Origin of the sequence: Alteromonas sp. V450 (assembly GCF_001885075.1) — a bacterium.
GTDB lineage: Bacteria > Pseudomonadota > Gammaproteobacteria > Enterobacterales > Alteromonadaceae > Alteromonas.
Genome location: NZ_MODU01000004.1, coordinates 2,306,860 through 2,364,530 on the forward strand (window position 1 = coordinate 2,306,860; position 57,671 = coordinate 2,364,530).

The 57,671-nt window shown below is 43.8% G+C and carries 56 protein-coding genes (2 of these 56 only partly in view); 27 read left to right on the top strand and 29 right to left on the bottom strand.

Annotated features, from left to right (window positions below; translation table 11 throughout):
• Nucleotides 1-2,878: the 5' portion of an FAD-binding and (Fe-S)-binding domain-containing protein gene (locus BK026_RS10055; RefSeq protein WP_071815744.1), read on the bottom strand. Its footprint begins 188 nt before the window's first position; only the first 2,878 of its 3,066 coding nucleotides appear in the window; it begins with the start codon at nucleotides 2,876-2,878; its stop codon lies beyond the left edge, outside the window.
• A 175-nt stretch (nucleotides 2,879-3,053) separates the two neighbouring features.
• Here BK026_RS10055 and BK026_RS10060 point away from each other — a divergent pair, with 175 nt between their 5' ends.
• A complete protein-coding gene (locus tag BK026_RS10060) occupies nucleotides 3,054-4,073 on the top strand; it encodes a GTP-binding protein (RefSeq protein ID WP_071815745.1) in 1,020 nt (339 codons plus the stop codon).
• Between the two features lie 91 nt (nucleotides 4,074-4,164).
• Here BK026_RS10060 and BK026_RS10065 read toward each other — a convergent pair whose 3' ends face one another.
• Nucleotides 4,165-5,496, bottom strand: coding sequence for a dihydroorotase (locus tag BK026_RS10065; protein ID WP_071815746.1), 1,332 nt, complete (start codon nucleotides 5,494-5,496; stop codon nucleotides 4,165-4,167).
• Nucleotides 5,497-5,530: 34 nt separating this feature from the next.
• Nucleotides 5,531-5,983 (bottom strand): Fur family transcriptional regulator, encoded by a 453-nt coding sequence (locus tag BK026_RS10070; protein ID WP_071815747.1) that lies wholly within the window; start codon nucleotides 5,981-5,983, stop codon nucleotides 5,531-5,533.
• A 471-nt stretch (nucleotides 5,984-6,454) separates the two neighbouring features.
• Between BK026_RS10070 and BK026_RS10075 the strand changes: the two genes are divergently transcribed.
• Nucleotides 6,455-6,919 carry a hypothetical protein gene (locus tag BK026_RS10075; protein ID WP_071815748.1) on the top strand — a complete coding sequence of 155 codons (465 nt, stop codon included), beginning with the start codon at nucleotides 6,455-6,457 and terminating at the stop codon, nucleotides 6,917-6,919.
• A 140-nt stretch (nucleotides 6,920-7,059) separates the two neighbouring features.
• Here BK026_RS10075 and BK026_RS10080 read toward each other — a convergent pair whose 3' ends face one another.
• Complete coding sequence (locus BK026_RS10080; RefSeq protein ID WP_143142113.1) at nucleotides 7,060-7,716, bottom strand: hypothetical protein; 657 nt, start codon at nucleotides 7,714-7,716, stop codon at nucleotides 7,060-7,062.
• Between the two features lie 259 nt (nucleotides 7,717-7,975).
• Nucleotides 7,976-10,252 (bottom strand): winged helix-turn-helix domain-containing protein, encoded by a 2,277-nt coding sequence (locus BK026_RS10085; RefSeq protein WP_071815750.1) that lies wholly within the window; start codon nucleotides 10,250-10,252, stop codon nucleotides 7,976-7,978.
• Nucleotides 10,253-10,534: 282 nt separating this feature from the next.
• Between BK026_RS10085 and BK026_RS10090 the strand changes: the two genes are divergently transcribed.
• The 3 genes from BK026_RS10090 to BK026_RS10100 all read left to right on the top strand — a co-directional run bounded on the left by BK026_RS10090 (nucleotide 10,535) and on the right by BK026_RS10100 (nucleotide 15,171).
• On the top strand, nucleotides 10,535-12,310 hold the full coding sequence (locus BK026_RS10090) for a DUF885 family protein (protein WP_071815751.1): 1,776 nt from the start codon (nucleotides 10,535-10,537) through the stop codon (nucleotides 12,308-12,310).
• A 219-nt stretch (nucleotides 12,311-12,529) separates the two neighbouring features.
• Nucleotides 12,530-13,024 (top strand): hypothetical protein, encoded by a 495-nt coding sequence (locus BK026_RS10095; RefSeq protein WP_071815752.1) that lies wholly within the window; start codon nucleotides 12,530-12,532, stop codon nucleotides 13,022-13,024.
• A gap of 125 nt (nucleotides 13,025-13,149) precedes the next feature.
• Nucleotides 13,150-15,171: an NADPH-dependent 2,4-dienoyl-CoA reductase gene (locus BK026_RS10100; RefSeq protein WP_071815753.1), complete on the top strand. Its 2,022-nt coding sequence runs from the start codon at nucleotides 13,150-13,152 to the stop codon at nucleotides 15,169-15,171.
• Here BK026_RS10100 and BK026_RS10105 read toward each other — a convergent pair.
• The 3 genes from BK026_RS10105 to BK026_RS10115 form a co-directional block, all read right to left on the bottom strand.
• Nucleotides 15,168-15,503: a VOC family protein gene (locus tag BK026_RS10105; RefSeq protein ID WP_071815754.1), complete on the bottom strand. Its 336-nt coding sequence runs from the start codon at nucleotides 15,501-15,503 to the stop codon at nucleotides 15,168-15,170. The two genes, BK026_RS10100 and BK026_RS10105, sit on opposite strands and share 4 nt — an antisense overlap.
• A gap of 208 nt (nucleotides 15,504-15,711) precedes the next feature.
• Nucleotides 15,712-17,556 carry a DUF885 family protein gene (locus BK026_RS10110; protein WP_071815755.1) on the bottom strand — a complete coding sequence of 615 codons (1,845 nt, stop codon included), beginning with the start codon at nucleotides 17,554-17,556 and terminating at the stop codon, nucleotides 15,712-15,714.
• Between the two features lie 122 nt (nucleotides 17,557-17,678).
• The gene (locus BK026_RS10115; RefSeq protein ID WP_071815756.1) at nucleotides 17,679-18,329 is read right to left on the bottom strand and encodes a glutathione S-transferase family protein; all 651 of its coding nucleotides are present in this window, start codon (nucleotides 18,327-18,329) and stop codon (nucleotides 17,679-17,681) included.
• A gap of 420 nt (nucleotides 18,330-18,749) precedes the next feature.
• Here BK026_RS10115 and sodC point away from each other — a divergent pair, with 420 nt between their 5' ends.
• Nucleotides 18,750-19,295: a superoxide dismutase family protein gene (gene sodC, locus BK026_RS10120; RefSeq protein WP_071815757.1), complete on the top strand. Its 546-nt coding sequence runs from the start codon at nucleotides 18,750-18,752 to the stop codon at nucleotides 19,293-19,295.
• Nucleotides 19,296-19,443: 148 nt separating this feature from the next.
• Here the strand turns inward: sodC and BK026_RS10125 are convergent, their stop codons facing one another.
• Nucleotides 19,444-19,878 (bottom strand): OsmC family protein, encoded by a 435-nt coding sequence (locus BK026_RS10125; RefSeq protein WP_071815758.1) that lies wholly within the window; start codon nucleotides 19,876-19,878, stop codon nucleotides 19,444-19,446.
• Between the two features lie 565 nt (nucleotides 19,879-20,443).
• Between BK026_RS10125 and msrA the strand changes: the two genes are divergently transcribed.
• Nucleotides 20,444-21,055 (top strand): peptide-methionine (S)-S-oxide reductase MsrA, encoded by a 612-nt coding sequence (gene msrA / locus BK026_RS10135; protein ID WP_071815760.1) that lies wholly within the window; start codon nucleotides 20,444-20,446, stop codon nucleotides 21,053-21,055.
• A gap of 28 nt (nucleotides 21,056-21,083) precedes the next feature.
• Here the strand turns inward: msrA and BK026_RS10140 are convergent, their stop codons facing one another.
• Genes BK026_RS10140 through BK026_RS10150 form a run of 3 tightly spaced genes read right to left on the bottom strand, consistent with a single transcriptional unit; the run spans nucleotide 21,084 to nucleotide 22,637 of the window.
• The gene (locus BK026_RS10140; protein WP_071815761.1) at nucleotides 21,084-21,437 is read right to left on the bottom strand and encodes an AzlD domain-containing protein; all 354 of its coding nucleotides are present in this window, start codon (nucleotides 21,435-21,437) and stop codon (nucleotides 21,084-21,086) included.
• Nucleotides 21,427-22,149, bottom strand: a complete 723-nt coding sequence (locus BK026_RS10145) for an AzlC family ABC transporter permease (protein ID WP_071815762.1) — start codon at nucleotides 22,147-22,149, stop codon at nucleotides 21,427-21,429. Before BK026_RS10145 ends, BK026_RS10140 begins: the two co-directional genes overlap by 11 nt.
• The gene (locus BK026_RS10150) at nucleotides 22,146-22,637 is read right to left on the bottom strand and encodes a helix-turn-helix domain-containing protein (protein ID WP_071815763.1); all 492 of its coding nucleotides are present in this window, start codon (nucleotides 22,635-22,637) and stop codon (nucleotides 22,146-22,148) included. The genes BK026_RS10145 and BK026_RS10150 overlap by 4 nt, the downstream gene beginning before the upstream one ends.
• 642 nt (nucleotides 22,638-23,279) lie before the next feature.
• Here BK026_RS10150 and BK026_RS10155 point away from each other — a divergent pair.
• On the top strand, nucleotides 23,280-24,524 hold the full coding sequence (locus tag BK026_RS10155; protein ID WP_071815764.1) for an MFS transporter: 1,245 nt from the start codon (nucleotides 23,280-23,282) through the stop codon (nucleotides 24,522-24,524).
• Nucleotides 24,525-24,584: 60 nt separating this feature from the next.
• Here the strand turns inward: BK026_RS10155 and BK026_RS10160 are convergent, their stop codons facing one another.
• The 3 genes from BK026_RS10160 to BK026_RS19520 are packed head-to-tail and all read right to left on the bottom strand — an operon-like array spanning nucleotide 24,585 to nucleotide 25,999.
• Nucleotides 24,585-24,938: an RNA-binding protein gene (locus BK026_RS10160; protein ID WP_071815765.1), complete on the bottom strand. Its 354-nt coding sequence runs from the start codon at nucleotides 24,936-24,938 to the stop codon at nucleotides 24,585-24,587.
• A 44-nt stretch (nucleotides 24,939-24,982) separates the two neighbouring features.
• Complete coding sequence (gene yaaA / locus BK026_RS10165; protein ID WP_071815766.1) at nucleotides 24,983-25,759, bottom strand: peroxide stress protein YaaA; 777 nt, start codon at nucleotides 25,757-25,759, stop codon at nucleotides 24,983-24,985.
• A 15-nt stretch (nucleotides 25,760-25,774) separates the two neighbouring features.
• Nucleotides 25,775-25,999 carry a hypothetical protein gene (locus BK026_RS19520; protein WP_139308981.1) on the bottom strand — a complete coding sequence of 75 codons (225 nt, stop codon included), beginning with the start codon at nucleotides 25,997-25,999 and terminating at the stop codon, nucleotides 25,775-25,777.
• 400 nt (nucleotides 26,000-26,399) lie between these two features.
• On the opposite strand from BK026_RS19520, the gene tal reads away from it, so the two are divergent.
• From tal to BK026_RS10185, 3 genes are all read left to right on the top strand, one after another.
• Nucleotides 26,400-27,359 (top strand): transaldolase, encoded by a 960-nt coding sequence (tal, locus tag BK026_RS10175; protein ID WP_071815767.1) that lies wholly within the window; start codon nucleotides 26,400-26,402, stop codon nucleotides 27,357-27,359.
• A gap of 14 nt (nucleotides 27,360-27,373) precedes the next feature.
• Nucleotides 27,374-29,023 carry a glucose-6-phosphate isomerase gene (pgi, locus tag BK026_RS10180; protein ID WP_071815768.1) on the top strand — a complete coding sequence of 550 codons (1,650 nt, stop codon included), beginning with the start codon at nucleotides 27,374-27,376 and terminating at the stop codon, nucleotides 29,021-29,023.
• A 361-nt stretch (nucleotides 29,024-29,384) separates the two neighbouring features.
• Complete coding sequence (locus tag BK026_RS10185) at nucleotides 29,385-29,561, top strand: DUF3545 family protein (RefSeq protein WP_012519516.1); 177 nt, start codon at nucleotides 29,385-29,387, stop codon at nucleotides 29,559-29,561.
• A 263-nt stretch (nucleotides 29,562-29,824) separates the two neighbouring features.
• Here the strand turns inward: BK026_RS10185 and ung are convergent, their stop codons facing one another.
• From ung to BK026_RS10210, 5 genes are all read right to left on the bottom strand, one after another.
• Entirely contained in the window at nucleotides 29,825-30,496 is a 672-nt protein-coding gene (ung, locus tag BK026_RS10190; protein ID WP_071815769.1) for a uracil-DNA glycosylase, read from the bottom strand.
• Nucleotides 30,496-31,779 carry a threonine synthase gene (gene thrC / locus BK026_RS10195; protein WP_071815770.1) on the bottom strand — a complete coding sequence of 428 codons (1,284 nt, stop codon included), beginning with the start codon at nucleotides 31,777-31,779 and terminating at the stop codon, nucleotides 30,496-30,498. The genes ung and thrC overlap by 1 nt, the downstream gene beginning before the upstream one ends.
• Before the next feature lie 102 nt (nucleotides 31,780-31,881).
• The gene (gene thrB, locus BK026_RS10200) at nucleotides 31,882-32,826 is read right to left on the bottom strand and encodes a homoserine kinase (RefSeq protein ID WP_071815771.1); all 945 of its coding nucleotides are present in this window, start codon (nucleotides 32,824-32,826) and stop codon (nucleotides 31,882-31,884) included.
• Nucleotides 32,827-32,947: 121 nt separating this feature from the next.
• Nucleotides 32,948-35,413 carry a bifunctional aspartate kinase/homoserine dehydrogenase I gene (gene thrA, locus BK026_RS10205; protein ID WP_071815772.1) on the bottom strand — a complete coding sequence of 822 codons (2,466 nt, stop codon included), beginning with the start codon at nucleotides 35,411-35,413 and terminating at the stop codon, nucleotides 32,948-32,950.
• Nucleotides 35,414-35,762: 349 nt separating this feature from the next.
• Nucleotides 35,763-36,641, bottom strand: coding sequence for a LysR substrate-binding domain-containing protein (locus BK026_RS10210; protein ID WP_071815773.1), 879 nt, complete (start codon nucleotides 36,639-36,641; stop codon nucleotides 35,763-35,765).
• Between the two features lie 187 nt (nucleotides 36,642-36,828).
• Here BK026_RS10210 and BK026_RS10215 point away from each other — a divergent pair, with 187 nt between their 5' ends.
• On the top strand, nucleotides 36,829-37,986 hold the full coding sequence (locus BK026_RS10215; RefSeq protein ID WP_071815774.1) for an S-(hydroxymethyl)glutathione dehydrogenase/class III alcohol dehydrogenase: 1,158 nt from the start codon (nucleotides 36,829-36,831) through the stop codon (nucleotides 37,984-37,986).
• A 78-nt stretch (nucleotides 37,987-38,064) separates the two neighbouring features.
• Here BK026_RS10215 and BK026_RS10220 read toward each other — a convergent pair whose 3' ends face one another.
• The 3 genes from BK026_RS10220 to BK026_RS10230 form a co-directional block, all read right to left on the bottom strand.
• Nucleotides 38,065-38,670 carry a DUF642 domain-containing protein gene (locus tag BK026_RS10220; RefSeq protein WP_071815775.1) on the bottom strand — a complete coding sequence of 202 codons (606 nt, stop codon included), beginning with the start codon at nucleotides 38,668-38,670 and terminating at the stop codon, nucleotides 38,065-38,067.
• 137 nt (nucleotides 38,671-38,807) lie between these two features.
• A complete protein-coding gene (locus tag BK026_RS10225) occupies nucleotides 38,808-39,452 on the bottom strand; it encodes a response regulator transcription factor (RefSeq protein ID WP_071815776.1) in 645 nt (214 codons plus the stop codon).
• Nucleotides 39,449-40,747 carry a sensor histidine kinase gene (locus BK026_RS10230; RefSeq protein WP_071815777.1) on the bottom strand — a complete coding sequence of 433 codons (1,299 nt, stop codon included), beginning with the start codon at nucleotides 40,745-40,747 and terminating at the stop codon, nucleotides 39,449-39,451. Before BK026_RS10230 ends, BK026_RS10225 begins: the two co-directional genes overlap by 4 nt.
• A 173-nt stretch (nucleotides 40,748-40,920) precedes the next feature.
• Here BK026_RS10230 and BK026_RS10235 point away from each other — a divergent pair, with 173 nt between their 5' ends.
• The 6 genes from BK026_RS10235 (at nucleotide 40,921) to arsB (ending at nucleotide 45,445) form a co-directional block, all read left to right on the top strand.
• Complete coding sequence (locus BK026_RS10235) at nucleotides 40,921-41,688, top strand: hypothetical protein (RefSeq protein ID WP_071815778.1); 768 nt, start codon at nucleotides 40,921-40,923, stop codon at nucleotides 41,686-41,688.
• 170 nt (nucleotides 41,689-41,858) lie between these two features.
• Nucleotides 41,859-42,548 carry a hypothetical protein gene (locus BK026_RS10240; RefSeq protein WP_071815779.1) on the top strand — a complete coding sequence of 230 codons (690 nt, stop codon included), beginning with the start codon at nucleotides 41,859-41,861 and terminating at the stop codon, nucleotides 42,546-42,548.
• Between the two features lie 136 nt (nucleotides 42,549-42,684).
• Complete coding sequence (locus BK026_RS10245) at nucleotides 42,685-43,029, top strand: metalloregulator ArsR/SmtB family transcription factor (RefSeq protein WP_071817587.1); 345 nt, start codon at nucleotides 42,685-42,687, stop codon at nucleotides 43,027-43,029.
• Nucleotides 43,030-43,159: 130 nt separating this feature from the next.
• Nucleotides 43,160-43,627: an arsenate reductase ArsC gene (locus BK026_RS10250; protein WP_071815780.1), complete on the top strand. Its 468-nt coding sequence runs from the start codon at nucleotides 43,160-43,162 to the stop codon at nucleotides 43,625-43,627.
• On the top strand, nucleotides 43,627-44,394 hold the full coding sequence (gene arsH / locus BK026_RS10255) for an arsenical resistance protein ArsH (RefSeq protein WP_143142115.1): 768 nt from the start codon (nucleotides 43,627-43,629) through the stop codon (nucleotides 44,392-44,394). Before BK026_RS10250 ends, arsH begins: the two co-directional genes overlap by 1 nt.
• Before the next feature lie 22 nt (nucleotides 44,395-44,416).
• Nucleotides 44,417-45,445 (top strand): ACR3 family arsenite efflux transporter, encoded by a 1,029-nt coding sequence (arsB, locus tag BK026_RS10260; RefSeq protein WP_071815781.1) that lies wholly within the window; start codon nucleotides 44,417-44,419, stop codon nucleotides 45,443-45,445.
• A gap of 58 nt (nucleotides 45,446-45,503) precedes the next feature.
• Here the strand turns inward: arsB and BK026_RS10265 are convergent, their stop codons facing one another.
• Nucleotides 45,504-45,902, bottom strand: coding sequence for a response regulator (locus tag BK026_RS10265; RefSeq protein ID WP_071815782.1), 399 nt, complete (start codon nucleotides 45,900-45,902; stop codon nucleotides 45,504-45,506).
• 179 nt (nucleotides 45,903-46,081) lie between these two features.
• Here BK026_RS10265 and aceK point away from each other — a divergent pair, with 179 nt between their 5' ends.
• The 3 genes from aceK to BK026_RS10280 all read left to right on the top strand — a co-directional run bounded on the left by aceK (nucleotide 46,082) and on the right by BK026_RS10280 (nucleotide 50,094).
• Entirely contained in the window at nucleotides 46,082-47,839 is a 1,758-nt protein-coding gene (gene aceK / locus BK026_RS10270; protein ID WP_071815783.1) for a bifunctional isocitrate dehydrogenase kinase/phosphatase, read from the top strand.
• Between the two features lie 159 nt (nucleotides 47,840-47,998).
• Entirely contained in the window at nucleotides 47,999-48,679 is a 681-nt protein-coding gene (locus BK026_RS10275) for a response regulator transcription factor (protein WP_071815784.1), read from the top strand.
• Entirely contained in the window at nucleotides 48,676-50,094 is a 1,419-nt protein-coding gene (locus tag BK026_RS10280; RefSeq protein ID WP_071815785.1) for a sensor histidine kinase KdpD, read from the top strand. The genes BK026_RS10275 and BK026_RS10280 overlap by 4 nt, the downstream gene beginning before the upstream one ends.
• Nucleotides 50,095-50,100: 6 nt before the next feature.
• Here BK026_RS10280 and BK026_RS10285 read toward each other — a convergent pair whose 3' ends face one another.
• Complete coding sequence (locus BK026_RS10285) at nucleotides 50,101-50,664, bottom strand: DUF3833 domain-containing protein (RefSeq protein ID WP_071815786.1); 564 nt, start codon at nucleotides 50,662-50,664, stop codon at nucleotides 50,101-50,103.
• Nucleotides 50,665-50,727: 63 nt separating this feature from the next.
• Nucleotides 50,728-51,303, bottom strand: a complete 576-nt coding sequence (locus tag BK026_RS10290; protein ID WP_083575065.1) for a chalcone isomerase family protein — start codon at nucleotides 51,301-51,303, stop codon at nucleotides 50,728-50,730.
• Nucleotides 51,304-51,411: 108 nt separating this feature from the next.
• Between BK026_RS10290 and BK026_RS10295 the strand changes: the two genes are divergently transcribed.
• Entirely contained in the window at nucleotides 51,412-52,341 is a 930-nt protein-coding gene (locus tag BK026_RS10295) for a 1-aminocyclopropane-1-carboxylate deaminase/D-cysteine desulfhydrase (protein WP_071815787.1), read from the top strand.
• A gap of 171 nt (nucleotides 52,342-52,512) precedes the next feature.
• On the top strand, nucleotides 52,513-52,758 hold the full coding sequence (locus tag BK026_RS10300; protein WP_071817590.1) for a DUF4282 domain-containing protein: 246 nt from the start codon (nucleotides 52,513-52,515) through the stop codon (nucleotides 52,756-52,758).
• Between the two features lie 75 nt (nucleotides 52,759-52,833).
• Here BK026_RS10300 and BK026_RS10305 read toward each other — a convergent pair whose 3' ends face one another.
• Together BK026_RS10305 and BK026_RS10310 are read right to left on the bottom strand one after the other, a co-directional pair.
• Nucleotides 52,834-53,646, bottom strand: a complete 813-nt coding sequence (locus BK026_RS10305; protein ID WP_071815788.1) for a sterol desaturase family protein — start codon at nucleotides 53,644-53,646, stop codon at nucleotides 52,834-52,836.
• The gene (locus BK026_RS10310; protein ID WP_071815789.1) at nucleotides 53,633-54,061 is read right to left on the bottom strand and encodes an SRPBCC family protein; all 429 of its coding nucleotides are present in this window, start codon (nucleotides 54,059-54,061) and stop codon (nucleotides 53,633-53,635) included. The genes BK026_RS10305 and BK026_RS10310 overlap by 14 nt, the downstream gene beginning before the upstream one ends.
• A 143-nt stretch (nucleotides 54,062-54,204) precedes the next feature.
• On the opposite strand from BK026_RS10310, the gene BK026_RS10315 reads away from it, so the two are divergent.
• Together BK026_RS10315 and BK026_RS10320 are read left to right on the top strand one after the other, a co-directional pair.
• A complete protein-coding gene (locus BK026_RS10315) occupies nucleotides 54,205-55,215 on the top strand; it encodes an AraC family transcriptional regulator (protein ID WP_256253759.1) in 1,011 nt (336 codons plus the stop codon).
• A 183-nt stretch (nucleotides 55,216-55,398) separates the two neighbouring features.
• Nucleotides 55,399-55,809, top strand: a complete 411-nt coding sequence (locus BK026_RS10320; RefSeq protein ID WP_014999348.1) for a hypothetical protein — start codon at nucleotides 55,399-55,401, stop codon at nucleotides 55,807-55,809.
• Nucleotides 55,810-55,887: 78 nt separating this feature from the next.
• Here BK026_RS10320 and BK026_RS19660 read toward each other — a convergent pair whose 3' ends face one another.
• A complete protein-coding gene (locus BK026_RS19660; RefSeq protein WP_177247902.1) occupies nucleotides 55,888-56,028 on the bottom strand; it encodes a hypothetical protein in 141 nt (46 codons plus the stop codon).
• An 81-nt stretch (nucleotides 56,029-56,109) separates the two neighbouring features.
• On the opposite strand from BK026_RS19660, the gene BK026_RS10330 reads away from it, so the two are divergent.
• Both BK026_RS10330 and nspC read left to right on the top strand, forming a co-directional pair.
• Nucleotides 56,110-57,312: a saccharopine dehydrogenase family protein gene (locus BK026_RS10330; RefSeq protein WP_071815791.1), complete on the top strand. Its 1,203-nt coding sequence runs from the start codon at nucleotides 56,110-56,112 to the stop codon at nucleotides 57,310-57,312.
• Between the two features lie 190 nt (nucleotides 57,313-57,502).
• Nucleotides 57,503-57,671, top strand: the beginning of a protein-coding gene (nspC, locus tag BK026_RS10335) for a carboxynorspermidine decarboxylase (protein ID WP_071815792.1). It continues 962 nt past the right edge of the window; only the first 169 of its 1,131 coding nucleotides appear in the window; the start codon lies at nucleotides 57,503-57,505; its stop codon lies beyond the right edge, outside the window.

Genomic DNA, 57,671 nt, shown 5'->3' on the forward strand with positions numbered 1-57,671 from the left:
GACCATAGGTTCCTGCCATACCACAGCAGCCTACAGGCTTATGAGTAAGGTTAACACCTAAATGCTCAAATACACGCTGCCACCGCGCAGTGGTGTCAGGCATCGCGGTTTTTTCACTGCAGTGAGCAAGCAGCAAGTATTGTTTGTCGAAAGCGGGATTTTTAGTTGAATTTACATTTAGGCTTTTTGGCAACACACCGACTAACCATTCGTCAATCGTATTAACGACGAACTCTCCACGCTTATCTTTTAAAAATTTGCGATATTCGTCGCGATAGCACAGCACCAAGGATGCGTCGGCTCCGACCATAGTAATACCTAACTCATGGATTCTATTTAGCCGCTTTGCCGTCCCTAATGCGTGTTTTTCAAACTTACCTAGAAAGCCTTTAACATGGGCGGGCTTACCGTTTGGCGTAAAGGGAACAAGTAATGGCTTAAGGCCCATTTTACTGATGACCTTTATTAGGCTTTCTACACTTTTTGCGTCATAAAAACTGGTAAAAGGGTCTTGTACCACAGCAACGTATTTTTCCCGCTCACGTTTATCAACGTGTTCTAGCTGTTCGATATTCCCTGTCTCTACAATCGATTTTACTCTGTCAGTAAGTGTGGGATAAGACAACAACGGCGTATCAACATATCCAACCCTTCTCTCTAAAAACCTCTTCACCCACTTTTGCTGAAGAAGCATGTTATAGAGTCTAGGCACTCTAGCACTAAGAGGCGCTAGCGCTTCTACATTTGCCACCAGTAAATCTTTAAACGGACGCATATAACGTTGGTAGTAAATAGACAAAAAGATGGATTTGAAGTGAGGAACGTCAATATTTACCGGACACTGGTGGGTGCATGACTTACACGATAAGCAGCCATCCATCACCCCTTTAACTTCATGAGAAAAATCAGCGTCCCTGTTCAATACCGTATTTTTAAAACGAGAAAAAAAGTTACTTTTAAACTGCTTGTAAGATAACCCATCACCATTCTTCTCGTCTATTTGCCCGCTTAGCGATAGCAGTCGCGCCCACTCTCTTAGCATGCTCGCCCTACCCTTTGGCGTATGACGTCTGTCTGACGTTACTTTACTCGAAGGGCACATGGGAGACGCTGGTTCGTAATTAAAGCAAAGACCATTTCCATTGCACTCGAAAGCTGGCGCGAGGTCGCGTTTAACCGTTGTTGGAATAATCCGCTCGATACTCGCCCTTTTGACCGCTTTAACCGAAACTAACTTATCCTTACTGCCCAACGGCGTACAAATTTTCCCAGGGTTCATTTGATTATAAGGGTCGAACGCCGCTTTTATTTTGCGCATCTCGTTAAACAGCACTTCACCGAAAAACTCTGGGCCATACTCGCTTCGAAAGCCTTTGCCGTGCTCTCCCCACATTAGACCGCCATATTTAGATACAAGCTTTACCACCTTATCTGAAAGGTTATGCATAAGTGTCTCTTGCTCGGAGTCGGCTAAATCAAGGGCAGGTCTTACATGTAGAACGCCAGCATCAACGTGCCCAAACATGCCATAGTTAAGGTTGTGGCTGTCTAGCAACTCGCGAAACTCAGCGATAAAATCAGCTAAATGCTCAGGAGGCACTGCGGTATCTTCCACAAAAGCAATAGGTTTCTGATCGCCCTTAACCTTTCCTAATAAACCCACTGCTTTTTTGCGCATGGCATAAATGCGTTGGATATCAGCTTTGTCATACGTAATCCTATAGCCTGAAATATCGCCTTCGCTTTGATTTATTGCATCTTCAATAGCGGTTTTAAGACCGTCAATGTGGCCCTTCATTTCCTCTATCGAACTGGCGTTATATTCCACTAGATTTAAACCTAGCAACGCTTCGTCAGGTACGTCGGTGATCAAGTGTTGTATGTCATGCCAAACTATGTCCGTTTTAGCAAAGTTGAGTACTGTACTATCAATCGTTTCCACACTCGTCGCGTTCGCCTCAACTAATTGTGGAGCGTGTCTAAGTGCAGCATCGAATGAGCGGTAGGAAATATTTATAAGTGCTTTAACCGGCGCTATCTTATCTAGTGTTAATACCGCTTCAGTGACAAACGCCAAAGACCCTTCAGCGCCTGTAATCAGCCTCCCAATATCGATGTGGTGACCATCGTATACGTGCGCTAAGTCATACCCTGTTAAAAAGCGATTTAGCTTTGGAAAAGTGCGATCTACTTCGTCCTTAAAGTTTATGCACGTATCTATAGCTTGTTTGTAGATAGCACCTTCAGTGGTATGTTCAAGGGCTTTTCGCTTTGCCATTTCGACAGGTATTTTTGCGGTGTCGATTATCTCACCGTTAACTAGCACTGCTTTAAGTGCAATAACGTGATCGCTTGTCTTACCGTAAACAAGCGACCCCTGCCCTGATGCATCAGTACTTATCATTCCGCCTAGTGTTGCTCTGTTGCTAGTAGAAAGGTCCGGTGAAAAAAACAGGCCATGGGGGCGTAAAACATCGTTGAGAGCATCCTTAACTATCCCTGTTTGTACTCTCACCCAGCCTTCTTCCACATTTAGCTCAATCACTCTATTTAAATAGCGACGAATATCTACCACGATACCATCGGTGAGGCTTTGTCCGTTGGTACCTGTGCCTCCGCCTCGAGGAGCAAACGACACGTCAGGAAACTTAACCGCTAACTGGCCGATAAGCTGGCAGTCTTCGTTACTTCTAGGGTAAATAACGGCTTGAGGCAGCTTATAATAAACGGAATTATCAGTGGCTTGCGCTATGCGGGCGCTAAAGCTAGTTTCAATGTCACCAGTAAACTCGCTCGTTTCTAGACTTTTTATGAATGCGCGATACTGGATAGCTAAGTTTGAATCTGGTAATAGGGCGGGAAGAGTCACTACCTTCATTTCCTTGTTAAAACGGGCGAATCAATGACGAAACAACATGTAACACTGCACTTACACAGCTCAACAATGTTATAATATAACATATCCAATTTGTATTACAGGGGAAGCCTGTTGGTGTGATAGCCTGTAATTCTACGTTTTAATAATGCGTCGCATAATAAGAGCATATACAACTATGATTAATGCAGTGCCTACCAACATCATTACGGGCTTTCTAGGTGTGGGAAAAACATCCGCTATACTGCACCTTTTAAAGCAAAAACCTTCAAACGAACGTTGGGCAATCTTGATTAATGAGTTTGGCGAGATAGGTATTGATGGTGCGCTTGTGCAAGGTATGCTTGCTCAAAAAACCGCTTCCAATTCAGAAGATACGCAGACAATATTTATTAAAGAGGTGCCCGGCGGCTGCATGTGCTGCGCTGCCGGTTTACCTATGCAAATAGCATTAAATCAATTACTCGCCCAGTCTAAACCCGACCGTTTATTGATTGAACCTACTGGGCTAGGGCACCCCGTAGAAGTTATGCAAACCTTAAGCGCTGAACATTATGAAGACGTGCTGGATATTCAGCGTACTATCACGTTTGTTGATGCAAGAAAGCTAACCGACCCTCGCTATACCACGCACGCCACGTTTAATCAGCAAATCGATATTGCCGATGTAATAGTAGGAAATAAATGCGATCTTTACGGGCTTAATGAGGAAGAAAATTTAGCGCGCTATGCCGTTAATAGAGGCAAGCAGAACACACCTATCGTACTTTGCGAACATGGTGAAATACCGTTTGCTGTATTACAAGGAAAGTCGGATTCGCTTGTAGAAATGCATGCACATGCCCATCATCACCACAATAACGAGCCTACACTTTCAATTAACGAACGACCCTTTCCTGATTCAGGCTTTTTAAAAATCGAAAATGAAGGGGAAGGATTTAAAGCTGTGGGATGGCGCTACTCCCCCTCCATAGAATTCGATAGAAATGCGCTATTAGCCTGGATAAATAAGCTTGAAGTAGAACGCTTAAAAGCGGTGATGATCACGAGCACAGGCATATTTAGCTACAACCTTGCAGACGGCAATCTGGTTGAAGTCGAGCTGAGTGAATGTGCTGAAAGTACAATTGAAATTATTGCGACTAACGTCAATTCCAATTGGAATGACGAATTAGCCGCGTGTGTTCTCATCAGATAATCATGCGCTAGGCAAGCTTACAGCGGCAGAATAATCATTTGAAGCTAATAAAATGGATTGGGGCTCTTGTTGTCAGACCTAAGGCGCAGATTTAACACCTTGCATATTTTATCTCTCCGTCCACCAGCGTGTAATATGTTTCGCCATACAACGTCTCGTTGATAAAGGGCGAGCTTTGAGACTTAGAAGCAAAGAAGGAGGGCGTTACTGTAAACGGCGTTTTTAAATCAAATAGCGCCAAGTCTGCATCTGCGCCTTCTTCAATTCGTCCACATTTAATATTAAATATCGCTCCAGCTTGCTTACTCATAAGATCGATAGCGGTATTTAAATTAAGCTTTCCCGTTTTAACAAAGTGCGTGTAAATAAGGGCAAATGCGGTTTCTAACCCTATAATGCCAAAGGGCGCTTTCTCAATATGCAAATCTTTCTCATGCGGAGCGTGTGGAGCATGATCAGTAGCGATAGCATCTATTACCCCATCTGTTAACGCTTTTTGGCATGCAAGCATATCGCTTCTAGAACGAAGGGGTGGGTTCATTTTCCAGTTAGCGTCAAGCGTACCATCGGCCTTAACTGGAATATCCTCATCACAGAGTAATAAGTGATGAGGTGAAACTTCTACCGTTACTCTAGCCCCTTTTGCTTTTGCCTGCCTGATAGCCTCTATAGATTCTGCTGTAGAAACGTGTAAAACGTGATAATGCCCTCCGGTCTCCTCACTGTATTCACACCCCCGCTTCACATGCACCGACTCTGAAGATGCCTTTATACCGTTTACATTATGCTTTCTAGACACGACGCCTTCGTGAATGGCACCGCCGTTTGACAGGCTCTCATCTTCGCTATGATCAAGCACTGGCATCCCAAGTGCCTTGGCGTCATTAAGTGCTTGCTTAAACAAACTATCATCTTGAACACCTTTACCGTCGTCGGTAATGGCAACGACACCTGCCGCTTGAAGCGTTTTAAAATCTGTTAACTCTTTTCCTTCTAAACCCTTTGAAAGTGCCCCCGTCGGATACACCTTACACAACCCCGTTGTGCTAGCCTTCTCAACCATAAAAGCTACTGTTTCTGCATTATCAGCCGTTGGCGTTGTATTTGGCATTGACACCACCGACGTAAACCCTCCTTTTACTGCTGCGCGGCTCCCGGAAGCTATGTCTTCTTTATACTCCATGCCTGGTTCTCTGAAGTGTACCTGGGGGTCGAGCAATCCCGGAGACAGAAATAATCCAGTTGCATCAATCACTTTTTCGAAAGTGCTATCGGTAGAAACTGTTTGTGACGCCGGTAATGGACAATCTAAGACCTGAACAATTTTACCCTTTTCGATGACAAGTGAAATAGTGACAACGTCATGGCCATTTCCACCCAACAGATGAGATGTGGTTGAAGCGTTATTGATTAGTATCTTCATAAGTCCCTTCGTATAAAACAATTAAAATTTGGGATTATTGGCAGCGTGCGCAAACACACGCGACTTCTAGGTGAGGCGTAATGATCTCGCATTGGAAAGCTTGTGCTTGTTGAACAAGATGCTCATAAACGATGGGATCGACATTAGTTTCTTCAACTGCGCCGCACCGCACACAAATTAGAAATTGCGAATACCCATGGCGTTCACAACATTTAGCGCGAGCGCATCCAATATACTTATTATTAAGATTAAGTTTATGAATTAAATTTGCTTGAGACAGGAATTCAAGTACCCTGTAGATTGTCATTGGCTTGATGTTTTCGTCATACTTCTCAGCGTATAAATCTTTTATTTCGTATGCCGACAGCGGAGAGGAGCCTTCTATTAAAATGTTAAGCACCTGCTTACGCTTCTGTGTTAAACGTAGTCCATCTATCGCACATTTGTCCTGAGCTATCACAAGTAAGTTTTGAAATCGTTGGTCCATACTGCCCTTTTAAAGCATTACAGATGCTCTACTCTGACGCTTTTCAATGTTTAAAACCACTATAGTTACAATATAACATATCACTTTTAAAAATATGCATCGAACGCTAACTTTTCTTTTTGCTCATATTTATTGATTATCCCTTTATTGGCGTGGCTATCTTTACTGTAAGTGGTCACTCAATTCAAAACCGCACAGGCATATCGCTCTAGGAAAATCTCATGATTCGCTTACAGTGATAAGCTCAATTCTTTTCGCTTTGCGAAGCATGCAAAGCTTTCTTGACCTCTCTGCAAAGCGCGCTAACGCGAATCAGATAAACAGTCGCAAGTGAAATGAAAAATGTGTTGAAAAAGGATACTGATAGAAAATGACTATCACGGATAAATAATTACATATTGTCGATAACGTTATATTGTCCTCCACAAAGGTTACAATATAACATAACGCTCAATATAAGGAGTTAAATTAATGTTTACAGATGAAATGGTACATACTGCACTTCAGACTTGGTGTGACAATGTCGTTGCCGTTGGAAAGGTACATGCGGAAGGCGGCGATGTGAAGGCTTTTGCTTCAGAAATTCTGTCGAATAATTACGATTACGATAACGGTAAGGTCCTATTCAAGCCAACGCTAACTTTTGGCTCTCAAACATTTCGCTCTACCAAAGAAGGCGCACTATCTTACTTTGTTGGAGGAAACAGCGCTTACCCCAATGATAATGGCTTTAAGCTTAAGCCATGGGTGAAAGTTTGGTACAGCAAAGAAGACTACATCTTAAATGGTGATTTGGCTATCGTTCAATGTAACGTTCATTTTATTGGAGAAGATGACAGCCATATTTTTGTGAACAAAAGTTTTGTGTTCAAGCAGTGCGACGATGGAAAAATAAGAATTATTCTTCATCAGTCTTCACTTCCTTATCAGCCATAAGCCTAGAGCACCCAACCTTGAAAAAACGAGGCACCAAAAAACTTGTGCCTCGTTTATTAAAAATAATTCCAGCACGAGTCTCATCATTACACTGAGTGCAACGGAGATAGGAACGGTGTCGCCTATCTCCTCTTGCGATATCACATTGGCAATAATGTGCCCTCAACATAGCCCGAATAAACTGAGAGTATATGTGCATTTCTTTGAAATACGTTTACTGTAAAAGTTCCCTGTATCTCTTTATATTCATTAATGCTAAACGTTACATTAATCTTTTTATAGGCACCTTCTGACGCATCACAGTTACACAGCGACACGGTTTTTATTTGATAATCGGCCTCACTGGTTGCAGATAAACGTCCTAAAGCAAGCGTCGAACTATCCATCAGAAATTTAACCTCTAAATCGGCGTTTACGCTCATCAAAAACAATTCACTATCATTTCGATCCAGTCTAGACAACGTTAATACCCATATACCTTGATAGTCAGCAGGCCAATCAGTACTTGCTTCTTCTGAAGAGGACACCTCAAAACGAGGAACAAGTGGAGCGACTGGAAAACGCCTAGGAGGCCACATATCTACAGGGGTGCCATTTGTAGAGCGCTTCGCTAAGTCAGCCGATGGTATTGGCGTATTTTGAACTCGCCTATTTGTGAAAAGAGAAAATGGCGAACTTTGAGCACCAAACGTTTTAGTATCATGCCCATTAGCCGGTGCGTCCGTTGCAGCATCTAGTCCATTGGCAAGAAAGGTGAAGAGTATGACTATACCGATTTTCAACGTCGATTTGTCCATGGTCGTTTGCTCCATTATTTACATGTTGTCGTTAACATCAAAAAGTGGAACTAAATATCGTTTAATTACCCATGATAAACCGGAAGTATTTCTGAAATTTTTGTGATTAATATATTCAAATCATATTCGAGCACCTGTTCCAGCTCACTAAATACACGATCTTCTGCACCTAATCTTACTACAGTAAATTAGCGTTTGACGCATCACGGCACCAGTCGATTTTACGGGAGGGCAAAGGAGTCTAGAAACTGATTTCCGCTCAAAATTCCCACGCTAACTCTCGGTTCATTTTAGAAAGCTTGTGTGTATATTTCGCTTCTAAGTCAAGAAACCGGCTGTCCTCACGTAATGTTGAAAAAGCAGGGCTTTGAAAGTAAGGATAATATCGTCCGATAGCCATCACGTCGTTACCGTCAACAAGCAATGTTAGAAGTGATATAGCACGTTCACTGTTTCCTAGTAGCGCGTGGTACTCCGCGCTAAAAGCGATAGGCATCACTTTCTCCTTAAACATCGACTCAACCTTATTAGAAATCTCTTCGGAAGACAGTATGGCGTCACCCTGTTGTTCAAAATAAATGGCAGTTAATAAGTTAAGCGATGCTATATTTGAGAACCCACCCCCGTTTAATTCTCCTTCGAGTATACGCTCATACGTTGCTTTATACTTTTCCAAAAGGTGGACTGGCATTATTAAAAGTGCTTGCCCAACCATTGACCTAATATAAGATGAACTAAGGTGAGCATCTTCTAAGCCAGATAAATGCAGTGATAACCCGGCAACATCCTTCTCATATATTGCTTTAGCAAATGTAACATGGAAACAATCGACCTTTGTTAGAGCTGGCAACGTTCCCTTTTCTTCGCACAAAGAAAATAAACGTATGATCTCGTCTTTTCTGTTAGCTACAACCAAAACACTCAGATCAAGCATGAGCGTTTTGGTTAACGGGTTACTTGCTCGTTCTTGCTTGGCCCAGTCCAACGTCTGTTGATACTGACCTGATAATGTGCTCGCCAACGCCTCCATCCATGCTGTTGTGGGGTCTTGTGGCGCTATTTCTCTCATTTTCGCAAATATTGAATGAGCATTTTTTTCTTCTCCAAGCAGTAAGTTGACAAACGCAAGCCCACCATAAAGTCTATAGGAAAGAGGGTGAGTGCCTATCCCTTCTCTCGCTATAGCAAGTGCTTTCTCATATTGATGGTGGATAGTCAGTAAGTAGGTATAATTGAAATAAAAGTTAAAACTTTTCTCACCTAACATTTTAGCTTCGGAAAAATGCGCTAATGCCTTTTGTATATTGCCTCTTGTCGGATCGCTCATGAGGGGCATGTGCAGCATTCCTTCAAAAAAAGATAGCGTGCTACTCGAGATCCCAATTGCTCGGCTTTGCTTCAGGAAGACTTTGGCAGCGTTGACTACCGCATCTTGCTCTTTTCCTGATGTTAAGTTCATCATCTCGAGATAATTGCTTGTGATCGACTCGACTATTAGCTGGCTCTTGGGCGACTGAGCATTCGCCCTTACAAGATAATCCTGAGCCTTTTGAAGGGCTTCAAGATTGTAATTCTGGGTAAGGATATCCATTGCTAACAGATAAAGTCGATAAGCTTCTTCAGATTGAGGGCTAGGCGCAATCAGCTTGTGCTCAATACCTAAATGTGCAGTTATACTCATAACCAAGTCATTCACTGCATGTTGCATATTCAGTGGCTCTACTGTTTTGCTATTGGAAAAAAGCGTAAACCCCGAATCTACTTCAACGAGTCTGTAGGTTACGCTATGCTCGTTACCCTCACGTCTAACAGCCCCTTCAAGAATAAGGTCGACTGGTAACAAGCTTTGAATTTCTTTAAGGCTATGTTTATTGGTTCTAAAATAAGCACTCGACGTTCGACTCGCTACTTTGAAATTGTCAACGTGTGACAAATGCGTGAGAGCTAACTCAAGTAGGCCGTTTGCTAAGGTACGTTCATCTTTGCTGTCACTGTCTGTCACGTCAAAAGGAATGACAAGTACTCGATATTCCTTCTGAGAATTGTCACCAAGGCCACTGAAAAATACTGTAACGACTGCTATCAACACAGTTGCAAGGATGAGCAAATGAACAATCGGAGAACGTTTTTTCACACTGTGAGCTTGAACAGATTGTGTGGCCGGTAATTCAGAAGGTGCTTCGACAGCAGGGCTTTGTACCTGACAAACTTCTGTCAATAGTGATAACTCAAGCCGATAACCTCGTTTAGGAACGGTTGTAATTATCTTCTTATTAGTATCCAGCAGCCTAGAAAGTGATTTTCGAAGTTCTGAGATGGCGCGAGACAGTGATTCATCACCACCAAACCTGTCCGCCCACACAGAGTCCAACAACTGCTCTCTCGTCACCACTCCCCCGTTTCCTTGATGTAAGGTGCAGAATACTTCCATAACTTTTGGTGAAAGCTTCTCGGTTCGGGCTTGGAAATGAAGTGTATTAGCTAAGGGGTCTATTGATAATGCAGCAATACAAAATTGACGATTTAGGTCATTCATCCTTGAGGCGTAGCGTTTTGTTTAATTAATACTAAAGTAGCAACGGCGAGAGAGTGAGACAACTACACAAAAGTCTAAAAAGTCTGTGTCTGCGCGCCCCCCTGTTCCTTTCATTCTTCTTCGTAAACTTTCGATTTCCTGAAATTACGCGCTTTAGACACCTCATAAAACGACTCTGGCAACCTCAATATTCAATTATATTTCAAGTTTTTTTCAAGCATTAGGCTTTTGAAATATATAAGCTTTCGCCAGCTTTCTATACATTTTCTAACAGAGGAAAAAATGAAAAAAGTCATATTGTGGTTATCTAGCGTAATAGCGTTGGCTGTTGTCGGGTTGAGTATTTTCATAACTTACCAATGGCATACTGATAAGCCGTTATCCATGAGAGTGCTTTTGGATAGAGAAGTATTAAAACTAATGCTTTCAAGCCCTCAAATGAAAACGACTCTTGGATTGCACCATTTAGGGATTGATAAACATAATTATATCCTTGATAACGGTGACAAATTAACTATTATCGAGAAGCTCCCTGATCTTGCTTCTATCAAATCGACAGTTTCACAATATCGTGATCTGACAGGTCAAGAAAAAATAACGCAAGACGCTGTCATTCATTTTCTTGATAGCCTTCAGGCACTTCAGCCTTACCAGTATCATAATTATCCTCTAGATACATTTGGTGGGTTACATAGTCGTTTTCCTGAATTTATGACCAATGGCCACCCTATTGAAAGTGAGGATGATATAGAAAGTTATATAGCACGCCTTAGAGATAGTGCTCGTTATTTTGAGGATGTAATAAAGGGGATTCGTCAAAGAGAAAGCTTGGGCATTGTTCCGCCACGCATAGTTATCGAAAATGTGTTGAGGCAACTTTCTAAATTTATAGCACCAAAGGTTGAAGATAATACATTGTTGACATCACTAAACACTAAAATGCTAGCGCTAGATGAAGTGGGGCACAATGACAAATTAGCATTCTACCGGCAAGCTAAAGCCGTTATCTCTGACTACGTTTACCCCAGTTACCAGAGAATGATAGCGTTATATGAGGAACTGCAAGAAGTAACACCTGATGGCATTGGCTATTGGCGTTTACCAGATGGAGAAAGAGCGTATGAGGCCTATTTACGATTTTTCACTACGTTAGATACAACGCCAAGCGATGTTTTTACCATTGGCGAGATTGAAGTTACTCGAATCCAAAAACAAATGCTCGACATTCTCGCTAAAGATTTTGGTTTCCAGCAAATGACGTTCGCTCAAGCTATGAATTCTTTCTTACTAAATGACGAGCTTTACTTTAAAGACTCACCAGAAGGACGACAGGCATTACTGGATGAAATGCACGCTCAAAACGAAAAAATGAGAGCGATGTTACCACAGTTATTTTCTCAACCTGACGTGCCCGATTTACAGTTTATTCGAAGCCCACTGCTTACTGAGGAAAATGACTCCCTAGCCCGGTATAACAACAATTCAGTTTTGGTAAATTTAAGTGATATGAGGGCGCTACCTAAAAGCAGTTTGCCTGTATTAACCTTTCATGAGGGGATCCCCGGTCATCATTATCAAAAAAACGTGACTAGCGAGCTAGCAGGGCTACCCTATATCATTTCACAAACACCTTTCGGCTCCTATATGGAAGGATGGGGAATGTACGCCGAACAGCTTGGTTACGAGCTTGGGCTTTATGAAACGCCAGAAGAAGTGCTTTCCTATCTTCACTACGACCTATTAAGAAGCGCAAGAATGGTTATAGATACAGGTATCCATATAAAGCGATGGTCTCGTGAGAAAGCAGTTGCGTATCTGATGACTGAAGTTGCACTAAGTCAAAACGAAGCCGAAATTGAAGTAGATAGAGCTATCGTTGTACCTGGTTCTGGGCCAATGTACAAATTGGGCCAACTCAAAATATTGGCGTTGCGTGAGCAAACGAAAGCCAGACTAGGCGATAAATTTTCGCTGAAGCATTTCCACGACCGAGTGTTAGAAAATGGCGCCTTACCGCTTCCCTTACTTGAAGATTTATTGTCTGAGACGGGATTGTAAAAATAGTAAGCCGTATTCTTTCGTGCTGCTTTAACATCTAAAGCGGCATCCTGCTAGCTAATACCTGAACAGGAATTAAACAGACCTAAGCAACACCCCTTAATCTTTAACCTTTAACGCATTACGACCAAAAATATCAAATTTCAATTTTTTTCAGTTTTAAGTTGCTAGTTCAAAATAACTCTTTCTAAACAACAATTCACACATGGAAAATAAACTATGAAAAATTGGTTTGTGCTTTGTTTTATTACACTGCAGTTTAGCGTGTTTAGTTCCCTCTCCTTTTCACAAGAAGACACAAAAGGCATTGCCTTATCGAGTGATGAGTGGCAAGCGTACCTTCCCAATCTTGCCCCCGAGAAAAGTAACATTACTGACTATTCAATGATGTATTTTTTAGACGTTGAGGTTGGACAAGAAGACACGTTTAAGGAATTAGTTATGAAGTACTTCATAGAAGGCTCTAAGCTAGCCGGCGTGTCGATTCCTACGCTTTATGCTATGACAACTGGCGAATATAGTTTCATGGTGACTTACCCTACCAATAATCCAGTAGAGGAGTTCAAGTTTTCTAGAACAGCTGAAGGCACTAAGTTCATGAAATCGCAAGCGGAACATTATTCAAAAGAAAATATAAAGAGTGGTTTTGACAAATTCTATTCTCTTGTAAGGCGCAGTAACAAAATTATCATTGGTAAGGTTGCACCTTACTAACGACGCCAGTTGAGGGAGACCGTTCCCTGACTCCCTTTTTCGGTTGCCAGACTATCTCGTAGTTCTGGCAACTTTTTTAATTAATGTTAGCATCAAGCAAATTGAAAAAATGAGTGCTAATAATAATGACATCACCCTACCCTCATCTACTTGAACCTTTAGATTTAGGCTTTACAACGCTTCGCAACCGCACACTTATGGGTTCGATGCACTTAGGCCTAGAAGAAGAAAAAGGCGGCTTCGATAAACTTGCTGCGTTTTATGCTGAACGCGCAAAAGGCGGCGCAGGGCTTATTGTGACTGGCGGTATCAGCCCGAATATTTCAGGTTGGGTAGCGCCCTTTGCTGGCAGAATGACCCGCTCTCGCCACGCAAAAAAACACCGTGTTATTACCGATGCGGTACATAAGGAAGACGGCAAAATTTGCATGCAAATATTGCATTCAGGCCGCTATGGTTATCATCCGCTTGCTGTTTCGGCTTCACCGATGAAGTCGCCTATTACTCCTTTTAAGCCTCGCGAATTATCCTCTCGCGGCGTAAGAGGGACAATTAAAGACTACGTAAAATGCGCTAGCCTAGCTCAAAAGGCAGGCTATGACGGCGTGGAAATTATGGGTTCTGAAGGCTACCTCATAAATCAGTTTTTCTGTGAGCGCACCAATCACAGAAATGATGAATGGGGTGGCAGCTTAGAAAACCGGGCTCGTCTGGCAATAGAAATAGTAAAAGGTGTACGCGAGAAAGTGGGCACTAACTTCATTATTATTTATCGCCTGTCTATGCTGGATTTAGTCGAAGGCGGCGCCAAGTGGGACGAGGTTGTATATTTAGCGAAGGAAATTGAAAAAGCAGGCGCTACGCTAATTAATACCGGCATTGGATGGCACGAGGCAAGGGTACCCACTATCTCCACATCTGTGCCACGTGCAGCGTTTACCTGGATAACCGAGCGTATGAAAAAAGAGGTGTCTATCCCTCTTATTACCACTAACCGTATTAATACCCCAGAGGTGGCGGAATCGGTACTCGCACAAGGTCATGCTGATATGGTGTCGATGGCACGTCCTTTCTTGGCTGACGCTCACTTTGTAGCGAAGGCTATGCGCAATGAGTCTAAGCTAATCAACACGTGTATTGCATGTAATCAGGCCTGCCTAGACCATGCGTTTGAACAAAAGCGCGCGAGTTGCTTGGTAAACCCACAAGCGTGCTACGAGACCGAACTTACCTTCCCGCCTACGCAAAATAAGAAAAAACTAGCGGTAGTAGGTGCAGGACCTGCGGGTTTGGCATTCTCCATGTATGCCGCAGAGCGCGGTCACGAGGTACATCTATTTGATAAAGCCAGTGAAATTGGCGGTCAATTTAATTACGCCAAGCAAGTGCCGGGTAAAGAAGAGTTTTACGAAACCCTACGCTACTTCGACAATCAGCTAGCTCGCGTGGGCGTTACGGTTCACCTTAACACCGAGATTAACGCACAAAGCCTTGCCGATGAGGGGTTTGATGAAGTGGTGCTAGCCACCGGTATTAATCCCCGTACGCTTACAATTGAAGGGCACGACCACCCTAAAGTGATGAGTTATTTAGACGTATTGCGCGACCACAAGCCAGTAGGCATGAAAGTAGCTATTGTTGGCGCTGGCGGCATTGGTTTTGATGTAGCAGAATTTTTGGTAGAACACGAACATTTAGCCAAAGATAAAGAAAAGTGGCTGGCGCACTGGGGTATAGATAAAGATTATTCTGCTCCTGGCGCACTAAAAGAAAAAGCCATAGAGCCTTCTGAGCGTGAAGTGTATCTACTACAACGCAAATCGTCTAAAGTAGGTAAAGGGCTAGGTAAAACTACGGGCTGGATCCACAGACAATCATTGAAACACCACAATGTTCAAATGATAAATGGTGTGAGTTACGAGAAAGTAGACGATGAAGGTCTGCACGTACTAATTAACGACACGCCCAAAGTACTGCCAGTCGATAACGTTATTGTATGTGCTGGTCAAGAGCCATTTAAGCCTCTGCAACAACCTCTAGAAGAGGCAGGATTTACCGTGCATATTATCGGCGGTGCTGACGTAGCGGCTGAACTTGATGCTAAACGCGCTATCCGTCAAGGCGCTGAGCTAGCAGCGCGAATTTAAAACTGATCGAACATGATAGCGTTGCCATCCGGGTCTTTAACTATTAGATGCCCGGGGCCGCTATCGCCTTTTACAGGCACGTCTAGAGCGATGCCTTGTTCAACTAGATTTGCCTGAAGCGCCCTAACATCACTTGGGTTGAAGGTCATAATGTTATCTTCAAACATCCCTTCGAATAACCCAATCATGGTGGTGCCATTTTTCATCATTAACCATTTATCTTCCACCGAGCCGCATGAAGGCATGGCTTCAAAGCCCAAGGCCTCATAAAACGCTTTCGACTTGCTGATGTCTTTAACCGTTAAACTTAACGAAAATAGCCCTAACTCCACTTTATTCTCCCTAAAATTTCGTAACCATCGTTCACGTATACCAATTATTACTCTAGTGAAGCTTTTGAACAATATCACTGCCATTAGTCGCAAAATGAAAAAAGCCAGTAATACTGAATATTACTGGCTTTTCATCATATATAGGCTTTTTACTGTTCTTAACCTAACGCTGATTGCGCTGTAAAAAGTTTAAAAAAGGTATTACTCCTTAACTTTTTTGACTAGCGATCCAGAGATCAATTTTCTGCTCAAGAATAGCAAGTGGAATGCCGCCCGTGTTTAACACTTGTGCGTGGAACTCACGGATATCGAAATCATCACCTAATGCCTTCTCTGCGCGCGCGCGCAATTCTTGAATTTTAAGCGCCCCCACTTTGTAAGATAGCGCTTGCGACGGGATCGCAATATAACGCTCTACCTCCGCCACAACTTCTGTGCGGGTCATGCCTGAATTTTCAAGCATAAAATCAATGGCTTGCTCTCGGGTCCAACCTTTCGCGTGAATACCAGTATCTACCACCAAGCGCATGGCGCGAAGTTGTTCATCTTGTAGCGTGCCATAACGATTCCATGGATCGTCAAAGAACCCCATTTCATACCCTAGCGTTTCAGAATACAGCGCCCAACCTTCACCAAAGGCAGGTAAGAAACTAAAGCGCATGAACGACGGCAGTGCTTCATTTTCTTGCGCTAAACTAACTTGGAAGTGGTGACCAGGAGCACCTTCGTGAAGGTACAAAGTAACATTGCCGGTCGTTAAGCGGCTGGGCAAGTCATACGCGTTAAAGTAGAAAATACCTGGACGAGAGCCATCTGGCGTGCCCGGCTGATATGAGCCACCTGCACTAAACTGCTCAATAGCAGGGTCGTAAGGTTTTATTTCTAACTCTGACTTAGGCAGAAGTGAAAAATATTCACCAATTTTCTTATCTACTTCTTGCCCTATGTCGTAATAAGTTTGCGTCAGCGATTCACGACTTGTAGGCTTAAATTGCGGATCGGTACGAACGTAGTCAAAAAATGCATTCAGCGAGCCTTTAAAACTCACCTCATCTTTAATCTCAAGCATACCATTTTTAATACGCTTAACTTCTTTTAACCCCAAATTATGTAGCTCATCTGGTGTCATTGATAAGGTTGTCGAGTCTTCTACCATCATCTGATAAAGTTTTGCACCACCTTTCATTTGGCTTAAACCTACGCTTTCGCGAGCGACGGGTAGGTACTCATCTCGCAGAAAATCGCGCAGCTGAGCGGTAGCGCTATAAATATCTTGAACGGTTTGCTCGTATTGTTCAGTCAGGCGCTTTCTATCTTTTTGAGAAAAGCTTTCAGGAAAAATTTCAATAGGCCCCCAGAATTGTGAGTCTTTTACGGGTATAGCTAACTGCGTATCAAATTGTTTAACAACTCTATCAATGGTGAGCTTCGTTTCTAAAACACCGCTTTGCATACCTTCACGAAACTTGTCAATCGCACGCTTGAGTATCGCTATATAGTCTTGATGTCGAGATAAATTGTTTTCATAATCCTTTACCGTATTAAAAGGTGCAGCCCCTTTACCACTTGCAAAAGTAGGATAGAAAGTATGAAAACCACTGAAATGATTAAAGGGACGAACCTCCGTAAGCGCTGCAATCTCATTTGTCGCCATTGCCAACGAACGTTCTTCGTTATATTTGAATACGTCGTACGCTAATTTGTCTGTGTCGTTTAATTTGCTTCTGTCAATGTGCTTGAGCTCAGACAAGTTGAGTTGTGTGGCTGTTCTTTTTGCTAAAAAGTGTGAATCGGTAAAAAAGTCCCCCATTCGATCGGCATAACGCATATCGCCGCGGAAGATGGCCCATATCGGGCTAAGAGCAATATCTCTCTCATCAGCTTCTGCAAACAAGGTAAACAGCTTCTCGTGTTCTGATTCACTATGCTTGCTAATCACATTTTGTGACGACACAGCCTCACTGATTGCTCCGTGCTCATGAGCTACTACTACATTCAAGCCGAGACCTGCAGCTACGGCACTGCTAATTAACAGCGCTTTAAATATTTTCATTTCTTTCCTAATTCTGCGTCTCTACCTGAGACGCTGCCTTTCGTTGTTTGTAAACACGTAAGTGATAACTCAGCAAGTGAATCTAACGACTTACGCACTTTTTATTCACACTATATTGTGCTTTATTGACTTTCTTTTGGTAGGTATGACATCTCTTTTCGCCACGCTCTCTCATACGCCTCACGGCTTAATATACGCTGCGCATAAGCGGCTACATTGTCTGCTTTACCGTCTAACGTAATATCAAGTTTGCAGCCTTTTGCCCACGCCAGAATATGACCTGCTATTATGTCGGCCATAGTAAACATGTTGCCGCATACAAATTCTTTATCGCCCAGCATAGAAGAAAATACCGGCAGTACGCGCTTAAATTCCCATACCGCCACTTCTCGCATTTGTTCAAGTCTTTGCTCTTTAGGCAGTGCGAAAGTGTGCTTTGCCAAATTCCAAATGGGTTGCTCTAACTCATTGGTGAGAAACAACATCATTTCTTCATATTTGGCACGCTCAAAACTACCTGGCTCTGGAATGAATTCATGCATACCGTGACGTTCAGCTAAAAAAGTGACAATAGCGGCTGACTCGGTCAAGGTACCTTCGGGTGTCGTTAAGGCTGGAATTTTCGATGCTGGACTAATGGCTTTGTATTCTTCTGATAGATGTTGCCCTTGTTTTAAGTCAACTAAATTGAAGTCAAAAGATAAACCTAGCTCTTCCAATGCCCATGCCACGCGCACCGAGCGGGTTTTCGGGTAACCATAAAGTGTATACATGCCTATGTCCTTTGATAGCCTAACTGGTGCTAACTGTAAGTCGAATAGGAAAAAAGTGCTACTGCCATATTGTTACTGAGTTTTAACACTGTAACTTCTGAATGACGGTGTCGCCTACCTGTTGAGAGGCTGCATATCCAAAGACTATATGAAGAGGCTACCTTCAAATAGAGTGAAAAGAAGGAGGAAAAGCCAAATAGATAACGTAATGGTCGGTAACTTTTTCACGTAGCCAATATAATGATTTCCGTAAATCCCAGTAGCTAATCGCTTACACCCAACTCGATTGTTGCTTCAAAGTCCTAATCTACTTAGCCTTGCGCGCCAACCCTGAGTCATTCGCCATACTGGTTCACTTTATGCTCATCTAACTCTAAAGCTTTTAACAAATGTGTTAATAATCGAGTAAAGGAGAACACGATGAAGAAACGTTTATTATCTACCCTAGCAGGCTCGCTAACATTAATGTTAAGTGCGAACAGTTTCGCAGGCCACCATGATAGCGATGAAAAAGAAGTGATAATGAATAACCTGGAAACAGGGATGAGCATGGGCTCAGTATTGGTGAGCAGTTATGATGATGACGGTGTAGTATTTACCCCCAACCTATCAGGGTTAACGCCAGGCGCCCATGGTTTTCATGTTCATCAAAATGGTGACTGCTCACCCTCAATGAAAGATGGAAAAAAGGTATTAGGTGGGGCTGCAGGAGGGCATTTCGATCCAGAAGATACCGGTAAACACCGTGCGCCTTGGTCTGAAAAGGGGCATGAGGGCGATTTACCGGTGCTTTATGTTGATGAAAATGGAAACGCAACTCAACCTATCTTTGCACCAGAGCTTGAGTTAGATGATATTGAAGGCCGCGCCTTAATGATCCACGCAGGTGGAGACAATTATTCTGACTCACCTAAAAAGTTAGGTGGCGGTGGCGACCGCGTAGCATGTGGCGTAATTGGGAAATAAACTAACGCTATCCCATCTTATACAAAAACGACGTGTACGAAAAAGCGGCTTCAAAGCCGCTTTTTTATACATCACTTGATTAAAACAATTTGCCTGCTCTCACTTAACAAAGCGAACGGTTTCTGTTCATAAAGACTAGCAATACTTGTTAGGCCTTGTTCAATCGGTATTCCAATGTGATATTGGCATTGAGAAGCTGAGATACCGGACAGTTTTCTTTTGCTTCCTGTGCAATTTTCTCAAACTCGTCTTCAGTAATTCCGTCAATTTCTGCATCTAGGCTTAGTGCTGACTGTGTAATTTCAAAGCCGTCATCGCTTTTCTCTAAACTGATTTTTGCAGTAGTATTTAACTCGCCGTCATCGTACCCCGCGTCTGAAAGCGCAAAAGAAAGTGCCATGGTGAAGCAACTTGCATTCGCAGCACCAATCAACTCTTCTGGGTTAGTCCCTTTACCATCTTCAAACCGCGTATTGAACCCATAAGGCTGGTTAGATAAAGCCCCCGTCTCTGTAGAAATACTGCCCTTCCCTTTTTTACCTAACGGTTTATATGCTGCACTACCTGATTTAACTATAGACATGTTTTCTTCCTTACTTTTCTACTAAATTGGATAAGCGCCAAGCGCTTTTTTTAGGTCGTTACAGGGATAACCGGCTGTGTGAAGCAAATAATGTGTGCAAAACGAAACTGCCTCACAAATTGAATCACGTATTGCCGTTTACCTGGACCCTCGTGTGATTAACGTAATGCAAGTGCTCTGCCGATAGGAATATTTTTGCTCTGCCCCCTGCCATGGGGGCTCTATAGCGTGATTTTACTAACTCAAAAATAGGCGGCTGTAATATCAATGACAGTAGGCTACAGGGTGTGATGAAAATTTTACTTACTTTCTTTTTATCTTTTTCGGTATCTAAGATTTTATACTCAGGCCGATATAGCTGGCCGCTGACCACGGCTAGCCTTCTTTTCTCACCCTGATCAGTGGGGCTTCAGGCACTGTGAAATTAATTGCAGTCTAAACCGTTCTTTATCTAACACTCGTATAGGTTCACTGACCTAGCCGCACTTTTAAATAAAAACGCGCGGAAAGAAAGCGCAGTCATAACGCACTGCAATATGGTTCAGTCAAGACGTAAAGGTAAATGATGAAATCAACAATCACCGCTGTATTGTTCGGCGCAACGCTAAGTGCTTCGATATTTACTCCAACGACAACTGCCGACGAAGCTATTTTAGCTGGGGGCTGCTTTTGGTGCATGGAGTCTGATTTTGAAAAGTTAGAAGGGGTTACTGATGTGGTGTCGGGATTTACCGGCGGTAACACCCCAAATCCGACGTACAATGGCGACCACAAAGGGCACTACGAGGCGGTAAAGATCACTTATAACGGCGATATGCTGTCTTATGAAGATATTCTTGATCATTTTTGGGTGAACATTGACCCTTTCGACAGCCGAGGTCAGTTCTGTGATAAAGGAACTAGCTACTTAAGCGCTATCTTTGTAGCAAACGAAAAAGAGCGTGCTATAGCCGAAAAAACAAAAGCTGACGTAGTGGCTCAATTTCCCAATCAAAAGGTAGTAACGCCCATACTCGATGCTTCTACCTTTTACCCGATTAAGGGCGATGAAATTGGCCACCAGGATTTTTATAAAAAAAGCCCCGTACGTTATAAGTTCTACCGATGGAACTGTGGGCGTGACCAGCGCTTGGAAGAAATTTGGGGCGAGAAAGCCTTGGGTAAGAATAAGTCGTAGCCCAACAACTTAACATCTACGCCCAGCGCTAAACCAAAGCGATACCACGAGCTATACCAAAAGCCATACCAAATGAAAGAACGCCACACAATACTGGTAGCCCTAAGCTTTTGTATTTGCGCCAAACAAGCACGGTGACAACAGTGCCTATTGCGGTTGCGATCCAACTCGCCGTTGACTGCGCTTTCGGAATAAGTGATGCACCTAGCATAGCGGCAATCATCAGCGGCCCTAGCACGCTTAACCACGTAGGCAAACGCGCTTCGGTGTTATTAGCCTTGTGTTTATTAAAGTGACGCTGAGTCCACAGCAACGGACCTACGCGCAACGCGTATGTCCCAATGGCTGCAATAACAATAGCTATCCAGATATCAACGTGCATGAGATTGCTTCCTTTCAACGCGCAAGGTAAGAAGGTAGAAGGTTATCGCACCGCATAGTGCAGCCAATGGAATTGCAGCGTTTTTAAACGTGCTGAGAGCTAAAAAGAGGGCCGCCGTCATAGTAACAAGCAAGGTGGCGCTCCACAGTTTACTTGAGAATTTAGGCGCGAGTAGCACAAGGAAAAGTGCAGGTAAGGCAAAGGGCATCACGCTGTCTAATATTGGCCATTGTTGGGTAAGCGAGTCCCCTGCGATACCGCCAAGCGCCGTCCCTACGATCCAGCTAAGCCACGCCACCATAGATACACCTTTAAACCAATCTACCTTTTTAGCATCTTCCATTAGCGGTAATCGAGTATGGGCTAACGCAAAAATCTGGTCAGTAAGGCCATGCATTAAATAGGGCCAAGCCTTACTTTGCGGCAGATAAGGCACCAAGTTTGGCGCATAAACCACATGACGAACATTAACGAGTAACGTCATACAAACCGCTAACCAAAGTGGCGCACCTGAAGCCACCATGGCAACTAAAAGAAACTGCGATGCGCCTGCGTAGATGAAGACGGAAATAAGCGTGGCTTCTAGTGTGGAAAAACCGGCTTGAACTGCAATCACGCCAAATGAGATAGCGACGGGAATATAGCCACCTAGCAAAGGCAAACCGTCAATAACTCCCTGCTTAATTCCGCTTTTAGATGAACCTTGGCTCATTCCTTCGCCTCTTTGTGATAAACGATTGTGATAAGACATGTCGCCCACTCGTCTCGCGTTTTGTATACGTGAGGCAAATCAGCGTTAAATGCTAGACTTTGGCCCGGATGCAGCCATTGAGTATTTCCACTATTCCCAGCTTCTAGAGAACCGCTAACAACGGTAATCGTTTCTTCTGTTCCTGTGGCGTGAGCTTCTGCCTCTCGAAAAGTATTGGGTGCAACCGACATCCAATAGGCATCAACGTTCGGCATACCTTGTCCTTGCTCAATTAAACGAACTTCTACGCCCTTTTCTCCAACGCTTGCGCTAAGAGGCTGAACTAGCTGACCGAACGGAACGTCTAGTTGCTTAGCTAACCGCCAAATGGTGTCTAGCGTTGGGTTGCCATTGCCCTGCTCTAGCCTTGAAAGGTTAGATTTAGCGATACCTGCCCCTGCTGCCAATTGCGACAGCGAGACACCTTTGTCTTGCCTGAGTTTCTGCAAATGCCTTCCGAGGATGTTGAGCGTTGATTGATTCACACCTTACCAACTTGATTTTGTTCCATTTAAGGAACGTTCTATATATAGAACACCTCGAAGTCAAGAAGTTTGTTTTAAATAGGGGCATAGATACGGCGTTGTACTCACGCCACGACTGGAATGCGTAACAAATGTTAAAAGGTGACAAAGGGATGAACTAAAAGGTAACCAATATTTGTGCACAGAAAACAGTCACCTTCGCTTTTTTAAACGCCCATTCAACTTTCTACGCAATACGGTCCGGCGTAATTTATTAACAAAAGCACTACATTTAAATCGCTGAATTGATTAAGAAACCTTATCAGTTACCGTTACTTGCTGTCTGAGCGATGCTACGATCTCTTGCATTAAACGAATACGAAAAGCACGAACTTTCGGGCTGTTGATCATTGCTAAACATTATCAATGATAAGGGCGACTATTCGAAGAGAACCGGCAAACATTCCGTTGAGCCGGTTTTTGTGTTTCATCAAAGCGCTAGTCTGCTGAGTGTCTTTTGATCTTTGACGACACACAGACATTGTAAACATGCTCAGCAAAGCTCACAGCCCCTCGCTAAAACAGCCACTAAGTACGTGATTGAACTCAATGAACAAAAGGACGTTTATGACGAATCAAACTGACAAGATTCTTTCTGACCAGGCCTCTTCAGAGCAGCCCTCAGCATTAGGTGAATACTCACTGGCCACCATAACTTTTTGGCTCGCTTTCGGAACCTTTGTGATTGGTTGCAGTGAATTTGCGGCAATGGGTTTATTGCCTTACTTTGCAGAAGATTTTGGCATTACTGAAAATGTCGCCGGTCACGCAATTAGTGCTTATGCCATTGGTGTTGTAGTGGGCGCGCCGCTAATCACTATCTTTTTTTCTAGGCTTGCAAGACGCACCATGCTTATTTCAATGATGGTATTTTATGCCGGTGGCAATCTGCTAACAGCATTAGCATGGTCAGAATGGACCATGAATATAGCGCGCTTTATTGCTGGCCTTCCTCATGGCGCTTACTTCGGCATTGCCATGCTCTTTGCTGCAGACATTGCCGGTAAAAATAAACGGGCGCAAGCGGTCAGTAACGTCATTTTAGGCTTGGCTATTGCCAATATTATTGGTGTGCCCTCAATTAGCGGTATCGGGCAAATGTTTGGATGGCGAACTGGCTTTTTTATTATTTCAGCTTTTGCGTTAGTGACTGCACTTATGGTGTGGAAAACTGCACCGTACCGCGGACCTAATCCAGATGCCAAGCCACTAACTGAACTTAAAGCTCTGAAAAATAAAGACGTGCTGCTGGTATTACTCATGGGCGCAATTGGCTTTGGAGGCATGTTCTCGGTGTATTCTTACTTTAGTGCCTCTTACCTCAATACAACCTCTTCACCTGAGTGGGGGATCTCAGTCACATTGCTTATCTATGGCATAGGTGTAACCTTGGGCAACATTATTGCAGGCCGCTATTCTGAAGGCAGGCTACTGACGTCAGCGATTACATTTCAGATTTTACTGGGTCTATCAGCTGCAGCTTACGCCGCGTCGATGGGGAATCCATACTTAATGGCAGTATCACTGTTTTTCATTGGTATCGGTGGTGGCATGGTGGTGCCGCTGCAAACAAGGCTTATGGACGTCGCTGGCGAGGCTCAGACTTTGGCCGGCGCCATGAACCATGCGGCTTTTAACACCGCTAATGCGCTTGGCCCCTGGTTGGCAGGAATGACACTGTCAGCGGGTTATGGCTATACATCAACGGGTTGGGTAGGCCTAGCGCTTGCCGGTGGTGGTGTACTGGTGTGGCTGGCCATTGTTATGACTGCTCGCAATACTCAAGTAAAAACAGCAACCGTATCTGGTTAAATGAAGGTTTAGCGCTGACAACTTTCGTTGTCAGCGCTTGTTAATTATGTTCCCTCGGTATTACTCGGCGTCGTTTTCACGCTCAGAGCTATTGCGAGAAGCACTTCCCCACACATCTTCGGGAATGTCTCTTTTAGGCGCTGGCGCACTAGCTATCGCTTCAGCCTGTTTCTTCTCTTGATTTGACCACTTAACACGAATTTTCTTACCGTCGATAATTTTGGCGTTAAGTTTTTCAATGGCTTTATCGGTTTCTTCTTGCGTGCTCATTTCTACGAAACCAAAGCCTTTAGATAAGCCAGAAGCCTCATCCATCACCAAATCGCACGACGCTATGGTGCCAAACTCGAAAAACAAGTCTTCAAGATTTTCTTGAGTAAATGTTTTAGGTAAATTGCGAACTAATATGCTCAAATTTATGCCCTACTTTTAAGGTGATTATGGATGAACGGGTGTTATTAACTTTCCTGATTGCGGAGGAACACAAGTTCCGTTGATGAGCTTTGTTCTTCGCTAAACACATAGCCATCTACGTCGAAGTTTTTCAAACCTTCCACGTCTTCAACGCGATTTTCAAGAATATAACGCGCCATTAAACCACGGGCTTTCTTCGCAAAGAAACTGATAATTTTATACTGACCATTCTTGCAGTCCTTAAACGTTGGCGTAATAATCATGCCATCTAAAGATTTTTTCTTCACTGCTTTAAAGTACTCATTTGAAGCAAGGTTGATCAGCACATTGTCACCCTGTGCTTCTAATGCCTTATTTAGCACATAAGTAATGCGATCATCCCAAAACGCATACAGGTCTTTACCTTCCGGGTTTGCTAATTTAGTGCCCATTTCTAAACGATAGGCCTGCATTAAGTCTAAAGGACGAAGTAATCCGTACAGGCCAGATAAAATTCGAAGATGCTTTTGCGCATATTCGACCGTTTCGCTATCAAGCGAGTAAGCATCTAACCCAGTATACACATCGCCATTAAACGCATACATTGCTTGGCGTGCATTATCGGGCGAAAATGGCGTAGAAAACTCAGCAAAACGGTTGGCGTTCAACGTTGCTAACTTGTCGCTTATCTTCATCAGCGATGATAAGTCAGCAGGCGATAAGGTGCGGCAAACTTCCATCAAACGTTCAGTGTCTTCAAGCATGGCAGGCTGAGTGAACTGGCTCACAGGAATTTCGCTTTCAAAATCTAAATTTTTTGCTGGGGATACTACAATTAACATTTCGACTCCTTAAGTTTAATACCAATCCGCATAGATCATTGCCGACTCAGAAGGCTCTGGCAAGTTTCCTAGCAAAGCGTGGGAATGCAGGAATGGCTGTTCCCTTTCAAATTCCCAGAATGAAGCTAGGAAGCTTGCCAGACCTTCCCGAAGGGCGAGTTTAAAATGCCCGTACTCTTTGTTGTGCCACCTTAATGTAGAACCACTATACCTGCGGTGACACGCCGCGATTACGAGCATTTTAACTCTCGCTGAGTGGGTAATGATCTATTCGGAATGGTATTACAGTATTGTATCACCTGATACGCTTCAAAAAGCAAAATGGCATAAGAAAGACGTAAATTGGCTTAACAGAGAAATCCGATTAGCCATTTTGTCGCTATTGTATGTATGAATTGTCACACGGGTTTGATATAAATAGCGTTACAAATAATTATTCAAACAATAATTGAGATACACCCTTCGTGAACGTACCTCAATTACCAAAGCGCTGCATGTACCAGTACTTATTAAAGAACTAAGAACTGGTAAAAAAGAACGTAAGCGCGAAGCCCTACACACGCGCAAGCGAACCGTTTTATTCAACTGGCTTTTCCAGCGAGTTGTCCAAAATTTATTTTGATAAAGAACAGAGAGAATTATGAGCAATCAGTTAGCTTCATTACGTGATATCACTACCGTTGTTGCCGACACGGGCGACATCGATGCCATTAAAAAGTATCAACCAGTCGATGCCACAACTAACCCGTCGCTACTTTTAAAAGCGGCTGGTCTTCCTCAATATGCAAGCCTAATTGATGATGCTGTAGCATGGGCAAAACTTCAGTCAAACGACGCCGACCAACAGCTTACCGATGCAGCAGACAAACTAGCGGTAGCGATTGGTAAAGAAATCTCTGCCACTATTCCTGGCCGAATCTCGACTGAAGTAGACGCACGCCTATCGTTTGACACTGCCGCCACTATCGAAAAAGCGGAGCGTTTGGTTCAGCTATACGAAGACGCGGGTATCGATAAGTCACGCATTCTTATTAAAATTGCCTCTACTTGGGAAGGTATCCAGGCAGCAGAGGAACTAGAGAAAAAAGGCATTCAGTGTAACTTAACGCTTCTATTTAGCTTCGCCCAAGCACAAGCTTGTGCAGAGGCCGGTGTTTATCTTATCTCTCCATTCGTAGGGCGCATTTTAGACTGGTACAAAAAAGCGACCGGTACTGAGTCTTACGCACCAGATGAAGATCCAGGCGTAGTATCAGTAACTAAAATTTATAACTACTACAAAGAGCACGGCTACAACACGGTTGTAATGGGCGCAAGCTTCCGCAACATTGGTGAAATTCAAGCGTTGGCAGGGTGTGACCGTCTAACCATTAGTCCAGCACTGCTAGAAGAACTGGCAAACGAGCCTGGCGAGCTAGAAGTTAAACTTAAAGACAATGGCGCTACAAAAACACCAGGTGACCGCTTAACAGAAAGCGAATTCCGCTGGGCAATGAACGAAGATGCAATGGCAACCGAAAAGCTTTCTGAAGGCATCCGCAACTTCGCCGCAGATCAGGAAAAACTTGAAACCATGCTTCGCGAAAAACTAAGCGCGTAAGGGCTATTGAAACAATGAGTGTTTTAACTTCGCTTCCTGAATGGAAAAAGCTGTCTGAACTTGCTGCAACGGTAAAAGATGCGCACATGCGCGACTGGTTTGCACAAGATGCAAGTCGCGCAGATAAGATGCAGCTTGAAGCCTGCGGTATTTTTCTTGATTACTCGAAAAACCGTGTAAATGATGACGCGCTTAAAGGGCTTTTCGACCTCGCCCGAGCGTGCAAACTAGAAACCCTTCGCGACGCGATGTTTTCTGGTGAGCAGATTAACGCAACAGAAGGTCGCGCTGTGCTTCACACCGCACTTCGTAATTTCTCAGACCGTAAGGTACTGGTAGATGGCGAAGACGTAATGCCTGAAGTGCATGCTACGCTTGCAAAAATTGAAGCGTTTACCGCATCGGTTCACAGCGGTGAACACAAAGGTTATACCGGCAAGCCTATCAAGCACATTGTGGCAATTGGTATTGGTGGTTCGTTCCTGGGTCCTAAGATTATGACCGAGGCACTTAAGCCGCATACCGTTGATGCCGTAAAAGTTCACTTTGTTGCCAACGTTGATGGTTGCCACATTCACGATGTGCTATCTAGCATTAATTTTGAAGAGACCCTGGTGGTCATGTCATCAAAATCTTTCTCTACCCAAGAGACGCTTCAAAATACACTTACCGCTAAAGACTGGTTCTTAAAATCTGGCGGTAAACAAGAAGATATCGCTAAACACTTTGTAGCCGTATCTTCAAACGTTAAAGCAGCCACCGAGTTTGGTATAAGCGCCGACAATATTTTCCCTATGTGGGATTGGGTAGGCGGTCGTTACTCACTGTGGTCTGCCATTGGCTTACCTATCTCGCTTGCCCTTGGGTTTGAAAACTTCAAAGGCTTACTTGATGGTGCGTTTGATATGGATACCCATTTCACCACTGCACCGCTAGAAGAAAACATGCCTGTATTGCTTGCGCTATTAGGCGTATGGTACAGAAACTTCTTTGATGCACAGTCTCATGTGTTGCTGCCTTACTACCACTACCTTCGCGGTTTACCTGCTTACGTACAGCAGTTAGATATGGAAAGTAACGGTAAAGAGGTTACGCAGGAAGGTGAGAACGTAGACTACCCTACTGGCCCAATTATTTGGGGGAGCGAAGGAACAAACGGTCAGCACAGCTTTCACCAGCTTATTCACCAAGGTTCTGGCGTTATCCCGGCAGACTTCATGTTGCCGCTTAACGTTCCTAACCAGGACGACACACATCACGCTATGCTTGCGTCTAACTGTTTTGGTCAAACACAGGCACTAATGCAGGGTAAAACCTTTGAAGAGTGTTATGCAGACCTTGAGGGTAAAGGCCTAGACGATGCTGAACGTAAACGCTTGGCCGCTCATAAAACCATGCCTGGCAACAAGCCCAGCAATACTTTCTTGTTTGATAGCCTTACGCCTAAAACACTTGGCGCGCTGGTTGCAATGTATGAGCATAAGGTATTCGTTCAGGGTGTTATCTGGAACCTTAACTCATTCGACCAATGGGGCGTTGAGTTAGGCAAAGTACTAGGAAACCAAGTACTTGCGGGCATTCAAGGCGAAGCAGACAAAGACAATTTCGACGCTTCAACACAACAATTGATTGCCAAATTCAGAGCAGCGAATGCACCAAAATAAGGAATGCGAGGTGATTTAAAATCACCCACTTGGTGCAAATAACAAACTGAACGGCTAGCTTTTTCGGAAGCTAGCCGTTTTTTGTTGCGGTATTCATCGACTATACGACAGACACTTTTGATAACCGTAGCACTGTATAATTGATTACTAATAAAACAAATAGGATCAAATACATACAGTTATTGTTTACGCTTTAAACACACTGTTCTTTCCTTACCCTTGTCATCATATCGTCACAATTTGTTAATAAAAGGTAAATTAAACTATTTTATTTTAGTGGCGGCTGTGATACAAAATTGTACAGAGGGAATTAAAAACAAGAACTCTGTATTAGTTGTAGTGGTATAAAAAGGAGATCCCAGTGGATAAATCAGATCTATTTGCCATGCTAGACATCGAAGCAAGCCCAGCAAAAACCAAAAGCAAAAAACGTAAGTGGAGAGAAATCGAAGCGCTACAAGATCGCTACAAATTAGAAAAAGAACTTGCCGAACTCGACTGTGGTTTCGAGTACGAGCTAGAGACACTGGAAAGATAATACGAAGGCCGCCTGTTACACAGGCGGCCTTTTTACTTTCTAGCGAGCTGTAAATGCTTCACGTGCAAGCATGCTGTTTCTTCGCGGGCTCTATGTAATAGCGAATAGCTAAGGAATATGCTCTGTGCCTAATTGCGGCCAGACCGCACAACACCGTATAGCATGGTCTTATAGCTATTTAGGCATTTATCTAATGAGCTATTGATAGGCACTGAATAAGGCAACCACTCTTGCTGTGTGGCTAGCTGCGATTTCTGCAAGTACTATACCTGCCAATTGATGGGTTGTTTACCCTTGGCAATAAGGTATTCGTTAGTATGACTGAAATGTTTACAACCTAAGAAGCCTCTGTGTGCTGAAAGCGGCGACGGATGAGGCGCATGTAAAACGTGGTGTTTCTCACGGTTTATGTGCTTACCTTTCTTTTGCGCATGGCTTCCCCATAGAAGAAACACAACGTTTTGGCAGTGCTCGTTGACCACATCGATAACCTTATCAGTGAAGGTTTCCCACCCCCATTTCGCATGGCTGTGTGCTTTACCTTGCTCAACCGTCAATACAGTATTAAGCAGCAATACGCCCTGCTCTGCCCACGACGTCAGCGTACCGTGATTAGGCTCGGTAAAACCATCAATGTCGGTCAATAACTCCTTGTACATGTTTTTAAGCGAAGGCGGTGTTTTAATGCCAGCTTTTACTGAAAAACAAAGTCCATGGGCTTGATTAGGACCGTGGTACGGATCTTGACCTAAGATCACGACTTTAACTTCGTCTAGCGGCGTGTATTTCAGCGCATTAAATACATCAGGCTGAGGCGGGTAGATAATGCTTCCCGCTTCACGCGCTTGCTTCACGCGCTCAAGCAACGTAACAAAATAGTCTTTTTGCTTTTCATCACTAAGCGCGCTTTGCCATGTCGGAACCGATGGTGTCATTACTTAAGCAAATCCATCATATGCTGCTTAAGTGCATCGTAAGACGCGGGTAAGTCTACCGCTAAGCTGTCTTCGCCTGCTACATCGGCTAGTGCTTTTGGTAGGCTGATTGGATTACCTAGCACGTTTTCGACCGTTTCTCTGAACTTAGCTGGATGGGCCGTTCCTAAGAACAAACCTATTTCACCGTCTTCTAAGTCGTGACTTACCGCGCGATAGGCAATTGCGGCATGAGGCTCGCTGGTATAGCCTTGTTGCGCTAATTGACGCATAGCAAGCTGCGTATATTCTTCGTCAACCATCTCACCTTTAAGGCACGCTTTGTCGATGTAACCACGCTCGATAAGCGCCTCAATACGCGGCCAGTTATTTGGCTGACTCACATCCATCGCGTTAGACATAGTTGCAACGGTCGCTTTAGGGTCCCACTCGCCTGTTTTAAGATAGCGAGGCACGGTGTCGTTTAGGTTAGTTGCCGCGATAAAACGCTTAATAGGTAGACCTAAGGATTTAGCAATCATGCCAGCCGTAAGGTTACCAAAGTTGCCGCTTGGTACTGAAATAACGAGCTGGTCACGTTTCTCTTTCGGCAGCTGACTTACCGCTTCAAAGTAATAGCAAACCTGTGCTAGCAAACGGCTGATGTTGATTGAGTTTGCTGAGTTTAAATGAAGACCTTCACGTACATCAGGGTCGTCAAACGCGGTTTTTACAAGCGATTGGCATGCGTCAAAGTCAGACTCTACTGCAACGGTGTGAATGTTACCGCCAAGCGTAGTGAATAGCTTTTCCTGTAGCGCGCTGATTTTGCCTTTTGGAAACAAAATAACCACGTTGATATTGTCAATGCCGTGAAATGCATGTGCTACAGCCGCGCCAGTGTCACCTGATGTCGCGGTTAGAATGGTTACTGGCTTCCCTTCACTAATACGCGACAGAGTTTGCGCCATAAAGCGGCCGCCAAAGTCTTTAAACGCAAGCGTTGGCCCGTGGAAAAGCTCTAAGCAGTATACGTTATCGTTGACCTGCTCGACTGGTGCACCAAAAGCAAATGCGGTCTGAACAATTTCTTCTAGCTCGCCATTATTCAGTTCATCGCCTATAAGCGCGCGTAGTACTTCAATACTGCGCTCTACAAATGGCTTTTCCAACAATTCGTCAATATTGTCTAGGGAAGGAATATGCTCTGGAAAATAAAGCCCTTGGTTTTTACCTAAACCCCGCTTAACGGCTTCAGCAAAATTTGCTGTGTCCGATGAATCTTTTAAATTTACCAATTCCACTTGCTGTTACCTTTTTATGTGGGCAAGTACTCTGCCCTTTTAATCTTTTAAAAAATTATTTCGCTTTTAGAAAATCATTTGCCTTTAGGAAATCATGTACCTTCAAGAAATAATAGTACCTTGGCTTGGTATTTGGCACACATGGCTAAAGCCATCTTCATTTTGAATGTAGTTCGCGGTTAGATATGCTGCGACTTCTTCCGCTTGCGCCTTACTTGGACATACAGCAAACACCGTTGGCCCTGAGCCTGAAATACCAAAAGCAAGTGCACCCGCTTGCTCACTAAATGCACGCGCCCCATCAAAGCCAGGCAGTAGCGATTTTCTATAAGGTTCGGCTATAACATCGTTCATTACCGACGCCGCTAAATCAAAGTTACCCGCATGTAAAGCGTGAACAAACACGCCTAACTGTCGACCAAAGGTTAGCGCCGTCGCCATATCCACCTGCTTAGGTAAGATATCGCGAGCAGCCGCTGTCGATACGCTAATGCCCGAATAACAAACGGCATAGTACCAATCGTCGTTCAAAGGCAATGATAGCGTCACCGGTGCGTCGCTACCCGTCATTAGCGTCATGCCGCCCAGGTAGCACGGTGCTACATTATCGTAATGGACACTGCCACTTATTTGGCCTTCTAGCTCCCCCATCATGATCAACAATGTATCTTCATCAAACGGGTTGTCGAAAAAAGCATTAAGCGCTGCGAAAGCTGCAACGATTGAACTAGCACTTGAGCCTAAGCCACTGCCAATAGGCAGGTTTTTGTGAAGGGTTAGCGCAACAGGAGAGGTCGATTTTCCAGACTTTTCCATTTGCTCACAAAAATAGTGGTAGCATTTAGTGACGATATTGCTATCTGCATCGCCAGGAAGTTTATGAGCAAAGCGCCCTACTGTTTCTAATGAAAATGATTCTGCCGCTTTTATTTCAACTTCATCACCAAGCTTAGTGCCATCAACTGGCGCAAGCGCTGCGCCCAATACATCAAAGCCTAGGCTTACATTTCCAATTGAAGCTGGCGCAAAGGCCGTTAATGCTTTCATATTATATCTCTTACTTCGCTTGCGACTTAACGTGATAAATCACTGGCCTAAGTCGCACCTTCGAGTTTCTTACTTTAACCGCTTATTCATTACGCTAAGCAAGCTAAGCGTTATTTAGCCCTTAGTGCGCCATTTGTTTCCACGGCATAGTACGCAGAATGTCAGCAAACACCCCTGCAGCCGTTACCGTACCACCTGCACCATAACCTCTAATCACGTAGGGGATTGGGCTATAGTAGTCACTGTTAATCGCCAGCGCGTTTTCACCGTCTTTTACCTGCGAAAGCGGGTTGCTTGCCGGTACAGCCTGAATGCTTACTTTGCATTTTCCGTCTTCAATACTGCCAATATAACGAAGCACTTTACCTTCTGCTTTAGCCGCTTCAACCTTTTCGCCAAACAACGCATCTAACTCTGGCAACTGCTGCATAAATTCGTCAATTGAACAGTCTTCAGCAAAGCCTTCTGGCAGTACAGATTCAATTTCAATGTCAGATAGTTCTAACGCTAAATCAGCTTCACGGGCCATGATCAGTAGCTTTCGTGCTACGTCCATGCCGCTTAAGTCATCGCGTGGATCAGGCTCTGTAAAACCATTATCTTTAGCCGTTTGTGTCGCTTGCGACAAGCTCATTCCCTCTTCAAGCTTACCGAATACGTAAGACAAGCTGCCCGAAAGAATACCTTCAAAACGATGCAATACATCGCCTGCACTAAAAAGCTTTTGTAGGTTATCGATAACAGGAAGACCCGCACCCACCGTTGTTTCATAAAGATATTGACGATTCGTGGTAAGTGCTGTTTTACGTAGCTTACGGTAGTAAGACATCTCACTGGTATTCGCCTTTTTGTTTGGCGTTACCACGTGAAAACCGCTTTCCATCATATCTACGTATTGCTGTGCAATCGCTTCGTGACTAGTACAGTCAACAATCACCGGGTTTACCAGACTATTATCGTTGGCGAACTGATGTAGGCGTTCAACACTCAATCCTTCGCTCGCTGATTCAAGTGCTGCTTTCCAGTCACCGCTTAAATCAATACCTTGACTGTTTAACAGCAGTTTACGGCTGTTCGCAATACCATAAACGCGCAGTTGAATATTGCGTTTTAACAACGCTGGCTGTTGTTTTTCAATTTGTCCTAGTAGTTCAGTGCCCACATTGCCACACCCCACTAGGAATACGTCGATGGTATGGCGGTCAGAGAAAAAATTCTGGTGAATAACCTTTACCGCTTTCTTAGCACGCTTGCTCTCAATTACCGTTGAAATAGAGCGCTCTGAAGAGCCCTGAGCAATAGCAACGTTGTTCACCCGCGCTTGGGCAAGCGAGTTGAAGAAACGCGCTGCCAACCCTTTAGTTTGACGCATTCCATCGCCAACCAAAGTAACAATAGCCAGGTCATGTCGCACTTCGATAGGATCTAGCAATTGATTTTGAAGCTCTAGCGCAAAAGCATCTTCAAGTAGCGTTAATGCACGGCTGGCATCTTTACTTTGAATACAAAAGCTAATTGAGTATTCCGATGATGACTGGGTGATAAGGCTTATTGAAATATTGGCGTTCGACATCACCTCAAACACACGGCTTGCCATGCCAACCATGCCCTTAAGACCAGGGCCTGCTACGTTAAACATGGTTACATTATCAAGCTGAGAAATACCTTTAACCGACGTCCACACTTCGCTCTTCTCATTACTGATTAACGTACCAGGCGCAGCTGGGTTTAGTGTGTTTCTGATCAGACAAGGGATGTGGTGCTGGGCAATTGGGCCGATAGTTTTCGGGTGAAGCACCTTGGCACCAAAATAAGACAGCTCCATCGCCTCTTGATAGGTAAGCTTGTCTAACAGCACCGCGCCTTCCACTTGATTCGGGTCAGCGTTATACACACCGTCTACGTCTGTCCAAATTTCACAGCAGCTTGCGTCTATACACGCCGCTAAAATGGCCGCTGAATAGTCTGATCCGTTACGCCCAAGCGTGACTTTCTCGCCCGCTTCGTTTGCAGCAACAAACCCCGGCATAACAAGAAATTCACTGCCGTCAGTAGGCACATCTGAAAAGCGCGCTTTACTAAGCGACACATCGGCAATACTGTCTAAGTAATCGCCTTCGGCCAGCACATACTTAACCGGGTCGATAACGCGATTAGCGATACCTTGGGCAGATAGCATAGCGCTAAAAAGCGTCACCGAGATGTACTCACCAATACTTAGAATACCGGCAGCAACATTATCAGGTGCAACACCAAGTAGCTTAATGCCTTCAAGGTGCTGTTTTAATACTGAAAGGTGACTATTGATGAATTCTACAACGCTTGCGTGTGCAAACCCGTCGAGTTCTTCGTTTAGGTTGTTGGCAATGCCGGTAACCGTGTCGTTCAACTTATTGAATAACGGCTGGAAATCTTCACCCGCGGCTGCTTGTTCACATAGTAGTGAAAGCGCGTTCGTTACCCCCTTTGGGGCAGAGAGTACAACCGCAGCACCGTCGGTTTGGTGGGTTGCCGTGCTAATTTCCATAACGCGCATGTATCGCGGTGCATCGGCTAGAGAAGAACCCCCAAACTTTAAGACTTTCATATGCTGCTCCTTAAGGTTACGCATGCTAAAACGTGTGTAAAAAAAAGCCCGCTCTGTGTTAGGCGGGCTTTCGTTGTCTTTTGCTTACTTGCACTAGTCAGCGACCGCCCTTTTTAAGGTGGTAATTAACATAATGGTGGTGCGAGTAAGTAGAATCTTTTTCATACAAGCAATTTGCCGTATAGACGTCTATATGTCAACCGCAGTTTTCACTACACTGTATTGCAAAAAGTGCAACACTCTTTGGTTAATATTTCTTTTTAAGGTACAAATGAAGATTTCAGTATAGACACTTACAAGCATCGTAAGCTACCAATTGTGATCACAGAGGAAACATTGGAACCGCGCTTCAGCTATCTGAGACAAGATGTTGAGCTAAAAAGTCCACTAGCAGCCTGATTTTAGGTGCAACATTTCTGTTTGAAGGAAATACAGCCCAAATAGCCTCTTGCTTGTCTTTGTACTCGGGGAATAGTTCTATTAGCTGACCAGAGGCTAGTGCTTTACGCACATAAAAGCCAGGCAGCTGTGCAATTCCCAAACCAGCAATCGCGGCGCTGCATAGGGCGTTTCCGCTGTTATAGCGTACCCTTCCCTGCACAGGAATAGATTGAATTTTATTATCGATAAATAAACGCCAATAAGGTTGTGACCCCACCAGTAACGAGTGCTCTTTTAACTCTTCAATATTTTTAGGCTGGCCTTGCTCTTTAAAATAATCCCTACTTCCGCATACAAATAAATGTCGGGTAGCTAGCTTTTTGGCAACCAGTGTCGAGTCATCTAGTTTGCCAATGCGGATAGCTAGGTCGAGACCTTGCTCAACAATATCAAGCTTTTCGTTTGAAAAGGTGCAGTGCACGCTTATGCCAGCGTACTTTTGCATAAAGGTATTGAGCAAAGGCGCGATGAAAGCTTCGCCAAACGCTACGGGAGCGGTAAGTTTAATGAGCCCTTGCGGCGATGCCTGCAGTGCGCTTACTGCTAGCTGAGCATCTTCGAGCGCCTTTAACGCAGGCATTGCCTGCTGAAAATACTGCGTACCCGCTTCAGTAAGCGATACGCTGCGCGTTGTACGCTGTAGTAATTTTACGCCTAGCTGCTTTTCAAGTGACGCGACTTTACGGCTTATCTGCGCCACTGACGTATCTAGCTTATTTGCAGCCCCGGTAAAATTGCCAACGTCAGCTACGGCACAAAATTCGGCTATTCCCTCAAGATATTTCATTATTGCCACTCACTATTGATACGTTCTTAAACGCAGCACTTATTTCTTATTACAGTCTATTTGGCAAAACTTATTATTACAAATATGAAATAGTGATTTACTAAAACTGTATTTATCATTAGTAATCCGTCTCCTATACTTTGGCCTATAAAACAACACCAAAGATTTATAATTAAGGAGTCATTACATGGCGTCATTCAAAGATTCGTTGCAAGAAGGTCAAACCCACATTAAATCAAAAGCTGCGGTGGCGTGGGGCCCGGGTGAGCCGTTAAAGATGGAAGAAGTGGACGTAGAGCTTCCCAAGAAAGGCGAGGTACTTGTACGGATCGTTGCAACTGGCGTATGCCACACTGATGCATTTACGCTGTCCGGTGATGATCCTGAAGGCGTATTCCCTTCGATATTAGGGCACGAAGGCGGCGGTATTGTAGAAATGGTCGGTGAAGGTGTGACCAGTGTAGAAGTTGGCGATCACGTTATTCCTCTTTACACCGCGGAATGTGGCGAATGTAAGTTCTGTAAATCAGGCAAAACTAACTTGTGCCAAGCGGTGCGCGAAACACAAGGTAAAGGCTTAATGCCAGACGGTACTAGCCGCTTCTCTAAAGACGGTGAACCAATTTATCATTATATGGGCTGTTCAACGTTTTCTGAGTACACAGTTTTACCAGAGATATCGCTAGCGAAAGTAAATAAAACGGCCCCGCTAGAAGAAGTGTGCTTACTTGGCTGTGGTGTAACAACCGGTATGGGCGCGGTACTTAAAACGGCGAAAGTACAACAAGGCGACACCGTTGCTATCTTTGGGTTAGGTGGTATCGGTTTGTCCGCCATTATTGGAGCACGCATGGCGGGTGCTGGTCGTATTATTGGTATTGATATTAATGAAAGTAAGTTTGACCTGGCAAAACAGCTTGGTGCAACTGACGTGGTAAACCCACAGAATTTCGACAAGCCGATTCAGGAAGTGATTGTTGAAATGACCGATGGCGGCGTTGACTACTCATTTGAATGCATTGGTAACGTAAACGTTATGCGTTCTGCACTTGAGTGCTGTCACAAGGGCTGGGGCGAATCTGTGATCATTGGTGTAGCCGGTGCAGGGCAAGAAATTTCAACACGTCCATTCCAGTTGGTGACAGGTCGTGTATGGCGTGGCTCTGCATTCGGTGGTGTTAAGGGTCGCTCAGAGCTGCCAGGTATTGTTGAGCAATACTTAAATGGTGATTTTGGCCTTCAAGAGTTTATCACTCACACCATGGGTCTTAATGACATCAACAACGCGTTTGATTTAATGCATAAAGGTGAAAGCATTCGCTCTGTTGTGCATATGGATAAATAGTACCAATCTTCATAGATATATGTTTTTAAACAAAGGCCCGCATTAATGCGGGCCTTTTTGATATCTAGCGCATTGAGCCTACTTTTTTCTGTTGCGTCTTATTAGTGCCAAAGCCGATAAAGGCAGCAAAATTGCCAAACTTGCTGGTTCAGAAACACTAGATACACTCGCAGAAAAGCTCGGTGCTTCGGTTACCACAATGTTGTCGATAAAATTGCCGTATGTACCCGCGTTTAAACTCGAAAAGCGAATAGTAGTCAGCGACGTTTGAGCTGTAAAATCACCGAAAAATACAGACCAGCGTTTGACATTGTGATCATCAAATACTTGAGTAAACAACACGCTGTCTGTTTCGCTGAATATATCTACTTTAAAGCTTTCTCCATTGCGTCTGGCAGCATAAGCAAACGATACGTCGTATGTTGTACCCGCTTCGGTTTTAAAGTTTTGAAAAATGGAATAGCTAACGCCTCTAACATTCGCATTTAATTCGGCGTATTGGCTACCATCGAAAGCGTTAAACCGGTTGAAATTGTCCCAGAGCTCCATATCAGTTCCGCTCCAGCCCGTTACTGTGTCCTCAGCAAATGGCTTCCAGCTATTACTTTTGATGTCGTCGCTTTCAAAACTACCATTTAAGATCAAGTTAGCATGCGCCGTTATGCTCACACTAAAAAAAAACATGAATATAAATGCTGTCCGTTTACTCAAGTGATACTCCAACACTAATTTAATGCTCAGACAGTATCATACCAAGTGGTCCAACCTGTGTATCTTATTCTTTCGCATGTTATATAAAAGTATAACTGGGCCGCCACGCCCTATATGATTCCTTGCTCTAACGCTTTAAGCACAGCTCTCGTTCTATCTCTTACGCCAAGCTTAGCCATGACTGAAGAAACTTGGTTCTTAATGGTGCCTGTTGATTTGAACATGGCATCTGCAATTTCCTTATTGCTGTAACCCGCAGCGATCAAACGGAGAATTTCGACTTCTTTCTCAGTAAGGGGCTCAGGATTTTCGAACGACTCAAATTCTACGTTAAGTCCTTTCAAGCCTTGCAACACTTTTTCGGTCACCGCAGGCTGAATCAGCGTTTTGCCATTTTTTATTTGTGTAATAGTGTCTACTAGGGTTTCTAGCGACACATCTTTAAGCAGATATCCTTTTGCACCGGCGCGCATTGCCCCATTCACCAATTCATGGTCGTCAAACGTTGTAAGCATAAGCACTGGCGTACTAATCCCTTTCTCACTCAGTGCAAGCAAAGTATCGATACCCGATAGTTTAGGCATGCGAATATCCATTAATATCACATCACAGTTTAAAGCGTTTTCACTATCAATGAGCTGCTGACCATTTTCGTATTCGCCAACAACCTTAACGCTATCATCGAGCCCTAAAAGCGATTTGATCCCTTCTCTCACCAGCATTTGATCTTCAACTAAAATAAGGCGTGTTTTCATTCGCCCTCCGGAATATGAATTTCGATGCGAAAACCCTGCTCGGTTTGCTGCCAGCTGATAGTTCCATTTAGCTCGTGAACCCGTTCCTGCATTCCTTTTAGGCCGTTGCCAGCCACTACACGCTTTGAAATGTCAGATACGCTCGGCCCTGCTTCCTCTTGAACGCCTTCTACATAAGCGCTTTCTGAAAAGCTACATGGTGCTTTGTCGAAAAGCGGTATGCTACTTGGCTGTTCGCCACTTATTGTCTTATCAGCAGCATGTGGCACCATACTGTCTTGCATGAGTAGGTTATAAGCGCCGTTGTGTTGCGTTAGTGATATAGAAAAATAATGTGCCTGTGTATGGCGGATGACGTTAGTTAGTGCCTCCTGCATACTTCGCAAAAGGCAATCGGCAATTCGCACGTTGGTTAACATCAAATCGTCGTCAATGTGCAGATTTACCATCGGCCTAGGCAAATCTTTAATCAGTGCGTTTACCGCTAATGAAAAATCGATAGCCGCATTTTCCCGAATATCAGAAATCGCTTCTCTAACATCAGAGAGTAAAAGCTTTGCGATACTATGGGACTGCTCAACGTGTTGCTTTATGGCTTGCGATTCTGTGCTCTCTAATAAATCCGCCTTTCTCGAAGCGACTTGAAGGTTGATGGTAAGCGCCGTCAAATGATGCCCTAAAACATCGTGAATGTTTCGCGCTATCCGCAGGCGTTCATCCTGAGTAAGCGCCTGCTTCATGAGTTGCTGAGTACTCAACAATTGTCTATTAAGCGCATCAGCTTCTTCACGTGCTTTCGATTCTTTAATGGCCGTGTTTGACATGATCATCGCAAATAAATTAAATGTCCAAAAAAGCGCGCCGGTTAAGAAAGCTTGCTGTTCTTGCCACACCCATCCTTGGATAAGGATTGTGGGCAGAGCCAATGGTATTGAAAGCACGACGCACGTTTTCCAATTAACATAGTAAGGAAGAATGGCGGACCAAATAACAACGAAGATGGCAAGGTAAACATAGGGAAGCAAAAACTGGCTCAGAACCGCTAATAGAAACATCGCCCATAACGTTGGCAGCCTTAACGAGGGCTTACTGTGGTCATGCCTACTGACAATAACAAAAGTCACTGCGAGCATACCAAAAATAGCAATGGCAGAGAGAGTTCGCCAATGCATGAACGAGTATTGATGATACAAGAAGTAAAGTGCAGAGCCGCTTACAAACATCCACGTAATGCATGCAGATGCGCGCTCAATATCGATGCTCACCCGCCAATGAGCAGGGATTGAGATTTTCATTTGTTTCTGACTACCTATATCTTTTCGTTCTTATAGCGTTACTTTGACAAAAAACACAGTTCAATGCATAGGCCAGAAGTCACTTTTTATTTCATGACTTCTGGCACTGTTGTCAATCTCGTGAAGTTATCACTATAAGCCTACAATTTTGTTTATTGCCAGAGGAAAGCAAGATGCAAACAATTCATGGCTTTATAGTAACGCTTCATATTTTAACGGGTGCTCTGTCACTTTTACTGTTTTGGGTGCCTAGTCTTACGAAAAAGGGCGGAAAAACCCACAAGCAATTTGGTGGTTACTATATAAAAGCAATGCTATTTACGTCTATTAGTGGCGTTATCAGCTCTACTATGGTGTTGTTTATTCCGCTAGTCATCTACCCAACAATGCCCGAGCACTTTGAGTCTGTTGCTCATTTCACTGCCTATCTTAGAGGTCAATATCTCTTTTTGCTGATGTTAAGCCTGTTGGTATGGAACAACGTAAGGCATTCCGTAGCGGTGCTTAAAGCGAAGCAAAATCTTGAGCAACTGCGTACTATCGAGTATCTGTGGCTACCCGTAGTGCTTTTTGTCGTCGCTTCCATAGCGTTGTATCAGGGTATTACATACGGCATAACGCTAACGTGTATCTTTGCCCCTATTGCACTGTTAAATGCCATTGGTATTGTGCGCTATGTTTATCGAAAAGACATCGTTGCAGGTGCGTGGGTAACTGAGCACATTGGGCATATCATTGGCTCTGGTATAGGTGCATACACCGCATTTTTCGCTTTTGGGGGACGCACATTATTTGAAGGCTCACCGTCACTTCAAATTATCAGCTGGGTTCTACCCGCCCTAATAGGCGTTCCTTTTTCCATCTGGCTTAGCTTTAAATACAAACCAAAATCACCTGGTCGTAATACACTTTCTTTAAAACCTAAGGTAGTTAAAAGTTAACCTTAAAAGTGATATGTGAAAATTCAATTCAGCAGTTGTTATCAATGCCACGGTTAGGGCCTGTTTAATTATCGGTGGCATTGCCGCTTGGACAAGACACAATCAAATGTGTAACGTAAACAATGGCAATAACGCCACCATTACCCCGTGTGAACACAGAGCGCTAAATCATGAAAAAGCACCAATCAGCAGCACTTAAAATATTGAAAGGCACACCATCATTTCAAACGTCTAAGCGCAGTCTCGCTGTTTGTGCGGCCTGTATTAGTTTAGTGCTAGGTTTAAGTGCACATGCGAATGCATATCATGAAGACAATTCAACAGTGCAAACGGGTGGACAAACGCAAATGAATACCAAACCCACACTTGCAACGCTAACTAACTTCCAAAAAAACGCGCCCTTTATGTATTCTTCAGGCTTGCCTGATGCCTCTCATCTTTCTTTGCTGAAAGAGGAAGGAGTGACGCACGTTATAGACTTGATCCCAGGAAATAGAACTAGTGAGATTTTAACTACCTCAGAATTAGGTCTAGATTACTTTAATGTGCCCGTTGATTGGGAAGGCCCCACATTAGCCAACTTTTTAAACTACGCAGCATTCATGCAAAGCGTAGATATCGAAAAAGACAAGGTACTCACGCACTGCAAACTGAATTGGCGAGGTGCCGCTTTTACCTATCTTTATAGAATTAACGTACTGGGAGAAAGTGAACAAGCTGCCAAAAAAGACCTTATGGCTATTTGGCACCCAAATCCTACATGGTACGCGTTTATGAACGACGTTATTTCTCATTACAATGAGGTAAACGGTAAACAAGTAGCAATGTCGTTTGAGGCTGCCGCTCCTGAAAGCCATTAGATTTCTGGGCTACTTCATAGTTTTTTAAACCACTTCCACTACATCAAACATATATGAAATTTCAGATGCGTTATTGACACATACGAAATTTCATATACGATACATCACATACGAAATTTCATATGTGATGATTTTTATGTCGACTTGTTGTGAACCTGGGCAGTTAGCGCCCTTAGCATTTTTTAAATGCCTGTCGGAAGACACTCGCTTAAAGACGCTGCTTATGCTTAGCGTAAAAGGCGAACTATGCGTGTGCGACCTCACCGATGCGCTTCAACTAAGCCAGCCAAAAATTTCGCGGCATCTTGCAGATTTACGAAAATGCGGCTTAGTGCTCGATACCCGCAAGGGGAAGTGGGTGTATTACCAACTTCACCCTGACTTACCTGCTTGGGCACTAGAGGTTATCAAAAACACTGCGTCCAATAATAGTGCATACATTGATGAGCCATTAGCGAATTTGTCCTGCGAGAATTGCTAACGCTCACATACTTTGATCTACAACACTAAGGTGCTTGTCCTTAGCACATTGCAAGCGGCTTACTTATTAACTTTTCTAATTTTTTGATAGCTATTCAAAGTAGCATCAGCCATTTAAATAAGGTTTTTATATGAAAATTTTATACATTTGTACGCACAACCGTTGCCGCAGTATTCTTTGCGAAGCCATCACTAATGCCTCTAACGGTAATGTAGAAGCGCGCAGTGCGGGCAGCCAGCCTGTCGGTGAAGTACACCCTCTTTCTCTTAAATACCTTGCAGAGCGAGGATTTGATACAAACGGGCTTCAAAGTCAGTCGTGGGATGAATTTGAAGATTATGACGCTGATCTTGTCGTCACCGTTTGTGATTCAGCGGCGGGTGAGTCATGCCCTGTTTATTTCGGTAAATCGCTTAAAGTGCACTGGGGCTTAGAAGACCCGTCAAAGTTAGAAGGTAGCGAGCAAGAGAAAGCCGCCGCATTCAACAACACCATAGATATTATTGAAAAGCGTGTAGCGGCATTAGCAGAACTTGCTGAGAAAAACTTAGATAAAGCAGCACTTAAAGAGGCACTATCAAAATTAGGCGCACAGTAATGAGTAAAGGTGAATCTATGAGCTCAAATGTATCCGAAAGCCCAGACATATCATCAGCACAAAGCCCTTCTGATAACGCGGTAATGGAGCAAATGCATAAGCCCATTATGGCTAACTTTGCATCAACGTTCTCAGATCACAAGCCGCGCATTTTGTTACTTTACGGCTCGCTGCGAGAACGTTCTTACAGCCGTCTAGTTATAGAAGAGTCAGCGCGCTTGCTTGAATACTTTGGCGCAGAGGCCAAAATTTTTGACCCTCGCGGTTTGCCGCAGCCAGATACCGAAGATGAGTCACATCCGAAAGTTAAAGAGCTACGCGAGCTTATGATGTGGTCTGAAGGGCAAATTTGGTGTTCACCTGAGCGTCACGGCAGCATGACTGGCATAATGAAAAGCATGATTGACTGGGTACCGCTTAGCCTTGGCGGCGTGCGTCCGACACAAGGGAAAACGCTGGCCATTATGCAGGTATCTGGTGGCTCACAATCATTTAATGCGGTAAATCAAATGCGTATTTTAGGACGCTGGATGCGCATGTTAACCATCCCTAACCAGTCTTCTGTAGCAAAAGCGTTTTTAGAATTTGAAGACGATGGTCGCATGAAGCCGTCACCTTACTACAACCGCATTGTGGACGTAGTTGAAGAGTTGGTGAAATTTACTTTGCTCACCCGCGACAACAAAGACTTTCTCGTTGACCGCTATTCTGAGCGCGTTGAAAGCGCAGAAGAAGTGAGTAAGCGTGTTAATCAAAAATCGTTGTAAAGTAAGACAAAGGTGAATCAGAATGGGTTTCTTTGAACGTTATTTATCAGTGTGGGTTGGCCTTTGTATTGTTGCAGGGGTGGGCCTAGGCTATGCCATGCCGGGAGTATTTGCGTCTATTGCGGCGCTTGAATATGCGCACGTAAACCTGATAGTGGCAGTACTTATTTGGCTAATGATTTACCCAATGATGGTACAAATAGACTTTGGCTCAATTAAAGATGTGGGTAAAAAGCCGAAAGGCCTTGTACTGACCTTGGTGATTAACTGGCTGATAAAGCCGTTCACTATGGCATTATTGGGTTGGCTATTTTTTAAAGGCATTTTTGCCGACTGGGTAGATCCGCAAACTGCCACTGAGTACATTGCCGGCATGATCCTACTGGGCGTCGCTCCATGCACAGCGATGGTATTTGTGTGGAGTCACCTTACCAAAGGGGATGCTAACTACACGTTAGTCCAGGTATCAATTAACGACTTGATTATGGTCGTTGCCTTTGCACCGCTTACCGCCATGCTGCTAGGTGTAACAGATATAACCGTACCGTGGGATACCCTGCTGCTTTCTGTTGCACTGTATGTTGTATTGCCATTGGTCGCGGGTTATATCACGCGCCGTCGCTTGGAAAATAAAGGCAATAACACGCAAGGAAATGGCGCTGTTGACGCATTGGTTAGCAAGTTTAAACCCTTTTCAGTTATTGGCCTGCTTCTCACTATTGTTATTTTGTTTGGTCTTCAGGCCGAAACTATTTTATCGCAGCCGCAAGACATCGTGCTTATCGCAATACCGCTACTAATACAAACTTACGGTATTTTTGCTATTGCCTACTTTGCCGCAAAACGCATAAAGCTGCCCCACAATGTAGCCGCACCAGCATGTATGATTGGTACGTCGAACTTTTTCGAATTGGCAGTAGCCGTCGCTATTTCGTTATTTGGTTTACACAGCGGCGCAGCACTTGCCACTGTGGTGGGTGTGTTAGTTGAAGTACCGGTTATGCTTTCGCTAGTGTGGTTTGCGAACAAAACGCGCCACTGGTTCGAGTAAGCGCTAATAAAAAGAGCGAACCACGGTTCGCTCTTTAATACGATTCAAATGCTAAGTACTAAACTGCGATCGGTGAGTTGTAAGTATCGGGAAGAATAAAGCCAAAGCGCTGCAAAACTGACGTTAGCACGTCCCGTTGAATCGGTTTTTCTATAAAGCCCAGTGCACCTAAAGACATTACTTTTTGTTGCATCATTGGCTGAATGTCGCCAGACACGACGATAACAAATGTTTCTAGCTGACGGCGTTTTATTTCACTCAACACACTGATACCACCAAGAACAGGCATGGTCAGGTCCAGTAAAACCAAGTCTATAGTGTGATGAGCCAATACTTCCAACGCGTCCATACCATTTGACACTTCGTAAATAGTTTCAGCAAAGCACTCTGGCAAATTGCTTCTCGCCATTTTTCGCGCCAGCGCCGAGTCATCACAAATAAGAATATTAAAACCCATCAAATACAAACTTATAATTGCTTATTTATCCGTCAAAAGAATACATTAAACGAAAGTATAATAAAACAAAAAAGTGTCTGATAATTGGTAACTTAATTGCTATCTTCGTCAAACTTCACTCTTCAAGCTATCTATTTTGTGATAGATATAACAGGTAACAAAACTAGGAACACACGACCATGCAAGAGTTAGCTTCAAGCCAAGATAAGAGTTTGGTGAGAAAAGTTGCTTATCAAACTTTGTCTCATTTTGATAAGAGTTATCGATGGTTCACCCGCATCACTCGTGGCGCTCAGGAACGGTTTGAAAAAGGAAATTGGAAAGAAACTCAGCTCGCCTCTAAAGAGAGAATAACCATTTACGAGCAAAGCCTGTCAGATGCTGTCGCTGAAATTTACCAGCTCACTCAAGTACATCAAAAGGACGACGCCTTTTGGCGAGAGCTTAAGAAAGTGTTTGCATTGCAGCTAGAGGGTCATCCGCAGTTTGAGCTAGCCGAAACCTTTTACAACTCTGTAATTGGTCGCCTGTTTAAGCATAGAAAAATCGACAACGATATGATGTTTGTCCTGCCCAGCCGCTGTTTTTTGCCTGGGCAAGACAGAGACAAGGTGATAAACAGCTTCGACACCACTACCACGGTACGTGAGATGTACGAGTCGATATTTAAAATTTATCGATACAATATTCCGTTTGAAAACTTTGAACGAGACCTGCAAAACCTTGAAACAGCACTTCGCGCTAGACTGAACAAAGAACAGTTGGCCAGTGTGCAAGCGGTGGAAATCCTCAAACCTACCTTTTTTAGAGGAAAAGCCGCTTATTTGATTGGGCGAATTTGCATGCCCGACGAAACGCTGCCGTTTGTTATCGCTATGCGCCGCTACAACGAACCACATATGTTTGTAGATGCACTTCTAACTGATCGCAAAGACTTAAGCGTTATTTTTGGTTTTGCTCGCAGCTATTTTATGGCTGATACGCAAAACCCGGCGGAAGTTGCTGCTTTTCTGCAAGAGCTTCTCCCAAATAAAAAACACTTCGAACTTTATATGGCGATGGGCCACTACAAACACGGTAAAACGGTATTTTACCGCAACTTTTTACAGCATATGGACGAGTCAGATGACAAATTCGAGGCTGCACCCGGTATCCGCGGCTTGGTAATGATGGTTTTTCATCTGCCCTCTTATGGCGTGGTGTTTAAGATCATTAAAGACGAGTTTGCAGAGAGTAAAAAAATCACTCGTGAACACGTTAAAGAATGCTATAAGTTAGTGAAAATGTCTGACCGTGTCGGTCGAATGGCAGATACCCACGAGTACGTAAACTTCAGGTTTCCATTAGATAGAATTGAGCCTGAACTTATTGAAGAATTGAAAGAAACGTGTGCGTCGAGCCTGGAGTTTACGGAAACAGAACTCATTATAAAGCACATGTATATTGAGCGAAAAATGACGCCTCTTAACTTGTTTCTTCAGCAAGAGACAGATGAAGATAAGATAACTAGGGCTTTAGATGAACTCGGCCTTTGCATAAAACAAATTGCGATGGCGAATATATTTCCAGGTGACATGCTCCACAAAAATTTCGGTATAACGAGACACGGGCGAGTTATATTTTACGACTACGACGAAATTTGCTTGATGAATCAGCGTAATTTTAGAGCATTACCCAAATCGGATGACCCGTATGCCATCGATTCGCTGTCGGTTGGGCCAAATGACGTTTTTCCTGAACAGTTTGAGCACTTCATCGTTGGAAAACGGAAGTTTAAAGACACATTGAAGCGTTTACACGGCGACCTAATGACTCCTGAGTACTGGCTTGAAGTGCAAGAAAAATGCGCACGTGGTGATGTACAACATTTTACACCTTACAACCCTAAAATGAGCTTCTTAGACAGAACCCAGACTAGCAAAAACCCGATAAAGTGATCGTTTATACACAGTACATTCGTAAAAGCTCATGGAAGCAACATTGTTTTCAAACGTTTGTAGTTTTCTGCACTAAGCAAAGACTTACGCAGTGTTAAACTGTGTAATGCGGAACACTAGCAAGCCACCTGCAGTTGATTGAATGAAAGAAGCGTTAAAATGAAAGTGCTACTTGTAGAAGATGATCCAAAGGTTGCCTCGCATATCGCAAATGGACTGCTAGGCGAAGGCCATGAATGTATCACCGTGGGCGACGGTGTTTCTGGCATAAAAGAAGCCTCTTCTGGTGATTTAGACGCGGTAATTTTAGACGTGATGTTACCAGAAATGGACGGATTTTCTGTTTTAGAGAAGCTTCGCAATGACGGAAACAATACGCCTGTACTGCTTCTCAGTGCAAAAAGTCAGGTAGAAGACAAAGTAAAGGGTTTACGTACGGGCGCGAACGACTATCTTACGAAGCCTTTTGCTTTTGAAGAGCTACTCGCTAGGGTGGAAGGTTTAGCTGGCCGAAATAGAGAAAGCGAAGATAAAACACTAATAAAAGTGGGTGATCTCACACTCGATTTAGTTAACAGAAAAGTTCTGTGCGGCGAGCAAGAGATTGATTTACAGTCTAAAGAGTTTCAACTGTTAGAATGTTTGTTGCGCCACAGAGGCAAAGTTGTCACGCGCAGCATGTTATTGGAGCAGGTGTGGAATTATCATTTTGATCCTCAAACTAATGTTATAGACGTGCACATAAGCCGGCTGCGACAGAAGGTCGACAAGGCGTTTAACGTGCCGCTTATAGAAACAGTGAGAGGCACAGGTTACCGCATAGCGGAAGGGCGTACGTGATAGCAATTCGTGACTTTACGCGAAGCTCAAGCTTTCGCGTGGGCACGTTGCTTACCACCCTAGCTTGTATTGCCATTGTGCTTATTGTGTACTTCTGGCGCCTTACAAGCAGCGACCTATTCATATCCGAGTCAAACGCGGCTATTACGGCAAAAGTAACGGCGTTAAATGCGATCTACGAATCATTGGGCATTGAAGCGGTGAAATCTACTGTTGCTGAAGGCAATATGCTACCTCACAGTGCCCACTCGGATAGAGAAAACGATTTCGAGTCGCTGCGTACATTTGTAGCCCTTAGTAAAGACGAGAAGATTGTGGCGGGGAATATCGCAACAATTCCCTTAGTTTTGCAACGTTACGACAACGCTAACTTCAACACTGCTGAGATCGTCATCATTGATCCTGCCACATCTGACAAAAAGGTGCTCAGACAAGCCCTCATTCAAGAAATCTCTTTGGGTGATCATGTATTGCACGTTGGCCGCGGTATTGATGACCTATATAGTGCACAGTGGTTTGGCAAAACGTTCAGCTGGATTATCGTAGTTTTACTTTGCACCTTAAGTATTCTTAGCTTCGCCATAGCGGTCTACGTGGTAAACCGCATAAACCGTATGTCGCAAACTGCCGATAAAATTATCAAAACCGGCAGCCTGCAAGAACGGCTAGAGATTGATAGTAGCTGGGATGATTTAAGCAGCCTCTCTTTCGTCTTCAATCAGATGTTGGATACCATTGAAAGCTCAGTAAATAACATTAAGTCAGTAACAGACAGTATAGCCCACGACTTGCGCACACCGCTTTCTAGGCTTCGCAATACATTGGAAAGAATTGAAGACGATCAACTTCGCGAGGACACCACGCAAGAAGCAGATAACTTGCTCAATATGTTCAACAGCCTGCTGCGAATAAGCGGCCTTGAGACCACAAACAAAAAGGAAGGGTTCTGTAGTACCGACGTACGCGCCATTGTAGAAGACGTAGTTGACCTTTATCACCCACTGGCTGAGGAACGCAATATTACGCTATCCAGCAGCTTCAAAAATGCACGTATCCACGCAGATCCTAATCTTCTTTTTCAGGCTGTCGCCAATGTCCTTGATAATGCTATTAAATACTCACAAGAAGGTAGCGCAGTTGACGTTCAAATGACCAGGACAAAGGGCAATCTTGTTATAGCAATAAATGATGCGGGAATAGGCGTATCGGAGCATGATTTGATTCATCTTGAGCGCCGTTTTTACCGAGCAGATGGCAGTAGAACCAGCAAAGGTAATGGGTTGGGCCTTTCACTAGTTTCGGCCATTATCAAACTCCATGATGGTAGAATCTGGTTCGTCCATGATCCCTTGATGAAAGGTCATGGACTAGGAGTCGTGTTTTGCTTGCCGGACAATCCCAATGTAAAAGTGTAGCGAAAGCTAGTTGTCGTTTTGTTTTTGCATGAATATCGTTACTTCTGCCATCACGATACCAAACTTGCGAATATAAGAACGGTTCATCATAGTGCTGTCGTCAAATGCCCAAAACCAGTCATCAAAAGTTACTGCATAGGTGGTATCGTCTACAGGTAAATCCATCTCGTAATGAAAATTGAACGCATTGCCATAGCTCGTACCTTTGGCAGGACCTTCAATGTCACTTGCTCGACCTAAAAAGCTATTGTCGCTCTGCTTTACAATAGTCCAAGTACGTGAGGTTGCGCCCTCTCCCACACCGTACTCAAAAGTCTCTTCAAGCGTTAGAGTATCTTCCTTTATTGAACCATCGATGTTTACTACAAATCGTTGTACTACCTCGCCAGAGCGATTTTGTACAATACCCCACGCTTTTACGTTGCCATTAAAAAACTGCTCAATGTCAAATACGGGGGACACCGACTTATAGTCTTCACCGTCTACTGATACGGAACACCCTGATAGCCCGGCCATACTTATTGCGGCAATTCCAATTCCTAAAACAAACTTAACGGTACTTTTTATCACTCTACTTATCCCACTCAATTTAAAAGACTAATTTGATTGATATTGTCCAAGGCCAAAAAGCTATTATTTACCGAGTAGCTTTTTCCTAAATTTTGGTTCAGATGTTTTGTCGCTTAACCAAATGTCGAAGAAGCGCTGCGTGAATACTTCGTCATTAATTTCGTCAGCTTTGCTTCCGTTCACATAAAACACGCTTGTGCCGCTTTCTGTTGCAATACCAGTAATTACATCACCCTCGCTAACGTCTGGGAAAATACGCGCCATTAATGAAAGCCATTTTTCTGCATTATCCGCCGATAAACCTCCTTGCTTTTTCATCTCATCAATAGAGCGCTGTGCAATTTGTTTACCTTCGAGTTCTCTTTGATAGGTTAATCGAAGCGCAAAGGGTGGCTCATTTGCATACTCCCCCCCAGATGCATAAAGCTCGCCGGTGTACACGTCCCAGAAGTAATACGAAAACATGCCTTTTCCGACCAGGCCAGCATTGGGCACATATTCATTGATATACTTTTCATCAGCACCTTTGGCACTGGCATAGTTTGGCATTGTTAGTCCGCTCATTAGCATGATGATAGAAAAAACAAAGGCAAATGCCCTGTCGTTTTTATTGGCAGCTTTCGTTAAATTAATAACCATAAATGAACTCTTTTAACGCGTAATAAAAATTACACGTTTTTTATTAAAGATGTGTTTAGTTATACTCCTGCCATTGTCCAATTGATCAATTGTCACTAGGCTCCTATCGTGTCACCGCTGAATACATTCGAAACGTTACTCTCTCTTCCCTCGCCACTGACACCGTTTAAACCAGACTGGGACGGCGCTTGCGATGTATCGCTGTTTGTAAAGCGGGATGATGCTATTCACCCCATAATGTCGGGTAATAAATGGCGAAAACTGAGTCACGCATTAAAAGGCGCCTTGCCGAAAACGATAGTGAGTTTTGGCGGTGGATTTTCAAATCACCTTCATGCTCTTGGTTTTATTTGTCATCACCTTGGTATTTCTTTTACCGCTATTATTCGAGGAAACTACGGTGCTGCCCCCACGCCAATGATTCGAGACTTAATGCAATGGGGCACCCACATCAACTATGTTGACCGGCTGACCTATCAAAAAAGGAACGATAGCGTATATCTACATCAACTCGAACAGCAACTACCCGGTGCAATGATCATTCCTGAGGGAGGAAGCCAAGCCCAAGCTCTTCAAGGGATAGCAGATATGGTGGATGAAATTAACGTGGACTTCGATGTTATTGTCGCTCCTGTCGCAAGCGGCGCGACACTAGCGGGCATCGTGAATGCGCTAAACGAGCAAAAATTAGCAGAAAGAAGTCCCACTGCCCTTCGCTTGAATCGAAAAGCCATTGGTGTTGGCGTACTTAGAGGAGAAGGCTATTTAGAAAGCTTGGTAAACCAATTCTTGGTGTCCTCGCAACGCCCAACAAATTGGTATATTGACCACGCTTATCATTTTGGCGGCTACGCCAAAGCACCGAGTGAACTTCAAACCTTCTGCAATGATTTTAATAACACCATGACATTTAAAATTGAGCCAGTTTACTCAGGCAAAACTTTTTGGGCTGTTAAAGATATGCTTGCTAAAGGCTCATTCGAAAAAGGGTCAACAGTTGTTATATTGCATACAGGCGGTTTGCAGGGCGCAAGGTAAAGAGCTTTTTATCACAGAGTGTTGCGTTAGTTTTTTCGCTGTTACAAACTAACGTCGTGGGCTTACCCACTATTCTTTCTAATACTCAATAACGATAACAGAAGAAGTTTGTCGCGGGATGCGGCACAACCATTAGCGCTTGCAACCTACAAACTTCGTCAAGGAATGACTATGAAAAATATCTTTTTCTTCGACTCAATGCTAACCCCTAAAATTATTACGTTCGTTTACTGGCTATTGCTTTTAGGATCAGTGTTAAGCGGCGTATCGAAAATGTTTGCGGGATACGACGCGAGTTTTGTATACGGACTATTTATTATCGTGTCAGGCTGTGTTGGCGCAAGGATTTGGTGCGAGCTACTTATCGTACTCTTTAAAATTAATGGCAATCTACAGAAAATTGCGAATGGAGAATAGTGTAACGTTAAGCTAGCGCTTTTCTCGGAGGCGCTAGCCTTTTCTATCCATAGCGTCCGAAAGACAATCATGACGTCAATCTGCAGCAGGATAGCCAAACAGCCTCTTACATTTTGCTTTTATTCCTTTTGCCTGCTGAAGCTGTTCACGGAGTACACCTATTTGACTGAAATTAGCACTAAGAGGATTATCCTTTGGCATTTTTCCTACAATTCCATACTTTATCGTTATCGCTTTGTCTTGCTTAACGAACGTGCCGAATAACTTATCCCATATTATAAGTACACCCCCGTAATTCTTATCGATGTATGGCTTATTCGTTGCGTGATGAATACGGTGATGCGTAGGCGTATTGAAGATATGCTCCACCCAACCTAAGTTTCCAATCGTCTGAGTATGCACGAAAAACTGATAAGCCAAATTTATAGCGACGATGGCAAAGACAAGGCTTGGTGAAAAACCAATAAGTATCATTGGTACCCAGAACAGCCACATACCTACAAATGGATACAACACGCTTTGTCTAAAGGCCGTCGTGAAGTTCATTCGTGTTGAGCTATGATGTACCACATGGGCCAGCCAAAACCAGTGTATGTTATGTGACGCGCGATGGAACCAGTAGTACAAAAAGTCTTGAAGGAGAAAACCTACAAAAAGTGACGCTGCAGTAAGTTCTATTTTAAATAGTGAGAACTGATGTAACCAAATAAAAAAGGGCATGAGTAGTAGCAATACTAGTGCGTCAGAACCCTGATGAAGTAGTGCAAGTAAGGCATTATTCACGCTGTCTTTTACATTGTAAAACTGTCGCGCTCTTTTAAATTCAATAAAGACACACAGCAGAAAAACAGGGCTTAACCCTAGCAAAATAAGTTCAACGGGGATCAAAACGTGCTCCTAACTTATCTAGACATTGCTCAATATCGTTTTGTAATAAGCGCGTTAGTAACCAGTTTGGTATGTACCAGGGCGCGCGACAGGTAATGCGATAAGAAACGTTTGTTGCATTTTCCTGCTGCGTGAACGCAATAACGCCCCTGTGAGCTTTCACTGGAAAGTCATCAACCACTCTATACTCAATGCCGTTGGTATCTGCGTAAACAATCTCTTCTTTAAAACGTACACCAAGAATAGTGACTTCTCTTACGCAGCCCTTTCCGCCGCTAATCTCATTATCATTTTCTGATTTCATCACCTTAAACGACGCGTTGAAAAAATCGCTTAAATTCTGGTGATCGAGCAGCGTATCGCGCAGTTCTTTGGGCGTTGCAGCAATTTTTTTTTGGTAGTAAACGTCAACCATCTACGATATTTCCTTTTCTGATGGCTCCTAGAGCCTGTTGACCTTTGTTGTACACCAAAGGTCAACAGGCCCTAGCATAAATTGACATTTTTATTTTATCTTGCGTTAATGCGACAGTCTTTTTGTTATTTTGCGACAAGTATATGCCATCAGTTTCCCCAGCCTACATTCAAAGTACGGTGAGCTATTTAGTTAGCTTAGGAATTAGTACCGACGATATTTCGTTAACTTCCCAGCACCATGACTCACTGGCTGGTTCTTCACGTGTTGATATGGATGTATACGTTGAACTGTTAAACCAAGGGGTAGCATTGACCAACAATTCGCTATTCGGTTTTGAGTTGGGTAAACATATACAGGCGAAAGATTACGGAGTGCTGGGTTATCTTGTTGAAAGTTGTGAAAACTTGGCTCAAGCCATCAATGCGCTTACCCGTTTTGACGCCCTCGTGGCTGACATTGGCACCACCAGCGTGTTTTTCGAGTCTGCGGATACCCGTGTTGAGTGGGTACCCAAAAGCGCCGATTGCAAGCAGATGGTATTGCGCAACACCACAGCCTGGGTAGCAACCGTCTACAAAATACTAGGCTCAGTCTGCCAATTACATGCCGTCACCTTCACTTTTCCATTGAGCATTGCTGAAAAAGGCATACTTAAAAAATGGTTCAACTGTGAGGTAATGGACAAAGCCAACAGCAATGCCATCATTTTTCCTCAACACCTTCTACATATTCCATTTACCAGTGAAAATAAAGCAATGTTTAGTGCACTGGTGAAAGTGACCGAAGAAGAGCTACTGGCGTGCAATAGCCAGTTCAACGCCAATCAGCATGAAGATATAAGTCATAAAGTTGTTGCGCTTTTAAAGGCAAACCCAACACTCAAAGGCTGCGATCAGCAACGTGTAGCCAATGCACTATTTATCAGCCCCCGTACTCTACAGCGAAAATTGAAGCAAAGTGGCACCAGCTTTCAACAAATTCTTAATAGCGAACGCAAAGCCCGCCTAGATGATTTGCTGAAACATCACTCCATTGCCGATACAGCAGACTTATTGGGGTTTCAGGAACAATCATCATTTACCCATGTGTTTAAAAAGTGGTTTTCCACTACCCCGCTAAAATACCAAAAGCAATTAGGGTCAAAACAATAGCCTTTGCTTTATCTCGATTAGGCTACCTATTTCTTTTATCTCATGGGGGAGCGTTAGTTTTTTAAGCTTTTAGTATTAAAAGCCAGTGATTTACTATCGCAATAGTGATTATTAAACTAATGTGACGTTGTAAGCGTAGGTATTAGCAAGTGTCCAGCAACGCTAACTCACAGGAGATGCGCTATGATCGACCGTCCAGTTACATTGCCAACGCCATTAAACGTACTCGTGTCGAAGTCACTAAGCTTGTGTGAGCTTATGTTACCCGTATGCGATGTGTTTTACCCCTTCGCGGCCATCTATGAAAACGGCCGAGTAGGTTGTATTTTCAACGACGAAACACAAGGTAAAAAGCGAGAGTCACAGCTTATCGAGCAGCTTCAGTGGCGAATTATCGATACCACCACCGACACAAACAGCTACAGCGTATTGGTTTATGCTGCGGCAGTTAATACCCAAGACAGTAAAACCCTCGACGCCATTGCCATAGCCACTGCTACACCGAACCACGAAGAGCGATTGATTCTTTACCCTTATTACAAAGTTGATGATAAGGTAGTCATATCGCCACCAATTGATACGGTTACCCGCTGAAATTCGAGCGACTTTATATTTTAAACCGAGCAGAATTGCAGACACGTTATTAATTTTAAAAACGTGTCTGCTTTCGTATCAGCTCAAACTTCCATTGAACGACGTATCTCGGTGTAGACCATAAACGGTCAATAATGAGGCCATGGAAAGGTAGGCCGCTAGTAGGTGTGCAATACCTTTTACATTCGTTGTTACGATTAAAATTTTTTGTTCTGTCATGGGCTGTCTTTGCTTGCCAAATCCCAGTGGTCTGCTAGCATTCAGCCCAAAATTCATTAGCAAAATTAGGGATTGGTTATTATGTCTCGCGTTTTAATTATTGGTGCTGGCGGTGTTGCGTCGGTAACTGTGAAAAAATGTGCACGTTTACCGCAACATTTCGACGAAATTTACTTAGCAAGCCGCACGGTATCTAAGTGTGAAGCGCTTCAGCAAGAAGTAGGTGCAGATCGCGTTAAGGGCGTTTTCGCTGTTGATGCCGACAACGCAAAAGAAGTGGAAGCACTTATCAACGAAGTAAAACCAGACCTAGTGATCAACCTCGCGTTGCCGTATCAAGACCTTCCAATCATGGACGCATGTCTTGCAACTAACACCGATTACCTAGATACGGCAAATTACGAGCCTAAAGACGAAGCAAAGTTTGAATACTCGTGGCAGTGGGCTTATCAAGACAAGTTTAAAAACGCAGGCATTATGGCCCTTCTTGGCAGTGGCTTTGATCCAGGTGTAACTAACGTTTACACAGCATATGCAGCTAAGCATTACTTCGACGAAATCCACTACCTTGATATCGTAGACTGTAATGGCGGCGATCACGGCCAGGCTTTCGCGACTAACTTTAACCCTGAAATCAACATTCGTGAAATAACACAGCGCGGTCGCTATTGGGAAAACGGCGAGTGGAAAGAAACGGATCCGTTAAGCGTACGTGAAGATCTGGACTATCAAAACATTGGTGTTCGTGCGTCTTACCTGATGTTCCACGAAGAGCTGGAGTCTATCGTTAAGCACTTCCCTACCCTCAAGCGTGCACGTTTCTGGATGACTTTTGGTGATGCTTACTTAAACCACCTGCGTGTACTTGAAGGTATTGGTATGACTAGCATTGAGCCGGTTGAATTCCAAGGTCAGAAGATTGTACCTCTAGAGTTCTTAAAAGCAGTACTGCCTAACCCTGGCTCACTTGCCGAAGGTTACAGCGGTATGACGTGCATTGGTACTTACATCACAGGTATTAAAGATGGCAAAGAAAAAACTATCTTTATCTATAACAACTGTGACCACGCGAAATGTAACGAAGAAGTAGGCGCACAAGCAGTATCTTACACCACAGGTGTTCCTGCTATGATTGGCGCGGCGCTTATGCTTAACGGCACGTGGAAAGAAGCGGGTGTTTGGAACATGGAACAATTCGATCCAGACCCATTCATGGAAATGCTTAATGAGCACGGCCTACCATGGCACGTACTTGAATGTGAAAGCAGCCCTTTCACCAAATAATCGATATATCAGGGCGCTTAAATCAAGCGCCCTTTTTTGTTAACGCTATAACTGCATTCGAAACGTCTCAAATTATCCTAGGTTGTTAAACTGCACTAGGCAGCCATTTTTTGAGCTAAGGCCAGTTATGTAATACATTAAGCGTTGCGCAAATATTGAAAGTAGTTTTATTTTTTGGAGCTTTATCCCATTGACCGATTTAACTCAACGCACTGATATTCCCTCTCCTTGCTACGTGCTGGAAGAAGCAAAATTAATTAAAAACCTTGAGCTGATGAAACGGGTTCAAGACGAATCTGGCGCGCGTATTATCTTGGCGCTTAAAGGCTTTTCAATGTGGTCTTGCTTCGACATCATCA

Bases quoted from the DNA above. Each gene is read 5' to 3' on its own strand.
- ung (WP_071815769.1), bottom strand. From the start codon at position 30,496: ATGACACCATCGGTTCCGACATGGCAAAGCGCGCTTAGTGATGAAAAG.
- BK026_RS10110 (WP_071815755.1), bottom strand. From the start codon at position 17,556: ATGAAAATATTTAAAGCGCTGTTAATTAGCAGTGCCGTAGCTGCAGGT.
- BK026_RS10095 (WP_071815752.1), top strand. From the start codon at position 12,530: ATGAAAAATTGGTTTGTGCTTTGTTTTATTACACTGCAGTTTAGCGTG.
- BK026_RS10225 (WP_071815776.1), bottom strand. From the start codon at position 39,452: ATGAAAACACGCCTTATTTTAGTTGAAGATCAAATGCTGGTGAGAGAA.
- BK026_RS10320 (WP_014999348.1), top strand. From the start codon at position 55,399: ATGATCGACCGTCCAGTTACATTGCCAACGCCATTAAACGTACTCGTG.
- BK026_RS10265 (WP_071815782.1), bottom strand. From the start codon at position 45,902: ATGGGTTTTAATATTCTTATTTGTGATGACTCGGCGCTGGCGCGAAAA.
- BK026_RS10275 (WP_071815784.1), top strand. From the start codon at position 47,999: ATGAAAGTGCTACTTGTAGAAGATGATCCAAAGGTTGCCTCGCATATC.
- BK026_RS10090 (WP_071815751.1), top strand. From the start codon at position 10,535: ATGAAAAAAGTCATATTGTGGTTATCTAGCGTAATAGCGTTGGCTGTT.
- yaaA (WP_071815766.1), bottom strand. From the start codon at position 25,759: ATGTTAATTGTAGTATCCCCAGCAAAAAATTTAGATTTTGAAAGCGAA.
- BK026_RS10215 (WP_071815774.1), top strand. From the start codon at position 36,829: ATGGCGTCATTCAAAGATTCGTTGCAAGAAGGTCAAACCCACATTAAA.
- BK026_RS10300 (WP_071817590.1), top strand. From the start codon at position 52,513: ATGAAAAATATCTTTTTCTTCGACTCAATGCTAACCCCTAAAATTATT.
- BK026_RS10075 (WP_071815748.1), top strand. From the start codon at position 6,455: ATGTTTACAGATGAAATGGTACATACTGCACTTCAGACTTGGTGTGAC.
- BK026_RS10145 (WP_071815762.1), bottom strand. From the start codon at position 22,149: ATGAGCCAAGGTTCATCTAAAAGCGGAATTAAGCAGGGAGTTATTGAC.
- BK026_RS10080 (WP_143142113.1), bottom strand. From the start codon at position 7,716: ATGGACAAATCGACGTTGAAAATCGGTATAGTCATACTCTTCACCTTT.
- BK026_RS10125 (WP_071815758.1), bottom strand. From the start codon at position 19,878: ATGTCTATAGTTAAATCAGGTAGTGCAGCATATAAACCGTTAGGTAAA.
- BK026_RS10085 (WP_071815750.1), bottom strand. From the start codon at position 10,252: ATGAATGACCTAAATCGTCAATTTTGTATTGCTGCATTATCAATAGAC.
- BK026_RS10070 (WP_071815747.1), bottom strand. From the start codon at position 5,983: ATGGACCAACGATTTCAAAACTTACTTGTGATAGCTCAGGACAAATGT.
- BK026_RS10115 (WP_071815756.1), bottom strand. From the start codon at position 18,329: ATGTATACACTTTATGGTTACCCGAAAACCCGCTCGGTGCGCGTGGCA.
- BK026_RS19660 (WP_177247902.1), bottom strand. From the start codon at position 56,028: ATGACAGAACAAAAAATTTTAATCGTAACAACGAATGTAAAAGGTATT.
- aceK (WP_071815783.1), top strand. From the start codon at position 46,082: ATGCAAGAGTTAGCTTCAAGCCAAGATAAGAGTTTGGTGAGAAAAGTT.
- BK026_RS10235 (WP_071815778.1), top strand. From the start codon at position 40,921: ATGCAAACAATTCATGGCTTTATAGTAACGCTTCATATTTTAACGGGT.
- arsH (WP_143142115.1), top strand. From the start codon at position 43,627: ATGAGTAAAGGTGAATCTATGAGCTCAAATGTATCCGAAAGCCCAGAC.
- BK026_RS10245 (WP_071817587.1), top strand. From the start codon at position 42,685: ATGTCGACTTGTTGTGAACCTGGGCAGTTAGCGCCCTTAGCATTTTTT.
- thrB (WP_071815771.1), bottom strand. From the start codon at position 32,826: ATGAAAGCATTAACGGCCTTTGCGCCAGCTTCAATTGGAAATGTAAGC.
- msrA (WP_071815760.1), top strand. From the start codon at position 20,444: ATGAAATCAACAATCACCGCTGTATTGTTCGGCGCAACGCTAAGTGCT.
- BK026_RS10220 (WP_071815775.1), bottom strand. From the start codon at position 38,670: ATGTTTTTTTTTAGTGTGAGCATAACGGCGCATGCTAACTTGATCTTA.
- thrA (WP_071815772.1), bottom strand. From the start codon at position 35,413: ATGAAAGTCTTAAAGTTTGGGGGTTCTTCTCTAGCCGATGCACCGCGA.
- BK026_RS10155 (WP_071815764.1), top strand. From the start codon at position 23,280: ATGACGAATCAAACTGACAAGATTCTTTCTGACCAGGCCTCTTCAGAG.
- BK026_RS10100 (WP_071815753.1), top strand. From the start codon at position 13,150: ATGACATCACCCTACCCTCATCTACTTGAACCTTTAGATTTAGGCTTT.
- BK026_RS10065 (WP_071815746.1), bottom strand. From the start codon at position 5,496: ATGAAGATACTAATCAATAACGCTTCAACCACATCTCATCTGTTGGGT.
- BK026_RS10330 (WP_071815791.1), top strand. From the start codon at position 56,110: ATGTCTCGCGTTTTAATTATTGGTGCTGGCGGTGTTGCGTCGGTAACT.
- BK026_RS10140 (WP_071815761.1), bottom strand. From the start codon at position 21,437: ATGCACGTTGATATCTGGATAGCTATTGTTATTGCAGCCATTGGGACA.
- sodC (WP_071815757.1), top strand. From the start codon at position 18,750: ATGAAGAAACGTTTATTATCTACCCTAGCAGGCTCGCTAACATTAATG.
- tal (WP_071815767.1), top strand. From the start codon at position 26,400: ATGAGCAATCAGTTAGCTTCATTACGTGATATCACTACCGTTGTTGCC.
- arsB (WP_071815781.1), top strand. From the start codon at position 44,417: ATGGGTTTCTTTGAACGTTATTTATCAGTGTGGGTTGGCCTTTGTATT.
- BK026_RS19520 (WP_139308981.1), bottom strand. From the start codon at position 25,999: ATGCTCGTAATCGCGGCGTGTCACCGCAGGTATAGTGGTTCTACATTA.
- BK026_RS10230 (WP_071815777.1), bottom strand. From the start codon at position 40,747: ATGAAAATCTCAATCCCTGCTCATTGGCGGGTGAGCATCGATATTGAG.
- BK026_RS10060 (WP_071815745.1), top strand. From the start codon at position 3,054: ATGATTAATGCAGTGCCTACCAACATCATTACGGGCTTTCTAGGTGTG.
- BK026_RS10210 (WP_071815773.1), bottom strand. From the start codon at position 36,641: ATGAAATATCTTGAGGGAATAGCCGAATTTTGTGCCGTAGCTGACGTT.
- BK026_RS10290 (WP_083575065.1), bottom strand. From the start codon at position 51,303: ATGGTTATTAATTTAACGAAAGCTGCCAATAAAAACGACAGGGCATTT.
- pgi (WP_071815768.1), top strand. From the start codon at position 27,374: ATGAGTGTTTTAACTTCGCTTCCTGAATGGAAAAAGCTGTCTGAACTT.
- BK026_RS10315 (WP_256253759.1), top strand. From the start codon at position 54,205: ATGCCATCAGTTTCCCCAGCCTACATTCAAAGTACGGTGAGCTATTTA.
- BK026_RS10250 (WP_071815780.1), top strand. From the start codon at position 43,160: ATGAAAATTTTATACATTTGTACGCACAACCGTTGCCGCAGTATTCTT.
- BK026_RS10310 (WP_071815789.1), bottom strand. From the start codon at position 54,061: ATGGTTGACGTTTACTACCAAAAAAAAATTGCTGCAACGCCCAAAGAA.
- BK026_RS10240 (WP_071815779.1), top strand. From the start codon at position 41,859: ATGAAAAAGCACCAATCAGCAGCACTTAAAATATTGAAAGGCACACCA.